General features: G+C 41.8%; 35 protein-coding genes and 4 pseudogenes (1 of these 39 cut by a window edge). 33 read left to right on the top strand and 6 right to left on the bottom strand.

The features are described from left to right. Both surE and lpxB read left to right on the top strand, forming a co-directional pair. On the top strand, positions 1-767 hold the 3' portion of the coding sequence (gene surE / locus BQ8014_RS18170; protein WP_080905587.1) for a 5'/3'-nucleotidase SurE. Its footprint begins 13 nt before the window's first position; 767 of the gene's 780 nt are visible here — the last part of the coding sequence; its start codon lies beyond the left edge, outside the window; it ends in the stop codon at positions 765-767. Between the two features lie 20 nt (positions 768-787). After that, entirely contained in the window at positions 788-1,930 is a 1,143-nt protein-coding gene (gene lpxB / locus BQ8014_RS18165) for a lipid-A-disaccharide synthase (protein ID WP_080905586.1), read from the top strand. Positions 1,931-2,226: 296 nt separating this feature from the next. On the opposite strand, the gene BQ8014_RS18160 is transcribed toward lpxB, so the two are convergent. Next, complete coding sequence (locus tag BQ8014_RS18160) at positions 2,227-2,436, bottom strand: hypothetical protein (RefSeq protein ID WP_139785150.1); 210 nt, start codon at positions 2,434-2,436, stop codon at positions 2,227-2,229. Between the two features lie 144 nt (positions 2,437-2,580). Here BQ8014_RS18160 and BQ8014_RS18155 point away from each other — a divergent pair, with 144 nt between their 5' ends. The 4 genes from BQ8014_RS18155 (at position 2,581) to BQ8014_RS18140 (ending at position 5,588) form a co-directional block, all read left to right on the top strand. Then, the gene (locus BQ8014_RS18155; protein ID WP_080905584.1) at positions 2,581-3,309 is read left to right on the top strand and encodes a NigD1/NigD2 family lipoprotein; all 729 of its coding nucleotides are present in this window, start codon (positions 2,581-2,583) and stop codon (positions 3,307-3,309) included. Positions 3,310-3,446: 137 nt separating this feature from the next. Continuing rightward, on the top strand, positions 3,447-3,977 hold the full coding sequence (locus BQ8014_RS18150; protein WP_080906056.1) for an RNA polymerase sigma factor: 531 nt from the start codon (positions 3,447-3,449) through the stop codon (positions 3,975-3,977). A gap of 4 nt (positions 3,978-3,981) precedes the next feature. Next, positions 3,982-4,509, top strand: a complete 528-nt coding sequence (locus BQ8014_RS18145) for a hypothetical protein (protein WP_080905583.1) — start codon at positions 3,982-3,984, stop codon at positions 4,507-4,509. Beyond that, the gene (locus tag BQ8014_RS18140) at positions 4,506-5,588 is read left to right on the top strand and encodes a DUF4097 family beta strand repeat-containing protein (RefSeq protein WP_080905582.1); all 1,083 of its coding nucleotides are present in this window, start codon (positions 4,506-4,508) and stop codon (positions 5,586-5,588) included. Before BQ8014_RS18145 ends, BQ8014_RS18140 begins: the two co-directional genes overlap by 4 nt. 89 nt (positions 5,589-5,677) lie before the next feature. Here the strand turns inward: BQ8014_RS18140 and BQ8014_RS18135 are convergent, their stop codons facing one another. Together BQ8014_RS18135 and BQ8014_RS18130 are read right to left on the bottom strand one after the other, a co-directional pair. Beyond that, complete coding sequence (locus BQ8014_RS18135; protein WP_080905581.1) at positions 5,678-6,532, bottom strand: 3-keto-disaccharide hydrolase; 855 nt, start codon at positions 6,530-6,532, stop codon at positions 5,678-5,680. A 31-nt stretch (positions 6,533-6,563) separates the two neighbouring features. Further along, positions 6,564-8,033, bottom strand: a complete 1,470-nt coding sequence (locus tag BQ8014_RS18130; protein WP_080905580.1) for a Gfo/Idh/MocA family oxidoreductase — start codon at positions 8,031-8,033, stop codon at positions 6,564-6,566. A gap of 347 nt (positions 8,034-8,380) precedes the next feature. Here BQ8014_RS18130 and BQ8014_RS18125 point away from each other — a divergent pair, with 347 nt between their 5' ends. Genes BQ8014_RS18125 through BQ8014_RS18115 form a run of 3 tightly spaced genes read left to right on the top strand, consistent with a single transcriptional unit; the run spans position 8,381 to position 11,346 of the window. Continuing rightward, positions 8,381-8,608, top strand: coding sequence for a DUF4492 domain-containing protein (locus BQ8014_RS18125; RefSeq protein WP_080905579.1), 228 nt, complete (start codon positions 8,381-8,383; stop codon positions 8,606-8,608). Positions 8,609-8,620: 12 nt separating this feature from the next. After that, a complete protein-coding gene (locus BQ8014_RS18120) occupies positions 8,621-10,186 on the top strand; it encodes a cytochrome ubiquinol oxidase subunit I (RefSeq protein WP_080905578.1) in 1,566 nt (521 codons plus the stop codon). An 11-nt stretch (positions 10,187-10,197) separates the two neighbouring features. After that, on the top strand, positions 10,198-11,346 hold the full coding sequence (locus tag BQ8014_RS18115) for a cytochrome d ubiquinol oxidase subunit II (RefSeq protein ID WP_080905577.1): 1,149 nt from the start codon (positions 10,198-10,200) through the stop codon (positions 11,344-11,346). 284 nt (positions 11,347-11,630) lie between these two features. On the opposite strand, the gene BQ8014_RS18110 is transcribed toward BQ8014_RS18115, so the two are convergent. Further along, positions 11,631-14,444, bottom strand: a complete 2,814-nt coding sequence (locus tag BQ8014_RS18110; RefSeq protein ID WP_080905576.1) for a TonB-dependent receptor — start codon at positions 14,442-14,444, stop codon at positions 11,631-11,633. Positions 14,445-14,585: 141 nt separating this feature from the next. Then, on the bottom strand, positions 14,586-15,140 hold the full coding sequence (locus BQ8014_RS18105) for an RNA polymerase sigma-70 factor (RefSeq protein WP_080905575.1): 555 nt from the start codon (positions 15,138-15,140) through the stop codon (positions 14,586-14,588). A 150-nt stretch (positions 15,141-15,290) separates the two neighbouring features. Here BQ8014_RS18105 and BQ8014_RS18100 point away from each other — a divergent pair, with 150 nt between their 5' ends. The 5 genes from BQ8014_RS18100 to BQ8014_RS18080 all read left to right on the top strand — a co-directional run bounded on the left by BQ8014_RS18100 (position 15,291) and on the right by BQ8014_RS18080 (position 24,065). Further along, positions 15,291-16,322 carry a FecR domain-containing protein gene (locus tag BQ8014_RS18100; protein ID WP_080905574.1) on the top strand — a complete coding sequence of 344 codons (1,032 nt, stop codon included), beginning with the start codon at positions 15,291-15,293 and terminating at the stop codon, positions 16,320-16,322. A gap of 242 nt (positions 16,323-16,564) precedes the next feature. Continuing rightward, entirely contained in the window at positions 16,565-20,077 is a 3,513-nt protein-coding gene (locus tag BQ8014_RS18095; protein ID WP_080906055.1) for a TonB-dependent receptor, read from the top strand. Positions 20,078-20,091: 14 nt separating this feature from the next. Next, a complete protein-coding gene (locus BQ8014_RS18090) occupies positions 20,092-21,933 on the top strand; it encodes a RagB/SusD family nutrient uptake outer membrane protein (protein ID WP_080905573.1) in 1,842 nt (613 codons plus the stop codon). A 101-nt stretch (positions 21,934-22,034) separates the two neighbouring features. After that, complete coding sequence (locus tag BQ8014_RS18085; RefSeq protein ID WP_369808819.1) at positions 22,035-23,078, top strand: family 43 glycosylhydrolase; 1,044 nt, start codon at positions 22,035-22,037, stop codon at positions 23,076-23,078. 9 nt (positions 23,079-23,087) lie between these two features. After that, positions 23,088-24,065 carry a glycoside hydrolase family 43 protein gene (locus BQ8014_RS18080; protein ID WP_080905571.1) on the top strand — a complete coding sequence of 326 codons (978 nt, stop codon included), beginning with the start codon at positions 23,088-23,090 and terminating at the stop codon, positions 24,063-24,065. A gap of 168 nt (positions 24,066-24,233) precedes the next feature. Here the strand turns inward: BQ8014_RS18080 and BQ8014_RS18075 are convergent, their stop codons facing one another. After that, positions 24,234-24,812, bottom strand: a complete 579-nt coding sequence (locus tag BQ8014_RS18075) for an RNA polymerase sigma-70 factor (RefSeq protein WP_080905570.1) — start codon at positions 24,810-24,812, stop codon at positions 24,234-24,236. A 139-nt stretch (positions 24,813-24,951) separates the two neighbouring features. Here BQ8014_RS18075 and BQ8014_RS18070 point away from each other — a divergent pair, with 139 nt between their 5' ends. The 19 genes and pseudogenes from BQ8014_RS18070 to BQ8014_RS19005 all read left to right on the top strand — a co-directional run. Beyond that, positions 24,952-25,884: a FecR family protein gene (locus BQ8014_RS18070; protein WP_080906054.1), complete on the top strand. Its 933-nt coding sequence runs from the start codon at positions 24,952-24,954 to the stop codon at positions 25,882-25,884. A gap of 229 nt (positions 25,885-26,113) precedes the next feature. Next, positions 26,114-29,467, top strand: coding sequence for a TonB-dependent receptor (locus BQ8014_RS18065; protein ID WP_369808836.1), 3,354 nt, complete (start codon positions 26,114-26,116; stop codon positions 29,465-29,467). 13 nt (positions 29,468-29,480) lie between these two features. Then, a complete protein-coding gene (locus BQ8014_RS18060) occupies positions 29,481-31,184 on the top strand; it encodes a RagB/SusD family nutrient uptake outer membrane protein (RefSeq protein ID WP_080905567.1) in 1,704 nt (567 codons plus the stop codon). A gap of 91 nt (positions 31,185-31,275) precedes the next feature. Then, the gene (locus BQ8014_RS18055; protein ID WP_080906053.1) at positions 31,276-33,756 is read left to right on the top strand and encodes a hypothetical protein; all 2,481 of its coding nucleotides are present in this window, start codon (positions 31,276-31,278) and stop codon (positions 33,754-33,756) included. Between the two features lie 9 nt (positions 33,757-33,765). Next, a complete protein-coding gene (locus tag BQ8014_RS18050; protein WP_080905568.1) occupies positions 33,766-35,613 on the top strand; it encodes an FAD-dependent oxidoreductase in 1,848 nt (615 codons plus the stop codon). Positions 35,614-35,635: 22 nt separating this feature from the next. After that, positions 35,636-36,811 (top strand): DUF5000 domain-containing lipoprotein, encoded by a 1,176-nt coding sequence (locus BQ8014_RS18045; protein WP_080905562.1) that lies wholly within the window; start codon positions 35,636-35,638, stop codon positions 36,809-36,811. A 23-nt stretch (positions 36,812-36,834) separates the two neighbouring features. Next, on the top strand, positions 36,835-37,536 hold the full coding sequence (locus tag BQ8014_RS18040) for a DUF4998 domain-containing protein (RefSeq protein WP_160150124.1): 702 nt from the start codon (positions 36,835-36,837) through the stop codon (positions 37,534-37,536). Between the two features lie 59 nt (positions 37,537-37,595). Further along, entirely contained in the window at positions 37,596-39,497 is a 1,902-nt protein-coding gene (locus BQ8014_RS18035) for a hypothetical protein (protein WP_234998088.1), read from the top strand. Further along, positions 39,427-39,612 (top strand): annotated as a pseudogene (locus tag BQ8014_RS20170) (hypothetical protein); the annotation flags it as partial. The gene BQ8014_RS18035 and the pseudogene BQ8014_RS20170, both read left to right, overlap by 71 nt. Before the next feature lie 13 nt (positions 39,613-39,625). Beyond that, complete coding sequence (locus BQ8014_RS18030) at positions 39,626-41,329, top strand: RagB/SusD family nutrient uptake outer membrane protein (RefSeq protein WP_080905567.1); 1,704 nt, start codon at positions 39,626-39,628, stop codon at positions 41,327-41,329. A 91-nt stretch (positions 41,330-41,420) separates the two neighbouring features. After that, positions 41,421-43,901 carry a hypothetical protein gene (locus tag BQ8014_RS18025; protein ID WP_080906053.1) on the top strand — a complete coding sequence of 827 codons (2,481 nt, stop codon included), beginning with the start codon at positions 41,421-41,423 and terminating at the stop codon, positions 43,899-43,901. A 9-nt stretch (positions 43,902-43,910) separates the two neighbouring features. Continuing rightward, entirely contained in the window at positions 43,911-45,779 is a 1,869-nt protein-coding gene (locus BQ8014_RS18020; protein ID WP_080905566.1) for an FAD-dependent oxidoreductase, read from the top strand. Positions 45,780-47,282: 1,503 nt separating this feature from the next. Beyond that, positions 47,283-48,149 (top strand): annotated as a pseudogene (locus BQ8014_RS18015) (carboxypeptidase-like regulatory domain-containing protein); the annotation flags it as partial. Then, positions 48,143-48,352 (top strand): annotated as a pseudogene (locus tag BQ8014_RS18010) (pyridine nucleotide-disulfide oxidoreductase); the annotation flags it as partial. The pseudogenes BQ8014_RS18015 and BQ8014_RS18010, both read left to right, overlap by 7 nt. Before the next feature lie 1,425 nt (positions 48,353-49,777). After that, entirely contained in the window at positions 49,778-52,963 is a 3,186-nt protein-coding gene (locus BQ8014_RS18005; RefSeq protein ID WP_369808835.1) for a SusC/RagA family TonB-linked outer membrane protein, read from the top strand. Between the two features lie 13 nt (positions 52,964-52,976). Beyond that, positions 52,977-54,914, top strand: coding sequence for a RagB/SusD family nutrient uptake outer membrane protein (locus tag BQ8014_RS18000; protein WP_080906052.1), 1,938 nt, complete (start codon positions 52,977-52,979; stop codon positions 54,912-54,914). Between the two features lie 22 nt (positions 54,915-54,936). Then, positions 54,937-56,112: a DUF5000 domain-containing lipoprotein gene (locus tag BQ8014_RS17995; RefSeq protein ID WP_080905562.1), complete on the top strand. Its 1,176-nt coding sequence runs from the start codon at positions 54,937-54,939 to the stop codon at positions 56,110-56,112. Positions 56,113-56,135: 23 nt separating this feature from the next. Beyond that, entirely contained in the window at positions 56,136-56,837 is a 702-nt protein-coding gene (locus BQ8014_RS17990) for a DUF4998 domain-containing protein (protein ID WP_160150124.1), read from the top strand. A 59-nt stretch (positions 56,838-56,896) separates the two neighbouring features. Further along, positions 56,897-57,671 (top strand): annotated as a pseudogene (locus tag BQ8014_RS19005) (hypothetical protein); the annotation flags it as partial.

Genomic DNA, 57,671 nt, shown 5'->3' with positions numbered 1-57,671 from the left:
AGAAACCGCTTATTTTGATTACAAATGATGATGGTCTACAGGCAAAAGGAATTAACGAATTGGCAAAAAGCCTACGTGAGATAGGTGATTTGGTGGTCTTCGCACCCGACGGCCCCCGTTCAGGGATGTCAAGCGCTATTACTTCGGCGGTTCCGATTTCCTATGCATTAGTAAAAAAAGAAGAAGGGCTGACCGTTTACCGTTGTACCGGAACGCCGGTAGATTGTGTGAAACTGGCGATTAATGAAGTGTTGGAACAGAAGCCGGATCTGTTGGTCTCCGGAATCAACCACGGCGGCAACCAGGCGATCAGCGTCCATTATTCCGGAACGATGGGGGCAGTGATCGAAGGCTGTATCTTCGATGTTCCGTCTTTGGGGGTTTCTTTGCTGAATCATACGGAAGATGCCGATTTCAGGAATAGTGGGCGCCTGGCGAACCTCTTGGCGCGGAAAGTGCTGAAGGAAGGATTGGTGCATGGGACCTACCTGAATCTGAACGTACCGAATGTGGAAGAGGTAAAAGGGGTCGCGATTTGCCGGCAATCGGACGGGCGTTGGGTGAACGAATTCCATCGTTCGAGCGATGCGAAAGGGAACCCTGTCTTTTGGTTGACGGGTGAGTTTCAACCGAAAGAACCGGTTGCACCGGATAACGACACGCTGCTGCTGGCCGAGGGATATGCCTCCCTGGTGCCTTGCAAGGTAGATGTGACGGATTATGCGTTTATGGACACATTGAAAGTTTGGAAACAAAGCTTGGATTGACTTACCAATAGCGTTGGCACATGAAATATTATCTGATAGCCGGAGAAGCTTCCGGGGACTTGCATGCATCGAATCTGATGGCGGCCCTGAAGGAAAAGGACGCCGCGGCGGATTTCCGTTTTCTTGGCGGCGATCTGATGGCCGGAGTGGGCGGGCATCTGGTCCGTCATTACCGGGAGATGGCCTTCATGGGGGTTATTCCGGTCTTGAAAAACTTGAAAACTATTCTGAGAAACCTGAAATCCTGCCGGGAGGATATTCGTTCTTATGCACCGGATGTCGTTATCTTGGTGGATTATCCTGGATTTAACCTGAAGGTTGCCAAGTTTGTTAAGACGGAACTTCATCTTCCGGTCTATTATTATATTTCCCCTAAGATCTGGGCCTGGAAGAAATACCGTATCCATTCGATCCGGCGGTACGTAGACCGCATGTTCTGCATTCTTCCCTTTGAAACGGATTTCTATGCCGGGCTGGGCTATCGGGTGGACTATGTGGGGAATCCTTCCGTCGATTCCGTAGCTAACTACCGGAAAGGGAAGGAAGAGAAAGAAGATACATTCCCGGTGGAGGCCGGACTGGCGCCCGGCCGGCCGGTCTTGGCGTTGCTGGCCGGGAGCAGGAGGCAGGAGATTAAGGATAACTTGCCGACAATGCTCGAGGTGGGGGCCTCGTTCCCGGAATACCAGATGGTGATTGCCGGTGCGCCGGGTATCGAGCCGGACTACTACCGGATCTATACGGATGGCAAGCCGGTAAAGATTGTTTTCGGGCGTACCTATCCGTTACTGGAGCATAGTGCGCTGGCGCTGGTAACTTCGGGAACCGCCACGTTGGAGACCGCCCTCTTCCGGGTGCCGCAAGTAGTCTGTTATTACTTCTGGGGAGGAAAGCTGGTTAATTTCATCTTCCGTCATTTTTTTACGACTCCCTATATTTCTTTAGTCAATCTGATTGCAGGACGGGAAGTCGTGCGGGAACTATTCGGAGCCCTTTTCTCCGCACAGCGTATCCGGGAAGAGTCGGAACGGTTGGCCTATCAGGCGCCTTATCGTGAGCGGATGCTGGAAGGTTACGATGAAGCGCTCGCCAAATTGGGTAATCCCGGAGCTTCCGTCCGGGCGGCCGACTTGATTTATCAATCGCTCATATCTTCAATTTAGGCGTTTAATCCGCCTCGCTGCCGATCAACAGCAGGAAAATAACCTTGGGATGTACTGATTTTCATACAGGTATATACACTACCTGTGATTTCACTGCACGCAATTGAGTGTTTGACGGCTATAGAACACGTGTTTTACAGCCGTCAAACACGTGTTTCACAACTGTAGAACACCTGTTTCACAGCCGTCAAACACCTAACCGGATTTATCGAACAGGGCAAATGCATTTCCCCATTTGTTCGGCGGAGTGTCCTCACTCCGCCGTGTTGGAAGTAAAGCTCCCGCTTTGCCTATCCTTAAAAAGGATAATCATTGCGAGGCGGGAGCCTCGCTTTTATCACCGACGGAAGCCGGAGCTTCCGCCGAACATAACAGGAGTTTAAATCTTCGACCAAATATGCTTTTAATTCCTCTTTTGTCGCTTCTGCCGAACATAACAGTTTGCCCTGATTTACCGAAACCCAAAACCGATGGGACGATTTATCAATCTGTTCATCGTTCATCATCCATACTTCTTCTCGTTTTGTTTGGCTTTTTACTCGCCAAACTTTAATTAACAATTATTAATAACCCTCGTTCGCAGCATTTTCCGATCAATATTCATCTACTTAATTATAAAAAGGAAAATAATTTTAAAAAGAATAGATGCTATGAAACGATTTAAGTTTTTTACGGCAATTGCAGGAATCCTTTTAGCATCGATGACATTGAATTCCTGTTCGGATGATGGGTATTCGCTAGGGGATTTCTGGGTTGAAGTTGCTACCGTATATCAAGAAGGCGATGATTGGTATTCTTTGACATTGGATGATGGAACGACCTTGTGGCCTGCGTCTCCTTTATATCGGCCTGCAGGGCTGAAATATAACCAACGGGTATTGGTGGACTATACAATTCTTTCCGATTCCATGTCGGGGTTTGATCATTATATCAAAGTAAATGCATTACAGAAGATACTGACCAAAGAGGTCGCCGAAAACAAGGGAGTGGAGAACGATTCCATTTATGGCACCGACCCGGTGAAGATTTACAATCTATGGACCGGCGACGGTTTTCTGAATATAGACTTTGGCTTTAATGCCGGAGGCGGTGTATCGCATTTTGTCAACTTGCTTCAGGATAGTACTTCTTCGGCAAGTCCTTACGCCTTTGAATTCCGCCATAACGCCTATGATGATCATGCATCCTATGGACAAAGGGGATTGGTCGCCTTCAAACTCCCGGATTTCGAGACCGGCGAGGAAGAAATCACATTGCTCATCAAGGTTAAGACATTTGAAGGAGAGAAGGAGTACGAACTGGTTTACACTCCACAACGAAAAGCAACCTTTACAAATCGTAAAATAAGCAAAGAAACTTATTCTACGGAAATTAAATAAACATACCTTTCCACATGACTTTTATTTTTATCATTTAGTACGGGAGAAGAGGCGTCGCGAGGATGCCTCTTTTTTATATATATTCGTCCCATCAGATGCAACGTTTGTTTTTTTGTTGCGTATATATATATATACAAATGGAAGCAGAGACAGCAGAGTTAATCAAAGAATGTCGCAAGGGCAAGCGTGTTGCACAATTGAATTTGTATTCGCGCTATGCCGGATGGATTTATGCGACGTGCTTGCGGATTGTCGGTAATTCGATGGAGGCTGAAGAAGCGATGCAGGACTCTTTCTTGAAGGCGTTGACCCGATTGGAACAGTATCATGAAGGACAGAGCTTTGACGCTTGGCTGAAACAGATTGCCGTCCATACCTCGATTGACTATGTCCGCCGGAAGGTTCCGGATTGGGAAGAATTGAAGGAAACGGCAGACATCCCGTCTGAAGAGGACGCCGATGCCGCCGAGATTACCTGCACAGTCGAACGGATCAAGAGAGAAATTGCCAATTTGCCGCCGGGCTATCGTTTAATTCTTTCCCTGTCTCTTTTCGAGGGTTATGATACGGATGAGATCGCATCGATCTTGAAGATAAAGCCGGTTACGGTCCGAAGCCAGTATTTGCGGGCTAAACGGAAATTGTTAGAAAGAATAGGAGATAAATAAGAGAATGGATAAGTTAAAACAGTTTATAGATCAACATATCGGAGAGTTCCGGGAAGAGGCATTGCCGGAAGGGCACCTGGAACGCTTCGGAAAGAAATTGCCGCCCTCCCCGGCAAAGAAGCGAAAATTGCTGATCGGGGTCTGTTCGTTCGCGGCTGCCGCTACGTTAGCTCTTTTGCTGTGGGTAAGGCCTTCCTTTGTCATGGATGATTCCGGGGAAACCGTATGCGAGTCAGCCCAGGAAATCCGGGAAGTACGGTTGTATTACCAGATGCGGATAGACGAGGTGATTGCACAGATGCAAACGATTTATAAGGAGAAAAAGGCTCCGGGCACTGCCGATCTTTGGCAGGAAACCAACCGGGTACTTTCGGAGACCGAGCGCTTTGAGTCGGATATCCTGCCGAAGCTGCCTTGTTCCAACGATGGGCTGTATGCTATGAACCAGCATTACAGCAATAGTTTGGAAAGCTTGACGATTATGCTTCAACAGATGGAACGTGTTACGAATGAATATACAAATTATAAATGATGAAAACAAAAATGAATAAACAAAACCGGTCGCTTGTATGGATGATTTTGCTTTTCTTCTTTTGCGGACAAATGCTATTTGCCTTTGAATCGGAGAGTATAAAAAGGAAAGAAATCGTAAAGACTTACCCCATGGCGGCTAATGGGAAGCTGGCGATAGAGAATAAATACGGAAATATAGTTGTTTCCTATTGGGACCGGAAAGAAGTATCGGTAAAGGTCGTGATCGAAGCGAAAGCCGGAAGTGAACGGGTCGCTCAGGAAGCGGTCGACCGAGTACATATTAACTTTCAGCAGGCAACAAATTATCTTTCCGCTGTTACTTCATTGGAGAACAGAACCTGGGGAGGAAATGGGAGAGGACAACAACTTGTGATTCATTACTACGTGACGGTTCCTTCCCTATTAAATCTGGATTTGAACCAGAAGTATGGAAATATCAATTTGCCCGGGGATAATGCGGGGAGCTACCGCCTGGATGTGAAATATGGGAATATCAATGCCGGCAACTTCAAGGGAGGGCTGGCGGTTGTCGCCCAATACAGCAATGTCTTGTTGGGAGATGTCGTTTCGGCAAGCTTCGATCTTGCCTACTGTGGTAAAGTCAAGCTCATGAAGGGGCAAAAGATCGAGGTGAACAGCCGGTACTCCAATGAAGAGTTGGGGCACGTCGGGTCCTTGTCCATACAGAAAAAGTACGGTAATGGAACGATTGAAGGAATCGATGCGGCATCCATTGATGCAAAATATAGTAATATCGCTTTGGGGACGGTGCGGAAGACACTCCATGTCGATGCCATCGATTATGGGACATTGGACATTAAAGAGCTGGATCCGGCCTTTGAGCGTGTGCAGGTAGATGCCCGTTACGGGAACCTGAAAATTGAAATCTCATCCAAAGCCTCTTTCAGTGTGCGCGCTAAGAGCATGAAATACGGAGACTTTGAACTGAAGGGTTTGCATGTAACCCATTCGAATGATGGAAAGGAAGAACATTCCGCAGAGATCAACGGCGGCAAAGGGGGGGAGGTCCTGTTTGACGGAGGAGGATATAGCAACTTGACGATCAAGGCGAAATAAAGAAGTATTGTTAATTATTTGTTTATAGTAAAAAAGGAGTTGCCCGGTTTCGGGTAACTCCTTTTTTACTGGTTGAAAAATTAGGTTGATTAATCCAGGATTTTAATCCGGATATTACGGAACCATACATTGTCGCCATGATCTTGGAATCCGATGAATCCTTCACGATCCGGGCCGCCGCAATTTGACAGCAATTCGTAAGCCAACGGCTCTTTCTCTTTGCTGAATTTGCTTTTGCTCAACAGGTCAATCCATTGTTGCGTCCACAAATGATATTCAACTACGTTTTCACCATTCTGTGAGTGAACGATCGTTCCTTTGTAAGACATGATCTTACCCTTGTTCCATTGGCCGAACGGTTTGGCGTTCTGCGGTTTGGCGGGAATCATATCATACAGGGAAGCGGATTGGCGGATGCCTTGCTCTGCGCCTAATTTGGCATCCGGATGATTTTCGTTATCCAATACCTGGTATTCGGGAGCGGAGATAAAAGAAGGTTGTCCTTCTACTTCCTGAATCATATAAAGAACACCCGAATTGGAACCTTTATCCACTTTCCATTCAAACTCGAGTTCATAGTTCTTGAACTTGTGGGCAAAGATAAGGTCTCCACCGTCTTTTGCTCCGGCTTCACCTTCACCTGAACCTTTGATATGGATTGCTCCGTTATCAATCACCCAAGCCGACGGAACAGTGTCACGGTCATATCCTCTCCATCCGTTAAATGTCTTTCCATCAAATAACGTAATCCAACCTTCCTTATCCTTTGGGAAAGTAGATAAATCTACAGTCGGAAGATCAAGCAGTTTGTATTCCGGAGTAGCTGCTGTAGCTACCTCCGTTGAATCTTCAGCTGAAGCTTCTTCTGTTTTTTTACCTCCGCCACAAGATGTGAAATAACACATCATGACTGCAGCGCTTGCTAATAAAACTGACTTTTTCATCTTTGATAATATATTAATATTTGACTTTTAATCATGGCATATCCGGTAGTTTCCAACCTGTACGATAGTTATGTTTGATTAATTCTGTGGCAAATTGGTTTGCATTTATAGGATCGGTCCAGATCTTATTGAATTTAGGATCTCCGTCTACAATCTTGAAGTCGTCTTTGATTAGTATCTTCAGGGTCTCATTATCCTTAATGTTTGTAAACCTCATGTTCGGACCGTCCCAAGCTAACTCTTTATGTAATTCTTGCAGACGTATAGCTAATACCCCCATTACAACCATTTCGTTGAACGGACCTGCTTCGCTGAAATCAGAAGCTGTTTTTACTCTGTTGGCCGGACTTTCCTTACATGCCCGGATCCAGTCTTGTTCGTGGGAAACCGGAACTCGGCGGCATACTTTCGGAGCGTTCGGCACACGTCCGGACAATAACCAAGGATCCTTACCGTAGCATCCGCAGATCAGTGTGTCTTTAGTTCCATGGAAGATCACGGCTCCACCGGCATCATTCATGTTTTTGCCTTCCGGATAACCTTTCGGAAATTCAGGTTTCAAGCCTCCGTCATACCAATGTACTTCTACCTCCGGCAGGGCTACCTTTGCCAGGTTATCCCGTGCGGGGAATAGCAATTTAACATGCTGGGCCTGGGGAGCGCAGTCTTTCAGCAACAAGGTAGAAGAACCTTGTACCTTCGTCGGGTACTGCAACTTCAGAGCCTTGAATACCGGGTGCAGAATATGGCAGGCCATATCGCCTAAAGCTCCGGTTCCGTATGCCCACCAGCCACGCCAGTTCCATGGGTGGTAGATATTGTTGAAAGGACGCATTTCAGCAGGGCCGGTGAATAAATCCCAATTGAGGGTAGACGGAATCTTGTCTGCCTTCTCAGGAGCATTTAAGCCTTGCGGCCAGATAGGGCGGTCGGTAAATGCTTCCACTTTGGTGATTTCACCGATTTCTCCGTTCCAGATCCATTCGCAAGTGAGGTTTACGCCTTCGCCGGAAGAACCCTGGTTACCCATTTGGGTAGCTACCTGGTATTTTTCTGCGAGTTTGGTTAATAAGCGGGATTCATACACGGAGTGTGTCAAAGGTTTTTGGCAGTATACATGCTTGCCTAGCGTAAGGGCATCGGCGGAGATGATTGCATGGGTATGGTCGGCTGTCGCTACCAGGACAGCATCGATGGATTTTGCCATTTCATCATACATCTTGCGATAGTCCCAATATTTTTTTGCGTTGGGGAGACGCTCGAATACGCCTTTTGAATATTTCCAATCCACGTCACACAGAGCGACTATGTTATCCGTGGTTTCCATATTCTTAAGGTTAGCGTTTCCCATTCCTCCGATGCCGACGGCAGCAATGTTCAACTTGTCGGTAGGAGCCGTGTGCCCATGGCTTTTACCTAATACGGCATTCGGAACAATCGTGAGGGCGGCAGCAGCCGCTGTTCCTTTCTGCAGAAAAGATCTTCTTGAAATGTTTGACATAATAATAGTTTTTATAAATTAGCAATAATGATTTTTTATAGTGATTTTGTAATTTACCCATACAAATTGACGCAAATATAGCGAAGTGTGTGTTGATACACAAAAAAGGGGAGTGTAATCTCTTTCGGATAAACATTTTTAACACAGGGGATAGAAATAACTGATGGCGTGATAGCAAAAATAGATGGAATAGGAATGGTATTTTCCTCTTTTCTTTATATGTTTGTTAGATGCTCTGCCGGGTAAAGGCGGAATTTGTTTTTTATGAATTATTATTCACAGTCAAATAATAAAAGTACCTTTACAGACGAGTGGCAACATGATAGTACGCATCAAAACATACTAATATGGAAAAAGTTCCGATACCTCTACGTATTTTCCGGTTCTACATAGAAGGATTCCGTGAGATGAAGTTGGGGAAAACTCTCTGGCTCATTATTCTCATAAAGTTATTTATTATGTTTTTTGTCTTGAAAATTTTCTTTTTTCCCCGCTATTTGAGCCAATTCGAGACGAATGAAGAGAAACAGGAACATGTATCGGACGAACTTGTCGAACGCGCATTATTACCCTAAAAAAACAATATTATGATTGAAACGATTGACTCTTCTCTAATTGACTGGTCGAGGGCCCAATTTGCTCTAACGGCCATGTATCATTGGCTTTTTGTCCCCCTTACCCTCGGATTAGGGGTCATTATGTCTATTATGGAATCGCTTTATTACAAGACCGGAAATGAGTTTTGGAAAACGACGGCTAAATTCTGGATGAAGCTCTTCGGCATTAATTTCGCAATCGGAGTGGCTACCGGAATCATCCTGGAGTTTGAATTTGGGACGAACTGGTCGAATTACAGCTGGTTTGTCGGAGATATCTTCGGTGCTCCGCTAGCGATCGAAGGCATTCTGGCCTTCTTCATGGAGGCGACCTTTATCGCAATTATGTTCTTCGGATGGAATAAGGTCAGCAAGGGAGCCCACCTTGCTTCTACCTGGCTGACGACTCTCGGCGCCACCCTTTCGGCCCTTTGGATCCTGGTAGCGAACGCTTGGATGCAGTATCCTGTCGGGATGGAATTTAATCCGGATACGGTGCGGAACGAAATGTTTGATTTCTGGGCGGTTGTCCTTTCTCCTGTGGCGATCAATAAATTCTTCCATACGGTTATTTCCGCCTGGGTACTGGGTTCTGTCTTTGTCATCGGGGTGAGCAGTTGGTATTTGTTGAAGAAACGGCATGCGGATTTTGCCCTTTCAAGCATTAAGGTCGCTGCGGCCTTCGGTCTGGTTTCCTCCCTGTTGCTTTTGTGGACGGGTGACGGCTCAGGCTATCAGGTCGCCCAAAAACAACCAATGAAGCTGGCCGCTATGGAAGGCCTTTATAAAGGGCAGACAGAGGCCGGCCTGGTAGCAATCGCTGTACTGAATCCGGAAAAGAAAAGTTATAAGGACGACGTCAAGCCTTACCTCTTTAATATTAAAATTCCTTACCTGCTATCTTATCTGGCGGAGCGGGACGTGAAAGCATTTGTCCCCGGGATAACGGATATTATCGAGGGAGGCTACGATACCGACAAGGGGATAGCCCTTTCGGCGGAGGAGAAGATCGCCCGCGGAAAGAAAGCCATTCAGGCGCTGGCGGGATATCGCGAAGCGAAGCAGGCTAAGGACGAGGCCCTCGCCGCTTCCCACCGGAAGGCGCTGGACGAGAATTTTGAATATTTCGGTTATGGGTATATCAAAGATCCCGCACACCTTATCCCGAATGTCGGCATGACTTTCTATGCTTTCCGTATCATGGTGATCCTCGGCGGGTATTTTATCCTGTTCTTTATTCTTACGTTGATTTTTAGCTGGAAGAAACAACTTCAGCATTTACCGTGGTTCCAGTGGGTCGGGTTGCTCTCCATTCCTTTGGCGTATATCGCCAGCCAGTCCGGATGGGTTGTGGCCGAGGTCGGGCGGCAGCCTTGGGCGATCCAGGATATTCTTCCGACGAGTGCGGCGATCTCCAAACTACCGACTTCTTCGGTGCAATTGACCTTCTTTATTTTCTTGATCCTCTTTACGGTTCTGTTGATCGCAGAGATCGGTATCATGCTGAAAGCTATTAAAGGCGGACCCGATTTTTCTGAAAAGTTACCAAATCAATAAAAACAAGCACAATGGATACGACATATATTTTATTACAACATTACTGGTGGTTTATTATTTCTCTGCTCGGCGCTATCCTGGTCTTTTTGCTCTTTGTGCAAGGAGGGCAATCCCTTTTGTTCACCATCGGGAAAAGTGAGATACAACAAAAGATGCTTTTGAACTCAACCGGGCGGAAATGGGAATTTACTTTTACGACGCTCGTTACTTTCGGAGGCGCCTTTTTCGCCTCTTTCCCTTTGTTTTATTCAACCAGTTTCGGTGGCGCTTATTGGGTATGGATACTGATCCTGCTCTGTTTTGTAATCCAGGCCGTCTCTTATGAGTTTCAAGCAAAGAAAGGAAATCTGTTGGGGAAGAAGACCTACCAGGTCTTCCTGATTATTAATGGAGTAGTCGGCCCAATCCTTTTGGGAGCGGCTGTCGGTACCTTTTTTCATGGGGCTGAATTTCTTGTGGATAAAGGGCGGCTGACGGAAGTCGGTATGCCTGTCATTTCTTCATGGGCCAATCCTTTGCATGGATTGGAGGCCGCCTTTGTCATCTGGAACCTTTGCCTGGGACTGGGCGTCTTTTTCTTGTCCCGCGTATTGGCTTTGCTTTATTATATTAATAATATCAATGATACAGAGATCGAGGTCCGTTGCCGGAAACGGCTCTTTCCGGAAGCTGTTCTCTTCCTGGTTTTCTTCTTGACTTTTCTAATTCATTTGTTATTGACACAAGGCTTTGCCCTGAATCCGGAGACCGGGGAAGTGTTTATGCAACCTTATAAATATTTCCTTAATCTTATTGAAATGCCTATCGTTTTGGCTGTTTTCCTGATAGGTGTCGTCTTGGTGCTTTATGGGATCATCAGCGCCTTGTTGACCAAGACCCGTTTGGGCATCTGGTTTTCCGGCATCGGAACCGTATTGACCGTATTGGCGCTCTTCCTGATTGCCGGTTGGAATAATACGGCTTACTATCCTTCCTTAGTGGACTTACAAAGTTCGCTTACCATTTACAATAGCTCATCCAGTCCGTTTACCTTGAAGGTCATGTCTTACGTCTCCATCCTCGTACCTTTTGTACTCGCCTATATTTTCTATGCGTGGCGTGCACTGGATCTCCGCAAGATAGACCAGAAGGAAATCGAGCAAGATGACCATGCTTATTGATTGACAGCTTTTGATTATAAGGGAAATCCCCGGAAGCGACCTTCGCTTCCGGGGATTTTGTCATGATTCGGCCATCCATCCTATTTTTCGATAAAATAGAACAAGAGGGGGATAATTATTCCCATTTTATTTCTGAAAATGATATATCTGCAGCGTACATTTTTCATTGGGTTTACAGACGAATCAATCCGGCCCTTTGGGGAAGCCGGATTAATTGGGGTTTCTTTCAAGTGGAAAGAAACAAGTATATAAAATCGAAACAAAGGTTCTACGGATATCTATCTTTAGAATGGCCCTCCGGGGCCTCCGGGCCCACGACCTCCGCCAAATCTCCGGGAACCGCCGTCACGCATCATATCTCCTTCGGTTGCGCCGCCTTTGAAGAGCGTGAACCGGTAGATGAAATGAACCATCACATAGCTGGTCAGAGTATTATAAACCGAGTCGGTAATGTAGTCTGTCCCAACGGAGCGTGAGATATTGCTTCGTTCCTGTAGAATATCATAAATCTTGACTCGCAATGTTCCCTGATTCCCCTTGAGGAAATTCTTGGAAACCGATGCATTCCAGAGCATTTCTTTTTGTTTATACCCATCGGAATAACCAGAGTTGGTGGAATAATTAAGGTCGCTTTCCACTTTGATATTCCAAGGGAGGTAAATTGTCGTCGTTCCGCCTAACCCATAGTTATAAGTCGCCTGGTCTTGCTGCGAGCTGAGCGTATTCTGGATATTATTATACCGGATATTTCCATTGATCCCGAGATCCAGGTAATCCGAGCGGAAATCGATCCCCGCACGCTCGGAAAGCGTGAAGTTATTGCTTTGGTTCTTTTCTTCGTTCACAAATCCGTTGCTGTTGGAATAGGAGGTCATAGTCATGGAATTGATAGTGAACTTTCTGTTTTTTAATGGAGTATTGAACATCATCCGTATGTTTCCACTGTAATTTCCATTGACATTCGTATAGGTCGTCAGCCGTTTCGCCGTTTCGGCATCCCGGACGCTGGTCGTCACAATATCATTGACCATATAGTTTCCATTGGCCATGATAAAGAAGGCGCTTTGCTGCTCCGGAACGAATTTCTGGAACCGGATAAAGAGGTCATTGCTATAGGACGGTTTCAAATCCGGATTACCAATAATTATATTCTGCGGATTCGATAAATCGGGCACCGGTAGTAACTGCTTCATGCTGGGCTGGCTGGTTCGTCCGTTATAGTTGATCCGGAGATTCGTCCGTTTGTCGAAAAGATAGTTAAACTGCAATAAGGGAGAGAGATTGAATACATTCCGGCTCAGGCTGGAAAGGATCGTATCTCCGATAAAGTTTTCGCTTTTCGTGTATGAAGGATCCATATTCAGACCGATCGTATAATTGTATTTTTCACGCTGAGCCTTGAAACTCAATCCAATGCGCTGGCTGATGAAATCGTTCCGGTAATTCTTGCTATAAGTCGTATCCAATTGGTTATAAATGCCTTCCGTATCTGCATTGTAGGCGTTTTTCAGGGATTCCTGCCGCCGTTGGCTGAAGCTGTAGGTGGCCTGCAGGAAATTATTCTTTCCCAAGGGTTCTACCCATGAAACGAATGCCCGGTAATTGAATCCGTTATTATCATAGCGGACACGCTGGTCGATCAATTCGGTCGAATCGGTCTTAAAATATTCCGTGCTCGAATAAGTGTTCTCATTGTTGTAGGAGTCGCTATACCCCCCTGATAAGGAGGCGCTGAACACCCGTCCCCTGTCGTTCAGTTTCCGGCTGAATTCCAATTCTCCCGAAAGGTCGTATCCTTCGCCTTCCGTATAATTCGTGGCGTAGCTCTTATTGATCGTATCGCCTACTTCATAACGTTCCATTGAATTGCTCTCTTCCCGGCTACTGCTTTTGCTATAGCTGAAATCGGGACGGAATAGGATCTGGGTTAATGTATCAGGCTTCCATTCCATACGGAAGTTCGCTCCGATATTATCGCTTTTTGTATTGGCAAAGCTTAACTCCTGGCTGTAGGACGTAGAGTCACCGGGCAAAAACTGTTGGGTACTGGAATTGCTTTCCGCATCGTTGTCCGAATGGGAATAGCGAGCATTTCCTCCTACTGTCAGTTTAGGAGTAAATTCTTTGCTGAAGTTGATGCCTCCATTTCCCGAGGTCGTGATACCATTCCCCGTACCGCCTCCTCTGAATCCGCGGCGTCCGCCTCCACTCATTCCTCCGAACATCGTCGAGGCCAAGTCGGAGAATCCCATATTATTGGTATTATTGAATCCGCCCAGAAAGGTGAACTGGTCATTATTGACGAAGCGGTTCACCATCGCGTTTCCTTCATACCGGTCTTTGCTGCCATAGCCGGCAAAGGCATTACCAAACCAGCCTTCCTTCATTCCTGGCTTGACTGTCAGATTGATGACCGTTTCTTCCTCTCCGTCGTCGAAACCGGTCATGAGAGTCATGTCGCTCTTTTTATCCAATACCTGTACTTTATCCACCATCTTGGCCGGCAGATTCTTCGTGGCTACTTTCGGGTCGGCAGAGAAAAACTCTTTTCCATCTACCATTACCTTCTTCACCTCTTTTCCGTTGACCGTTACTTTTCCATCGGTACCGACTTCAACGCCCGGCATTTTTTTCAGCAGGTCTTCCAGGGCGGAACCCTCTGTCACTTTGTAGGAATCGGCATTATATTCCATCGTATCATTACGTATGACCACCTCGGCCGCTTTTCCGATGACTATAGCCTCTTGTAGGAGAACGCCGTTGTCACTCATTTCCAGTTTCCCTACATCTTCTATATTCTTCTGTCCTGTGATCCGTAAAGGTTTAAATATAGGATCGAATCCCAGAAAAGAAATGTTCAAATAGTAATTGCCCGCCTTTACGTCTTTCATGGAAAAACTGCCTTTCGTGTCACTCGTGATACCTCGGATCAAAGTACTGTCTTTCTGCGTATACAAACGTATGGTAGCTTGCTCTACCGGTTCTCCTGTCCCCTTCTCAACAATCGCTCCCCGAATTTCCACACTTGATTGCTGAGCAAAGCAAGTGATGGATAAAAGAAAGAAGAGCATCAACATACCGTATTTCCCTTTGTTCATATCTATCTTCTCTATGAATATTTGAAAAGATAGACCTTTTCTTTCCCGAATGGTTTAAGAAGCTATGATTACATTTTGTTTTTATTAACGAAAACACTCAACACTTCATACGGATAGCTATCCGTATGAGTCGTTTTTTACTCAGATTCGTAGGAAAAACAGAAAGAATGGCAGGTAATCCTTTAGTCTCTTCCGCAGGATTTTCAACGATTGGGAGATTCTGTATTCGACTGTTTTCACGGATACGGATAATTGGCTTGCAATTTGGGCATTGGTTTGATCGCTCCAACGGCTAAGAAGAAAGGTTTCTTTGTATGTTTCCGGTAGCTGTTCAATCGCTTTTTCTATGTTTTCCGCCAATTCATTTGCCAGATAGTAGTCCGGATCATCAAATTGATCTTTCAACTTTTCATAAATGATAGAATGGACTTGCGAATGATATTGCTTGTCGCGTATGGCATTTAAACAACGGAATTTTATAGAGGTAAAAAGATAGGATTTCACCGATTGGGTGATCATAAGCTGCTTCCGGTTTTCCCAAACGAACAGCATCAGGTCTTGCACAAGCTCTTCCGTTTCCATATCTGTTATGAATTGCGATGCATATTCACAAAGCGGTGAATAATATTTGATAAACAGCTGTTTATAAGCGGCTATATCGTCGTTTTGTATTTGTTTGATCAGCTCTTCATCCATACGCAAGATCCTGTTCTGCTAGCAATAATCAAAGGCAAAGTTACATATTTAAAGAATAGATTTTGTAATAAAATGGAATTTCTCTTTAGGGTGTCATGAATCTGAGGTGTCTTATTATAAAGGGATAAAAAAGTGGATCCAAAAATACCTATGACAAAACACGTCCCGGATGATATGCATTTATTAGCATATATCAAAGGAGATGCTTCTTCCGAAATCCAGAAGGAAGTGGAAGGTTGGTTGTGTGCCGATGAATCCCATGAATCGATATTGCTTAATCTGGCTAAGATCTATTTTGCGGGTCGTACGAACCGGAGAATAAAAGCCCGGGAGCCTGAAGCTGCCTATGATGCCGTTCTGAATAGAATAAAGGGACGGAAGAGGACGCTTTGGCTGCAACGAGTTTCAGTGGCTGCCGCCTGTCTGCTCTTTTTTGTGTTGGGAGGCGCAACGGTTTACTGGATGAATCTTTCGCAAGAAGAATCTCAGATGATCACCGTGAATTCCAACGCTGGAATGCGGACCCACCTGGAACTTCCCGACGGTACGAAAGTCTGTTTGAATTCGGGGAGCCAGCTGATTTATCCTTCTGTTTTCCGTTCATCGAAACGAAATGTTTCCCTTAGGGGAGAAGCCTATTTCGAAGTGGATCATCAACCGTCACGTCCATTTATCGTACATATGGCGGACGATCGTGTCCGGATCCAGGTGCTGGGAACTACCTTTAATGCTCAGGCTTATCCGGGTGAGGACCGGATCGAAACCACATTGGTCGAAGGGAAGGTCGTTTTAAATATAAAGAATCAAGAGGGAAGATTCAGTACGAAGGAGTTATCTCCTTCCGAAAAAGCGATCGTCGATATGCCTACCGGCCGCTGCGAGGTGAAAAAGATTGAACCCTCGTTGGAGACGGCTTGGGTGGATGGTAAGTTGATCTTTAAAAATACGCCTTTGCCGGATGTCCTGCGAAAAATTGCTTATTTCTACAATGTGAAATTTAAAATAGAAGATCCGGTGATTAATAGTTATAGTTTTACCGGAACGTTTATAAACCGGCAAATTCCCCAGATTCTCGATTATTTGAAAATATCTTCCAATATTGATTATACGATCCGTTATTCAACGGAAGACGATAGCCGGGGCATGAAATATACGAGTATCCAATTAAGAAAAAGAAAATGATTTTTTAATCTTAAATCCATCAGATATGCACAACAGTTCATAAGGAAATAAAAAAAACATACGGAAAAATGCTACCAACAGATTCCCGTATGAAACAATTCATCGCAACAATACACGATGAAGGCAAATGAATTATTTTTTTAATATAAAATCAATACAAAATTATGACAAAAAACGGTTATATCCAATCGGATAGAGTCTTTTCTGTTTTATCCGAAGGAGGTAAATTTATAAATAGAGTTATGAAATTAACCTTATTCTTGTTTTGTTTTTCCGTGAGTCTGATTTCTGCCAGTACTTATGCGCAAAATACATACTTGTCACTTAAATTGACAAATAAAACGGTTGCAGAAGTATTGGATGCAGTTGAAAATCAGACTGATTTTCATTTCTTTTATAATAATAAATTGGTAAATATGGATCGGAAAGTTTCGGTCGATGTTCATAACAAAGATGTATTTGCCATATTAGACCAGATGTTTAAAGGTTCTACTGTTGATTATAAAGTAGTAAACAAAGATATAATTTTAACGGTTAAAGAGAAAGGACAAACACTTCAGCAAACCCAAAAGATCTCAGGAAAGGTCGTAGACTCAAAAGGTGAACCGATCATAGGGGCCAATGTCATGGAAAAAGCATCAAAGACGAACGGGACTATGACGGACTTGGATGGTAATTTCCAATTGGAAGTACCGGCAAATGCGACTTTGGTCGTTTCCTATATCGGCTATAACCCCCAAGAAGTAGCGGTTGCCAACCAGTCTTCTTTTTCTATTACTCTCCAGGAAGACCAGTTAGCTTTGGAGGAGGTCGTAGTGGTAGGTTATGCCGCTCAAAAGAAGGTGAATTTGACTGGTTCTGTTGCCAGTATTAACTTTAATGATGAGAAGTTGGCGCGGCCTGTTACCACTATTGCTTCTTCCCTGTCCGGTATGGCTGCAGGTGTGAATGTGATGAACACCAGTAGCCAACCTAATTCGGAGGCGGCTTCAGTTCTCGTCCGTGGTACAGGTACAATGAATAATGCCTCCCCTTTGATATTGGTCGATGGTATGGAAATGGGTCTCAACGAAATCAACCCGAACGATGTGGCTTCCATCTCTATATTGAAAGACGCTGCTTCTTGTTCTATTTACGGTAACCGTGGAGCGAATGGCGTTATCCTGGTAACTACAAAACGGGGAACGGATGGGAAGGTCAATGTTTCTTATTCGGGGAAATTTTCTTATAATACTCCTGCCAAACTGATTCGTCAAGTCACAGATTATGCAGATTATATGGAATTCATCAATGAGGGTTATATAAATTCGGCACAAGCGGCGAAGTTTTCACAATCTACCATCAATGAGTGGCGGGAAGCATCCCAAAGCCCGAATGCCCTGAACTCAGAAGGGATTCCAAACTATGTAACGCACCCGAATACGGATTGGTATGATGAAGTCTATAAGCCTAAATGGATGCAGGAACATACCATCAGCTTGATGGGTTCAGAAAAGCGTACGACGTACTCCTTATCCGGGACATATCTTGATAATCCGGGGATGGTGCTTGAATCCGGTGTGAAGAAATATTATTTCCGCAGCGACATAGAATCGAGAGTGACAGACTTCATAACGGTTGGTATGCGTGCATGGGGGTATAATGCAGACCAAGATCGTAATAGTGTCAGCGACTTGTGGGGCTTGAATATGCAGAAAGTAACCCCGGGTGTATACCCTTACTATAATGGGATGTATGGTGGTACCGAAACAAATGAAGAAGATGGTCAGGCTGGTAACCCGGTGCTTAATATGAGTAATTCTAATGGGTTTTACAAACAGAACAAGTATTATATCAATCCATATGTAGAGGTAAAGTTCTTGAAAGATTTCAAATTCTCGGCAAATTTATATTATGATAACTTTAACAACCATCATAAGTGGTTGCCATCCTCATACAAACAGCAATACAGCTTCAATCGCGGGATGACGCTGAATACGCCTCCTACGTCGACAGATTTGTCTACTTATAGAGTATATGATTGGGAACACCGTGATAAAAGCTGGAAAACAAACTTTTTGTTGAATTGGGGACATAAGTTTGGTAAACATGATGTAAGCGCATTGGTCGGTTATGAAGAGTATCGTAAATGGGGTGATGAGGTAGATATTAGTAAAGAAGGTATGTCCAGTGTAAACCTGACGGATTTTGACGCGATGACAGATCCGTATTATATCAAAGGTTCTTCCTTTGAATACTCCTCCCGTTCGCTTTTCGGACGTGTTAACTATTCGTATGACGAACGCTATCTTGCCGAATTGAATATGCGTTATGATGGTTCTTCCCGCTTCTCTCCTGATTCCCGTTGGGGCTTTTTCCCCTCTTTCTCGCTTGGATGGCGTATTTCGGAAGAGGGCTTTATGAAAGATATTGACTGGATGGACAATTTGAAAATTCGTGGATCCTGGGGAAAGCTGGGTAATAACTCCATCGGTAACTATGAATGGCAGGCTCTTTATGGCTCGGGTTATAATTATGCATTTAATGGAACTAAAACCAATGGTCTGACGATGACCACTTTCTCTAACTATAGTTTGGAATGGGAAGAGACGGCTATCACCAATCTCGGAATTGACTTCAGTGTGTTAGCTAGCCGTTTGAATGGTACGGTTGAAATGTATAATAAGAATACAACAGGTATATTGTATCGTCCGACACTTCCTGAGTCATTGAATCAGTTTACCTCTCCTTTGCAGAATTTAGCTGATGTAAATAATAAGGGATTAGAGTTGACCTTAGGCTGGAATGATCATGCTGGTGATTTCACTTATTCAGTTTCAGGAAACTTTACATACAATGTGAACGAAGTAACTAAGTACAAAGGAACGCTTGTCCGTGAGTGGAGAACGGATGAAAATGGTAATCGCGTTTGGTATCAGAATGTAGGAACAGTCTCTAATGGCTCGACTACACGTATTTTGGAAGGACATCAGATGAACGAATTTTATATGCTTAATGTATATAAAGGAAATGGTTCCTATTTCAATGCAGACGGTTCTGTTAATATCAACGGCGGCCCGAAAGATGGTATGATCCGTACGGAAAATGATATGGCTTGGTTGCAGGCTATGAGTAATGCTGGTTATAAATTCTACCCGAACCAAGGTATTGCAAAAGACAAGATCTGGTATGGTGATATGATATATGCAGATTATAATGGTGACGGTATTTATGGTAATGATAACGATTATGACTTCCAAGGCGTATCCAGCACTCCGAAATATTACTTCGGTTTGCAGGCTAGCATGACTTGGAAAGGGTTTGATTTGTCAATGAACTGGGCCGGTGCGGCAGGATTTAAGATTGATTACTACAAGGTAACTCAAAACAGCGTAAGTGTCATCCATGGTTATGGTCTTGGCGAGGATGTGGCTTATAATCACTATTTTTATGATCCGCAAAACCCGAATGATCCGCGTACGAATATCTCTTCTGCAACCCCGCGTTTGGTTGCAACGAGTAACGGACAAGCAAACGCAAATAGTGCATGGCATCTGCAAAGTGGTAACTATATTAAGTTGAAAAATCTTACAATCGGTTATACACTCCCGAAGAATTGGGTTAAGGCTGCCTACATGCAGAATGCTCGTATCTATGCATCCAGCGAGAACTTATTGACGATCACCGGATTCGAAGGATCTGATCCTGAGCGAATGAGTGGTGACGGATATATGCCGATGCGCCAGTTTGCACTGGGTGTAAATGTTACATTCTAATAAACGTAAAGATTATGAACACAAATAAATTTGATATAATGAAAAATACGGCAAAACTTTTCTCTTCAGCGGTTTTGTCTGGTTTACTCCTTTCCGGATGTGTCGATATGGATCTTACTCCCAAAAATCAACCGAGTGAGGGCGAGGTCTGGAATGATGCAACAATGGCGGAGCAGACAGTCACCGGTATATACAACGGATTGAATCATTTATATAATGATAACTATAATATGTGGTTCGATTGTTTTGCCAGTGTCATGGATCGTGATGCCAACTGGCGTAACTTCGGCATGTTGTTTGGTTGGCAGACAACGTCAGGGGATGGGCCAGGCTGGATTTGGCATGATAACTATAAATTTATCATCCGGTCGAATGATGTGATAGCCAACCTACCTTCAGTCGATGGTATTTCTGATGCTACTAAAGCGAGATTAGTCGCAGAGTGTAGAGTGTTGCGTGTTTATTGGTATTACCAGTTGAATGTTCTTTTTGGAGGAGTTCCTTATTATACCGAGCCAATTAAAAATATTGATGAAGCCCAAGGTAGCCGTTTGACGAAGACGCAGATGTGGGAAAAGCTTATTGAAGATCTAACGGTTAGCATCAATGAACCCAACTTGCCCGATAAATATACGAGCGGTGACTCTAATTATGGGCGCATCACGCGAGGGGCTGCTTATGCTCTACGTGGCAAGATTTATTTATGGATGGAAAATTGGGCTGCGGCAGAGGCTGATTTCAAAAAGGTAGGAGATTGTGGATATAAGTTGTTTACAGGGGGTGCCGATGCTTACAAGAAATTATTCAAAGAAGCAAATGAACAATCTGATGAAATGATTTTCTCCGTTCAATGTATCGAAGAAGACGGCTATTGGAACGCAAAAAATCGCGGCTTCGGTAATCGTTGTACTTACGGTTCTATGTGGAATAACTACTTGGTGAATCCGGATTTTGTTGATTCGTATGAAAATGCGGATGGTAGCAAGTTTAACTGGAGCGAAGTTATTCCCGAATATTCCAGCCTTTCGGTATTGGAGCGTCGTGTGTTTTTCTTACGTGACAATTTAACCGAGAGTGAAATAAAGAGCGCTAAAGAACAAGGGGCTAATATGGATTACTATTTGCCTACTGGAAACGAAGCCCGTATCCGCAAAGCGTATGACAATCGCGATCCGCGTCTGGAAATGAGTGTGATTACCCCGTATGCCCGGTATCTTGGCGGTGACGGTGGCGCGGATAATTACTTTACCAGTCGTTTCCCGTTCCGTAGCCAATGGACGGAAACAGTGAATGCGGATGGTACTATTACCCGTCTGCCGAATGATGTACGCACTGATACGCAAGCAATGTTCTACTATCTAAACCGTAAGTTCGTGACAGAAGGTACAGGTGAAGGTAGCCAGAAAGGGACGGCTATTGACGAGCCTTTGATCCGCTATGCCGACGTGTTGCTGAATTTGGCAGAGGCTCTGAATGAACAAGGTAAGACTGATGAGGCTGTAAGTGTGGTCAATCAGGTTCGTGCGCGTGCCGGTGCTAAGTTGTTAAATTCGAATGCACCGACTACTGTAACTGGTCAGGCAGATATGCGTGAACGTATCCGTAACGAGCGTTATTGGGAGTTGTTGGGTGAGGATTTAATCTACTTTGATGAACTGCGCTGGGGTACCTGGAAGGATAAGAAATTCTCTACTTATAACAACGCTGGTACAACAGAAGTGAACGGCCTTCGGCAGGTTTGGGGACAAGCTACCTATCATTATAGTTGGGGAGGTGATCATTACTGGTTATACCCGATACCGGAGAATGAAATACAGATGAACCCGAATATGGTACAAAATCCGGGTTGGAAATAAGTAATATAAAGAGTAGTTTCCTTCTCATAAGGAAACTGCTCTTTGTCGTTTTATCGTTTTAAACACTTTTAAAATATTGTAAATACATGAGAATGAGATGCATGATAACTTTTTTTAGTTTTCTACTAGCTATAGCATGTAGCGCAAATGACCATTCAAAAGATGAAAATGAACTGCCGATACCGGAAGTGGATGATTCGAAGATCGCTTACCATAATCCCGTGATACGGATTGCGGCTCCCGATCCTACTGTCATTAGGGCGGAAGATGGCACTTATTATTTATATGCGACTGAAGATATTCGCAATCTGCCGATATTTAAGTCTAAGAACATGATCGATTGGGAGGAAGTAGGTACCGCTTTTACGGATAAGACACGCCCGGACTTTATCGATAATAAGACGAACGTACATGCCGCGATATGGGCACCTGAGATACGATATATAAAAAACAAGTATGTGTTGTTCTACTCTTTGGCACAGTGGGGAAATCATTGGATCAGTACGGTCGGTTATGCCGTTTCCGATTCTCCAACCGGCCCTTTTACGGTAAAAGGGAAAGTGTTTGACAGCCATGAAGTGAATGTGGAAAATTCAATTGATCAATTCTTCTATGAAGAAGACGGAAAATATTATATGCTTTGGGGTAGCTTTTTTGGCATTTATATTATGGAATTGAATATTACGGACGACTTTCAAATTACTCCTAAACTTGAAACCAAGCGCCAGATAGCAGGAAATGCGTACGAAGGTATTAATCTTTGGAAGCGGGATGGCTATTATTATTTGTTGGCTTCCATCGGTTCTTGTTGCGAAGGGGCAAAGAGTACGTATAAAACGGTGGTAGCTCGTTCAAAAGATTTATTTGGACCGTATGTCAATAAGAGCGGAGATAAAATGTTGGACAATGCCCATGAAGTGATTATTAAAGGAGATGATCGTTTTGCAGGTACCGGACATAATTCCATTTTACAGGAGGATGATGAAAAGAATACCTGGATCATTTATCATGCTTATCAGTTAGATAACTTAGGTGCCCAGCGGCAGGTTTTGTTGGATCGTGTTTTGTGGGATGAAGCGGGATGGCCTTATGTAGAAAAGCAACAACCTTCTTATGGAGCTTTTCGTCCCGTTATTAATAAATAAGATTGAAAGATGAATAAAAAATTGATTTTGCCTTTATTATTAATCCTCTTTATCGGTATCGGTTGTAAAGGAGACGATTTGGAAAAAAACAATCCGACGCCCGGAAAGAATCCCCTGACGGTGCTGTCGAAAACGGTCCCTCTTGCAGATCCATATATATTGCTTTATGACAGTATTTATTATATATACGGGACGAATGTCGGAAATGGTTTCGACGTCTATTTTTCAAAAGATCTGGAGTACTGGGAGCGAGCCTCCGCTTTGTCCCTAAGCCATACGAATTCTTATGGTGAGTCTAATTATTGGGCGCCGGAAGTCTATTATGTAGAAAAAGAGAAGAAGTTCTATATGTTTTATTCTGCGGAAGAGCACATCTGCGTTGCTACTTCGGATTCTCCGTTAGGACCTTTTAAGCAAGACGAGAAGAAGCCGATCCGTGAAGAAAAGAGTATCGATACGTCTGTCTTTTTTGACGATAACGGCAAAGCTTATCTGTACTTTGTCCGTTTCAACGATGGAAATGTTATTTGGTGTGCCGAGCTCAAAGACAATTTGAAAGAAATAAAGGAAGAAACCTTAACACAATGTTTCATGGCTGATAAACCGTGGGAATTAATATTACCTAAGGTTGTGGAAGGTCCTTCTGTCTTTAAACAAGACGGGATCTATTATATGATGTATTCTGCCAATGGTTATACCAGTCAGGACTATGCAGTAGGTTTTGCGACGGCTAATTCTCCTTTCGGTCCATGGGAAAAATATGCGGGGAACCCTATCCTACATAAATATATGGACTTGTTTGGTGTTGGACACGGTGCACCTTTCTATGATAAAGAGGGAAACAGGCGATATGTCTTCCATGCGCATAAAAGTCAAACGGAGATACATCCCCGTGATGCCTATATTGTAAATATGTTGGTGAAAGACAACGTTATCTCATTGGATGGAGGCTTAGTCCGCCCCATGGTCGTTGATAAGCTCCCTTAAAGTAAAAGTTTATAAGCGTTCCAATCTTTTCTATTGAGGCATGAAAAAGCCCCTCCCAACACTTTATGGATGGAAGGCTGATTCCCTCTAAAAAAGTTAAAGCGCCATTGTTATTAGGCATCTCCTATCATAACAATGGCGTTTCTCATATGAATAATGTATCCCAAATTAAGAGAGAAATAATAGAAGGAGGGGCAAATAATCCTTTAATTCATTTTTTAATATTTCAAGAGCTTTGTTCCGGTATCTCTCGACAGTCCGGATGGAAACTCCCATTGTTTTTGCTATTTCATCCATGCTTTTTTGTTCCAGACGACTCATTTCAAATGCAACACGATACTCGCTTGGCAACTTCTCCAACGTCTGCGTGAGTAATTCCTGTAATTCCTTTAATGTATAAATATCCTCTTCCCCGTTTGAATAGACCGGTGCATTTTCTATGAATTCGTTTTGATAGTTTTGTAAATATTCTTGCTTTCTTAAATTATTGATACATAAATTTTTAACACAAGTGATCAGGTAATTTCTGGCAGAAATATTCGGGGCGATAGATTTCCTTTTTTCCCAGATATAGGAAAAGACATCCTGTACAATATCCTCCCTTGTCGCTTTGTCTTCTATATAGCGTTTGGCGAATATGCAAAGAGGGGGATAATACTGTTCGAATAAAGAACGGTAAGCGGATTCATCATCATCTGATATGCGCCATAGAAGATGGTTTACATTAATAGCATCAGTATTTTTCATTAATTATTAGTTCTAACTCTTTCTCCTATATTGACAAAAGTAGCAAAAGAGAAGAGTTCTAAAAATCTTTTTTTTAAAAAAATAAAAATAGGTGTCGGGTTTATCTGGGTTATGTGTCTATATAGAAAAGGGAAATTGGATGGAAGATCCTATTGATGATATAAAAAGAACGATTCGCATAGCGAAAGCAATTGAGGATGATATTCATGAATATAAATCATTTGATGTAGAGGCTGCCTATATTAAAAACCGGAAAAGATTGAATGCCGACCGGAAGAGACGGTCTTTAACTTATTATATGTTGCGGATTGCCGCTATTTTGCTATTGCCGTTAATCATTTCAACCGGAATATTATCCTATTTATATATACAACAATCCAAACAAATAGATCGTATATCATACGTAGAAGCCTTTTCTGCACCGGGTATCATAACTAAAATCCAATTGCCTGACAGTTCGTTCGTATGGTTAAATGCAGGTAGTTCGCTTCGGTATCCCTCCCGTTTCAAAGGACAAAACAGGCTCGTTTACTTATGTGGTGAAGGATATTTTGACGTGCAAGCGGATAAGAAGCATCCTTTTTATGTCTCACTTAATAATGGCATTCAAGTGAAAGCCCACGGTACGAAATTTAATGTGAACGCCTATGAAGAGGACTCTGCTATTAAGACTTCACTCGAAACAGGTTTAGTAGACATAATGGCTGGGGATCAGGTTGTCCTATTGAAACCAGATGAACAGCTTCTTTATGATAAAAACACAAAGAAACTAACGGTTCGCCTGATTCATATTGAAGAAGAAACGGCTTGGAAAGACGGACGGTTAGTCTTTAGAAATACCACTCTGGAAGAAGTGCTTAAACAATTATCAAGAAAATATAACATAGATATATTTCTTCATAAGGAAAGTCAGAAAGAATATAAATTCAGGGCAACCTTTTCTTCGGAAAATATCACGCAGATATTGAATTACCTCAGTATGGCTGCTCCGATTCGTTGGTCTTTTGCTGATGTGAAACAACAACAGGACTTAACCTATCCTCGCCAACGGATAGATGTCTGGTTAAAATAAGTAGAGGATGTTCAACTTAATTAAAACAGAAAGGAGTGTATGATGATATGATGTAGCCTTAAATCAAAAAAACAGAACAAGCATAAGCGCTAACTTATGCCTGCTCCATGTGAAAAAATTAAGTCCGACACCCATCGAACTTAGTAGAATTATAAATAAATCTAAATACAAAGTTATGAAATTTTTTAAATTATTCAAGAAGAATATTTCTTATTATTTACCTAAATCTATGCATATTATGAGGATAAGTCTATTCTTGTTATTCATCGTAATAGCCCAACTTCACGCTGAAAATACCTATTCACAGAAAGCGGTAATTAACTTGTCGCTAAGAAATGCTACCGTTGAACAAGTACTGGATCAGATTGAGAAGAATACGGATTTTTCTTTTTTGTTTACAGATAAATCTGTAGATATCCAGCGAAAAGTAGATATAGAAATCAATCGGAAAAACATTAATGAAACGTTAGCAATTTTATTTAGAGGGACAGATGTCCAGTATAAGATCGTAGACAAACAGGTTATTTTATCAAATAGGAAATACCAATCAGACGAAGTGCATCAGACAAAACGAATAACAGGGGTTATCAAGGATGCTAATGGGGAACCGATTATCGGAGCCAACGTGATTGAAAAAGGCTCCAAAACGAATGGTACAATCACAGATCTGGATGGTAATTTCCAATTGGAAGTACCGACAAATGCGACTTTGGTCATAACCTATATTGGTTACACATCCAAAGAGGTTGCGGTTGCCAACCAATCTTCTCTTTCCGTTACTCTTCAGGAAGATCAGTTGGCCTTGGAGGAAGTCGTAGTCGTAGGATACGGTGTCGTGAAGAAGAAAGATTTGACCGGAGCTGTCGGAGCACTGAAAGGAGATGATGTCGCTAACCGTAAAACGGCTCAACTATCTAGCGCTCTTCAGGGAGCTATTGCCGGTGTTACGGTTACCCGTGACAATAATGCACCCGGGGCCACGGCCGGAAGTATTAAAGTCAGAGGAGTAACTACTATTGGAGACACTAATCCGCTGGTTATTATTGATGGCGTTCCTGGAGATATGAATCAAGTGAATCCGAACGATGTGGAAAATATCTCCGTATTGAAAGATGCGGCATCCGCTTCCATTTATGGTTCACGCGCTGCGGCCGGTGTAATTTTGATAACGACTAAACGGGCAAAAGAATCCGATTTAACCTTGGGCTATAATTTTGAATATGGATGGGAGATCCCGACAAAACAACCTCAATATGTGGGTATTCAACGCTATTTAGAAATGACCAACGAGTTACGCTATAATGATAATAATACGGGAGGAATGTATCAGGCTTATTCTCAGGATCAAGTGGAAAACTGGGTGAAATATAATGCAACGGATCCGAATAACTATCCGATTACAGATTGGGTCGACATGATTTTAAAAAGTTCGGCTCCGCGTCAGACGCATATTTTCAATATAGCGGGAGGTAGTAAAAATGTCAGGACGAAAGCGTCTTTTACTTATGATAAGATAGATGGTTTATATATGCACCGTTATTATGAACGTTATATGCTTCGTGTTAATAATGATTTTTCAATTAATAAGTATCTTGGCGCCACATTGGATTTCAATTATAAACGATCTAACTCACATGAGCCGGCCGATTTTAGTCCATTAGATAGAATGAGAATTGCGCCCCCTGTATATGCAGCTGTCTGGAATGACGGTAGAGTCGCCGAGGGGAAAACCGGAGCCAATCCGTATGGAATTTTAAAAGACGGTGGAACGGAAGATAATTGGTATAATCAAATTGGAGGAAAAGCCTCTTTGGATTTTAAACCTATTGATGGATTAACGGTTTCTGCTGTCTTTGCTCCTGTGTTGAATTTTGAAAAGCTTAAAAGTTTTAGATTGGCTGCACCGTATACATTGGCCAATGATCCGAATGTGATCGGCGGATATTTTGAAGGTCATGCAACCACAAAATTAACGGAAAACCGGAATGATGATTATAATTATACAATGCAAGGTATAGCTAATTATCTTAAAGCCATTGGAAAACATGATTTTAATTTAATGGCTGGATATGAAAACTATTATCAGTTTAATGAATCTTTGATGGCATCACGTGACCAATATGAATTGACAGGTTATCCTTACTTGAGTATAGGCCCTGAAACATTGAGAGATAATAGTGGATCTGCGTTTGAATATGCTTATCGATCCTGGTTTGGGCGCATCATATACAACTATGATAATAAATATTTGCTTCAGGCAAACATACGTTATGATGGCTCTTCTCGTTTTGCATCTGATTATCGCTGGGGAACGTTCCCCTCTTTCTCTGCAGGATGGGTGACGAGTGAGGAAGCTTTCCTGAAAAATGTCAATTGGGATTGGCTTTCATTCTTGAAAATAAGAGCTTCATGGGGAACGTTGGGCAATGAGCGTACAGGAGTATGGGATAATGGAACATGGAAACCTAATTATTATCCTTATCAGGCGACTATCGGATTCAGCAATGTTGTGTTTTATCAAAACGGGCAGCCTGTATCTCAATTATCTGCCGCTCAATGGAGATATGCGATTGAGAACATTTCCTGGGAAACGACCGAATCGTATAATTTCGGCTTGGATGCTTCGTTCCTGAATAATCGCTTACGCTTTTCTGGGGATTATTACAAGAAAACGACGAAAGATATGTTGTTAGCCCTTGAAATTCCAGATTATGTGGGATTTGACAATCCGGACAAGAATACGGGCAAAATGCATACGAATGGATATGAATTGGAATTAAGCTGGAATGACCAGGCTGGCGATTTTAATTATTCAGCGGCAATTAACTTCTCCGATTTTATCTCTAAGATGGGCGATTTAGGTGGAACCGAATTCTTGGGCGATCAAGTGAAAATGGAGGGCAGCGAATTTAATGAATGGTACGGATATAAATCGGATGGTCTTTTCCTGACGCAAGAAGACTTGGATAATTCCGCTAAAATAAACAGTAATGTAAAAGTAGGAGATGTCAAATACGTGGATATCTCCGGGCCGGACGGTGTGCCTGACGGCAAAATATCATCGGAATATGATCGTGTTTTATTAGGCGGATCTTTGCCCCGTTATATGTTTGGGGGGAATTTATCGGTTGGCTATAAAGGGCTTGATTTATCTTTGGCTTTTCAGGGAGTTGGAAGTCAGAATGTCCGGTTAAGTAGTCCGATGATTGAACCTTTACGTGAAAACTTCGGTAACATACCTAAGATATTGGATGGGAAATACTGGACTTCCCTGAAGACGGATGCAGAGAATGCAAAAGCTGTTTATCCGCGTTTGACACGTTCAAATATTGGTTCGAATATGGCAATGTCTGATTTCTGGATGTTTAACGGAAGATATGTGCGTCTAAAAAATATAACGTTGGGTTATGCTTTGCCGGCAGCGCTTACTCAGAAAATAAGCATTCAAAAAGCCAGAATTTATTTTAGTGCAAACGATTTATTTGTGATTAGTAATTTCCCGGAAGGATGGGATCCGGAAATGGGTACAGGTTCATACCCTATAACTACCTCTCTTCTTTTTGGTTTATCTGTTAACTTCTAAATAAAGCAATGTTATGAAACAAAAAATATTAATGGTAGCGTTCGGTTTCACCCTTTTGTTGAACGCATGTACCGATCTAGATTTAAATCCGCTTTCCGAGGGCTCCAGTGAGAATTGGTATTCTACGGAAACGGAAATAGAGATGGCTTTGAAGGATTTTTATCGGGATGTTTTCTGGCCGATGGACAGTGAAGAGTGGACGGATGATTATGTCTATCGTGAATCGAATCATGCGATTGTGAATGGAACATTAAATGGGCAAGATGGTTCGGTAACCGACCTATGGACAAATCAATACAAAGCCATTGCCCGCGCTAATACGATTCTAGCCAATATGGAGAAAGCGGCGTCTATGGGAATTTCACAGACAAAGATAGACCAGTATACGTCGGAAGCCTATTTTGCCAGAGCAAGTATGTACGCCCGTTTGATTTCACATTTTGGAGATGTTGTGTATGTGACGGAAGTAATTAGTATAGAAGATGCTTTTAAGATCGGACGTTCTCCTAAATCGGAAATCATTCCGAAAGTCTATGAGGATTTTGATAAAGCGGCCGCTCATTTGCCGGTTTCTTATAGTGGCTCCAGCTCTCAAAGGGCGACTAAAGGAGCGGCATTGGCATTAAAAGCCCGTTTTGCATTGTATAATGGTGATTGGGCGATAGCGGCTGAAGCGGCTAAGGCCTGTATGGATTTGGATAAATACAAATTGCACTCTGATTTTACGAACTTGTTTTTGACAACAACCCGAAATGCGGAAGAATCTATTTTTGTCATTCCACGTTCGATTGTAAACAAAGTCACGATTGGTAACGGTACGGTTCTGAATGCAATTACCCGGAATCCGGGAGGTTGGGCAGCCATGGATCCTTCGTGGGATCTATTAGCCGCTTTTCTCTGTACGGATGGACTTCCGATCGATGAATCCCCCTTGTTTAACCCTCAAAGGCCGTTTGATAACAGGGATCCACGATGTAGCGCCACTATTGTTGCTTTCGGTACCGGCCACCTTGGTTTTGATTATGATCCGCATCCGGATGCGATCAACGTGATGAATTATAATACGGGTAAGATGCAAAAGAATAATGATAATCGTGCGAATGCGCAGTTTGCTTCTTTTAATGCGTTGGTATGGAAAAAAGGAATAGATGAAACCTGGTTGGAGAATGGAAATGATGCCGATCCGGATAAGATTATCATTCGCTATGCCGATGTCTTATTGATCTATGCCGAAGCTAAGATCGAATTAAATCAAATTGACGAATCGGTATTGAATGCGATTAATTTAGTCCGGGCGCGGGCCTATGGTGTGCCTGTTTCCGCTTCCGGTCAATATCCTAAAGTGATAACAACGACACAGTCTGAATTACGTAGGATTGTACGTTTGGAACGTCGGATGGAATTTGCAAAGGAAGGTCTTCGTTATATGGATCTTGTCCGTTGGAAATTGGCAAGCAAGGCCTTGAGAAACAAAAGTTACGGAATTTTGTATCCGGCTTCTTTATTGAAAGAAAAAGTGGCGGATAAAGGACTTTGGTTTTGGCCGACGACTCCTAAAATTGATGAAGATGGCGTTCCTGATTTCACTGAGATGGAAAAAGCCGGACAAATTGCGGTCTTGTCACAACGTGCTTGGGACGATAGACAGTACCTATGGCCAATTCCTACAAAAGAAGTACTTATTAACGAGAATTTGAAGCAAAATCCCGGTTATTAAAAGAAAGAAGGAATAATTTTAGTCTAAAAATAGTAGGCTCCTCTATTTATCCTTATAAATTTGAGGAGCCTTTATTCTATAAATGATCATTATGAATTTAAAAACTTGTGCTTTAGGAGTGGCAATATTGACCACTTTGAGTTGTTCAACTCAGAAAAATAATTCTGAAATACCCGATTCGATTTCGGGTATTTATCCCGGTTTAGCCTATTATAATAACGAGGGCGAATGCGGTACGGGTGCAGTTGTTCCCTGGGCGGGTCGCCTCTGGGTTATCACTTACGGTCCCCACTTGCCTTATGGCTCGTCGGATAAGCTGTATGAGATATCGTCGGACTATAAGCAAACGGTTCGTCCGGAGAGTATCGGTGGAACGCCTGCCAACCGGATGATCCATAAGGAATCGAACCAACTGTTTATCGGCCCTTATGCAATTGATAGTGTCGGTACCGTGCGGGTCATTCCCTGGCAGGAAGCTCCGGGCAGATATACGGGAACAGCTCGTCATTTGACTGATCCTGCGAATAAATTGTATATCGGAACGATGGAGGAGGGTTTCTATGAGGTAGATGTCCATTTGTTAAAGGTCACGGAGCTGTATAAAGACGGGAATGTAATTAAAAAAGAGCATAAGGATTCCGATGTCAATCCACCCAACGATTTGCTGAAGGGCGCCCATGGGAAAGGCCTGTATTCCGGTCAGGGCGTTTTGGTTTATTCCAATAACGGGGAAGCGACACAAGAGGCTTTGCATAAATTCGATGTGGAAGCCGGTTCTCTTTCCGAATGGAATGGGAAAGACTGGAAACTGGTACGACGGAATCAGTTTACCGAAATAACGGGTCCCGGTGGAATCTACGGAAATCCGAATCCGGAGACTGATCCCCTTTGGGCGGTCGGTTGGGATCATAAATCCATTCTTTTGGGTGTTCGTGAGCCTGATAGAGGATGGATATTTTATCGTTTACCGAAAGCAAGTCATAGTTACGACGGAGCCCATGGATGGAATACGGAATGGCCTCGGATCCGGAATGTGGGTACGGAAGAAAAGCCGGATTATCTGATGACAATGCACGGTATGTTCTGGAAATTTCCTGGAACCTTTACGGTGGGAAATAGCGCCGGTATCCGTCCTCGTTCGGCTTATCTGAAAGTGATTGGTGATTTTGCCAGATGGAACGATCAACTGGTTTTCGGTTGTGACGACTCCGCCCAAAAAGAATTCCTGAACAAACGGAAAGCCAAAGGGAATATCGAAGGCCCCGGTCAATCGAATTCAAATCTATGGTTTACTTCCTTTTCCAAACCGGATGAATTAGGGCCTTCCACGGCAGAGGGAGCCGTTTGGGCGAATGAAAAGGTAAAAGCGAATGAATATTCGGAACCGTTTCTCTTCAGTGGTTGGGCCCATCGTCAAAGCTGGGTGAAAAATGAAGGGACTACTCCGGTAACAATCACGTATGAGGTTGATAAAGCAGGTAATAATCAATGGACTATTCTCAAAACACAAGAATTGACAGCGGGAAAATCGGCAACTATTGATTTCACATCAGGGGAAACCGGCGAGTGGATACGGGTCAAATCCGACCGGAATAGTATCCTTACTCTGACTTTTGCATACACAGCGAAAGATTGGAGGGAGAATACACCGGATAAAGCTTTTAATGGACTAACGGATGTCAAGTCCTTGTCAACCACCGGAGGATTACTCTATGGGTTAGGAGATAACCGCCGGGCGCTCGGATTATTGGCCAACACGACAACCGATGGTAAAGTCTCTGAAACGGGTTATTATGAGATGGGTGAACAACTGAAACTGGAACGTAAGGAAGATGTTAAAACAGCTGATTTTATCCGGGAGAAATTTGCGATTCCGCAGCAAGCCGTTGAGATAGAGAAGGGCTCTGTGCTGATTGTAGATGATAAAGGACGCAGATGGCGGCTTCCATTAGGCGATGAGACCTATACTTCTCTAACCAATCAGGGAGTATTACGCATTTGCCGTGAGGTGGCAACCGAGCGTGATTTGTTAAACTGTCATGGTACTTTCTATGAGTTGCCGGCCGAAAATGCCGATGGATATGCTAAAATCCGTCCGATCGCCTCCCATTCTTACCGGATCAACGACTATGCTTCTTATCGCGGAATGCTTATCTTTACAGGCCTTACGCCGGAAGAGGGTAAAAACAATCCGCATGTGATTGTATCGGAAGACGGGAAAGCGGCTGTATGGGCAGGAGTGATCGACGACCTTTGGAAATTAGGGAAACCGGTTGGCAAGGGAGGTCCTTGGGTGGAATCCGATGTAAAGGCGAAGATTCCTTCCGACCCTTACTTAATTGGTTTTTATGACCAACGTACGTTAACCTTATCGCATCAATCTTCAAAACCGGTAAAAATAACGGTGGAAGTGGATCCGACAGGGAATGGGGATTGGATGGAATACGCCGTCTATACCGTTCAGCCGGGAGAAAAACAGACAGATCTGTTCCCTGAATCTTTTCAGGCCCGCTGGATCCGGTTCATCTCGGATACAGATACAAACGTGACTACATGGTTGGAATATAAATAGAATATTATTATGAGAAAAAGCAATGCAATCTTACTTCTTTTGTTATTTATAAGTGTGATGTCGGCACGAGCCGCCTCTCTTTTTGTGGAGGCGGAGAGCTTTCAACAAAAGGGAGGCTGGGTAGTTGACCAGCAGTTTATGGACCTGATGGGCTCTTCCTACTTGCTGGCTCATGGGCTGGGAAAAACGGTGAATGACGCTACGACATCTATTACTTTCCCGGAAAAAGGAACCTATTATGTATTCGTTCGTACGTATAACTGGACTTCCCCCTGGCATAAGGGGGAAGGTCCGGGGCGGTTTACGCTTTTAGTCGGTAATAAACGATTGGCGACCGATCTGGGAACGCAGGGTACGGAATGGATGTGGCAGTCCGCCGGAAAGGTTTCAGTGAAGGAGGGTGAGCAGAAACTGACCCTTCGTGATTTGACGGGCTTTGACGGCCGATGTGATGCGATTTACTTTACGACCGATGAACGGGATGTGCCGCCTTCCGATCTGAAACAACTATCCTCTTTCCGCAGGAAGGCATTGGGACTTCCGGATCAACCGCAGGATGCCGGAAGTTATGATCTGGTGGTCGTCGGTGGGGGAGTAGCTGGTATCAGCGCGGCGGTATCGGCTGCCCGCCTGGGGTGTAAAGTGGCTTTGATCCATGATCGCCCGGTACTAGGGGGAAACAACAGTTCGGAGATCCGTGTCCATCTGGGCGGACGGATCGAGGCGGGCCCTTATAAGGAACTGGGCAATCTCCAGAAAGAATTCGGACCGGAAAAGGGAGGAAACGCCCAGCCCGGCGATTATTACGAGGATGCAAAGAAATGGGAGGTTGTAACGAATGAGAAAAATATCAGCCTGTTTTCCAACTTCCGTGCCTTTGGAGTGACAATGGATGGAGGCGCGATTCAGTCCATACAGGCAAAACATATCGAGACGGGCGAAGAGTTGAGCTTCTCGGCCCCGGTATTTTCGGACTGTACGGGCGATGGGACGATCGGTTATTTGGCCGGTGCGGACTATGCGATGGGACGCGAAAGCAAGGAGGAGTTCGGTGAAGAGACAGCCCCTGAAGTAGCAGATAAAATGACGATGGGCTCCTCGGTGCAATGGTACTCGGTAGATAAGAAGGAACCGGCCGGTTTTCCTTCCTTTAGCTATGGCCTGACCTTCAATGATCAGAACTGTGAGAAGGTGACGATGGGAGAATGGACTTGGGAGACAGGAATGAACTTTGACCAGATCAAGGACTTTGAACGTATCCGTGACTATGGTCTACTGGTCGTTTATTCAAACTGGAGCTATCTGAAGAATAACCTGAAAGAGAATAATATGTACAAGAACCTGGAATTGGAATGGGTGGCGTATGTCGCCGGGAAACGTGAATCCCGCCGTTTGTTGGGAGATTATATCCTGAAGGAAGACGATCTCCGCAAGAATGTGGTTCATGAAGACGGAACGGCTTCCACGACCTGGACGATCGACCTTCATTACCCGGATCCTAAGAATACGGCCAATTTCCCCGAAAAAGAGTTTAAATCCATAGCCAAGCATACTCCGATTTATCCTTATCCGATCCCGTATCGTTGCCTTTATTCCCGGAACATTGACAATCTGTTTATGGCCGGTCGTAACATAAGTGTGACGCATGTTGCCCTGGGTACGGTGCGCGTCATGCGAACGACGGGCATGATGGGGGAAGTAGTCGGCATGGCTGCTTCGCTCTGCAAGAAATACNAATATTATCAAGTACTTACTCTTGATAATTTAAATTTTACTACAAAAGAATACCTTTGGCCGATACGTACTTATTCTATTCGTGTGAATAATAATTTAGTTCAAAATCCATTTTGGGATTAAAAATCTTTTTAAAATAAAAACAATGAAGAATATATATATAAATATAATGATTCTTTTTTTGCTACTTTGCAGTTGTAAAGAAGAATATGTTGGGCAATATCCGGTTGATGATATAGCTCCTCAACAAATATCAGAACCGGTAGTAGAGAACATGGAAGGGAAAGTGAAAATATCCTATAAGTTACCGAATGAAACAGATCTTTTATATGTTAAGGCTGTATATAAAAACACGTTAGGTAATATAAAGGAGGAGAGAGCTTCGGTTTTTAAGAATGAACTCTATATTTATGGTTTCGGAAAATCTAAGAAACAAACAATTGAGTTAATAACTGTTGATCGGAGCCAAAATGAATCAGCTCCTCTTTATATAGAAATAGAACCATTAGATTCTCCTATCTATAAGATTTATGAATCTTTGAATGTCTATGAAAGTTGGGGCGGAATTAAAATGATTTGGGAAAACCTTCTAAACGAACAAATAGTAGTTGAGGTTTATAAAAAAGAAGAAGATGAATTTATTGATCTGGAAACCATTTATTCGAAAGAAAAAGAAGGAAGCGGTGCTGTCCGTGGTTTAGATACTATTCCTCAAAAATTTTGTATCTTTATCAGAGATATTTATCAAAACTATACGGATACTTTAATCACTATTTTAAAGCCTTTGTTTGAAGTGAAACTACCAAGTAATGAATTCAAAGAATTGCCATTAGCCCCAGGGTATGCTGCTTCTGCGTGGAGTAATGGTTGGAATAAGTTATGGGATGGCATTGCGACTGGTGATGATAGTAAATATTATCTCTCTGCCGGGGATCCGAAACCTTATTTTACAGTTGATTTAGGGCATATTTATAAATTATCAAGAACTAAAGTCTGGGGACGTACAAATTATGCTTATTCATTGCATAATCCTCGTTATTTTGAGTTTTGGGGTACAACTGATTTCAATTCAGTAAAAGATCCGGCAAATTGGGATGGCTGGGTTCGGCTATTGGAATGTGAGAGCCATAAACCTTCAGGTAATGAATCTACTGTTGTTACAGCGGAAGATAAAGCTTATGCTGAAGCTGGAGAAGAATACGAATTTCCGGATGATGTTATACCTGTTCGTTATATACGCTTTAGATGTATAGAAACATGGACTAAAACAAATGCATTGCATTTAAATGAATTATCATTTTGGGGTAAAGCGATAGAATAAAAAAACAATTAAAAACAATGATTATGAAAAAACGATATTGCGTGAGTATAATTTTATTGTTGCTATATACAGCTTGTTCAGATATGAACGAAAGCTTAGATCCATATCTTTCTAAAGGAGAGATAATTTATATAGCGAAATCAGATTCGGTTAAGATATATTCCGGTAATGAGCGCTTCCTTTTACAGTTCTGGATGTCTGATCCTCGTGCGGTGGAATTATGCGTTTATTGGTCTCAGAAAGGAGATTCTCTTATTATACCTATCGCAGAAGATCGGAATATAACTGAACCTATTGAACTTTTTATTGGGAAAAACGAGAAGATCATCTCTGAAGGAAATTATACATTAAATCTTGTTACGCGTGACAAATATAAAAATATGTCAGTTATTGATGAATATAATGCAAATGTTTACGGAGAAAAATTTGCATCATCGCTACTAAATAAATATGTTAAATCAGTAGAGGCTATAGGGGATTCTATCCTGAAGATAGCGTGGGGAGGTGCTTATTCTTCAACAGAATATGGTATAAAACTATTTTATGTTTCAAAAGAAAATTCCAATGAAGAGCAAATATTTACAACAGAAATATTGAAAAAAGAGATGAATTTAACGGATGTTGATGTTAAGCAACCTATTTATTATTCAACGATTTATTTACCTGAGCCCACCGCAGTTGATACTTTTTACACAGAAAAAGTTCTTTTGAAAATTACAAAATAGCATCAATTGTTTTTAGGTAGAATTCTGTTTGGTGTATGTATAAAAAAGATGGATCGACCATGAAAGTAAAAATAGTTTCTTTCTGTTTCTTTATTTTGTTATTTGACGTTGCTTATTCGGCTTCAAAGCAATCACAATTTATTGCCGATTCGATTTCGGGTATTTATCCCGGTTTAGCCTACTATAATAACGAGGGCGAATGCGGTACGGGTGCAGTTGTTCCCTGGGCGGGTCGCCTCTGGGTTATCACTTACGGTCCCCACTTGCCTTATGGCTCGTCGGATAAGCTGTATGAGATATCGTCGGACTATAAGCAAACGGTTCGTCCGGAGAGTATCGGTGGAACGCCTGCCAACCGGATGATCCATAAGGAATCGAACCAACTGTTTATCGGCCCTTATGCAATTGATAGTGTCGGTACCGTGCGGGTCATTCCCTGGCAGGAAGCTCCGGGCAGATATACGGGAACAGCTCGTCATTTGACTGATCCTGCGAATAAATTGTATATCGGAACGATGGAGGAGGGTTTCTATGAGGTAGATGTCCATTTGTTAAAGGTCACGGAGCTGTATAAAGACGGGAATGTAATTAAAAAAGAGCATAAGGATTCCGATGTCAATCCACCCAACGATTTGCTGAAGGGCGCCCATGGGAAAGGCCTGTATTCCGGTCAGGGCGTTTTGGTTTATTCCAATAACGGGGAAGCGACACAAGAGGCTTTGCATAAATTCGATGTGGAAGCCGGTTCTCTTTCCGAATGGAATGGGAAAGACTGGAAACTGGTACGACGGAATCAGTTTACCGAAATAACGGGTCCCGGTGGAATCTACGGAAATCCGAATCCGGAGACTGATCCCCTTTGGGCGGTCGGTTGGGATCATAAATCCATTCTTTTGGGTGTTCGTGAGCCTGATAGAGGATGGATATTTTATCGTTTACCGAAAGCAAGTCATAGTTACGACGGAGCCCATGGATGGAATACGGAATGGCCTCGGATCCGGAATGTGGGTACGGAAGAAAAGCCGGATTATCTGATGACAATGCACGGTATGTTCTGGAAATTTCCTGGAACCTTTACGGTGGGAAATAGCGCCGGTATCCGTCCTCGTTCGGCTTATCTGAAAGTGATTGGTGATTTTGCCAGATGGAACGATCAACTGGTTTTCGGTTGTGACGACTCCGCCCAAAAAGAATTCCTGAACAAACGGAAAGCCAAAGGGAATATCGAAGGCCCCGGTCAATCGAATTCAAATCTATGGTTTACTTCCTTTTCCAAACCGGATGAATTAGGGCCTTCCACGGCAGAGGGAGCCGTTTGGGCGAATGAAAAGGTAAAAGCGAATGAATATTCGGAACCGTTTCTCTTCAGTGGTTGGGCCCATCGTCAAAGCTGGGTGAAAAATGAAGGGACTACTCCGGTAACAATCACGTATGAGGTTGATAAAGCAGGTAATAATCAATGGACTATTCTCAAAACACAAGAATTGACAGCGGGAAAATCGGCAACTATTGATTTCACATCAGGGGAAACCGGCGAGTGGATACGGGTCAAATCCGACCGGAATAGTATCCTTACTCTGACTTTTGCATACACAGCGAAAGATTGGAGGGAGAATACACCGGATAAAGCTTTTAATGGACTAACGGATGTCAAGTCCTTGTCAACCACCGGAGGATTACTCTATGGGTTAGGAGATAACCGCCGGGCGCTCGGATTATTGGCCAACACGACAACCGATGGTAAAGTCTCTGAAACGGGTTATTATGAGATGGGTGAACAACTGAAACTGGAACGTAAGGAAGATGTTAAAACAGCTGATTTTATCCGGGAGAAATTTGCGATTCCGCAGCAAGCCGTTGAGATAGAGAAGGGCTCTGTGCTGATTGTANACGTTGGGTTATGCTTTGCCGGCAGCGCTTACTCAGAAAATAAGCATTCAAAAAGCCAGAATTTATTTTAGTGCAAACGATTTATTTGTGATTAGTAATTTCCCGGAAGGATGGGATCCGGAAATGGGTACAGGTTCATACCCTATAACTACCTCTCTTCTTTTTGGTTTATCTGTTAACTTCTAAATAAAGCAATGTTATGAAACAAAAAATATTAATGGTAGCGTTCGGTTTCACCCTTTTGTTGAACGCATGTACCGATCTAGATTTAAATCCGCTTTCCGAGGGCTCCAGTGAGAATTGGTATTCTACGGAAACGGAAATAGAGATGGCTTTGAAGGATTTTTATCGGGATGTTTTCTGGCCGATGGACAGTGAAGAGTGGACGGATGATTATGTCTATCGTGAATCGAATCATGCGATTGTGAATGGAACATTAAATGGGCAAGATGGTTCGGTAACCGACCTATGGACAAATCAATACAAAGCCATTGCCCGCGCTAATACGATTCTAGCCAATATGGAGAAAGCGGCGTCTATGGGAATTTCACAGACAAAGATAGACCAGTATACGTCGGAAGCCTATTTTGCCAGAGCAAGTATGTACGCCCGTTTGATTTCACATTTTGGAGATGTTGTGTATGTGACGGAAGTAATTAGTATAGAAGATGCTTTTAAGATCGGACGTTCTCCTAAATCGGAAATCATTCCGAAAGTCTATGAGGATTTTGATAAAGCGGCCGCTCATTTGCCGGTTTCTTATAGTGGCTCCAGCTCTCAAAGGGCGACTAAAGGAGCGGCATTGGCATTAAAAGCCCGTTTTGCATTGTATAATGGTGATTGGGCGATAGCGGCTGAAGCGGCTAAGGCCTGTATGGATTTGGATAAATACAAATTGCACTCTGATTTTACGAACTTGTTTTTGACAACAACCCGAAATGCGGAAGAATCTATTTTTGTCATTCCACGTTCGATTGTAAACAAAGTCACGATTGGTAACGGTACGGTTCTGAATGCAATTACCCGGAATCCGGGAGGTTGGGCAGCCATGGATCCTTCGTGGGATCTATTAGCCGCTTTTCTCTGTACGGATGGACTTCCGATCGATGAATCCCCCTTGTTTAACCCTCAAAGGCCGTTTGATAACAGGGATCCACGATGTAGCGCCACTATTGTTGCTTTCGGTACCGGCCACCTTGGTTTTGATTATGATCCGCATCCGGATGCGATCAACGTGATGAATTATAATACGGGTAAGATGCAAAAGAATAATGATAATCGTGCGAATGCGCAGTTTGCTTCTTTTAATGCGTTGGTATGGAAAAAAGGAATAGATGAAACCTGGTTGGAGAATGGAAATGATGCCGATCCGGATAAGATTATCATTCGCTATGCCGATGTCTTATTGATCTATGCCGAAGCTAAGATCGAATTAAATCAAATTGACGAATCGGTATTGAATGCGATTAATTTAGTCCGGGCGCGGGCCTATGGTGTGCCTGTTTCCGCTTCCGGTCAATATCCTAAAGTGATAACAACGACACAGTCTGAATTACGTAGGATTGTACGTTTGGAACGTCGGATGGAATTTGCAAAGGAAGGTCTTCGTTATATGGATCTTGTCCGTTGGAAATTGGCAAGCAAGGCCTTGAGAAACAAAAGTTACGGAATTTTGTATCCGGCTTCTTTATTGAAAGAAAAAGTGGCGGATAAAGGACTTTGGTTTTGGCCGACGACTCCTAAAATTGATGAAGATGGCGTTCCTGATTTCACTGAGATGGAAAAAGCCGGACAAATTGCGGTCTTGTCACAACGTGCTTGGGACGATAGACAGTACCTATGGCCAATTCCTACAAAAGAAGTACTTATTAACGAGAATTTGAAGCAAAATCCCGGTTATTAAAAGAAAGAAGGAATAATTTTAGTCTAAAAATAGTAGGCTCCTCTATTTATCCTTATAAATTTGAGGAGCCTTTATTCTATAAATGATCATTATGAATTTAAAAACTTGTGCTTTAGGAGTGGCAATATTGACCACTTTGAGTTGTTCAACTCAGAAAAATAATTCTGAAATACCCGATTCGATTTCGGGTATTTATCCCGGTTTAGCCTATTATAATAACGAGGGCGAATGCGGTACGGGTGCAGTTGTTCCCTGGGCGGGTCGCCTCTGGGTTATCACTTACGGTCCCCACTTGCCTTATGGCTCGTCGGATAAGCTGTATGAGATATCGTCGGACTATAAGCAAACGGTTCGTCCGGAGAGTATCGGTGGAACGCCTGCCAACCGGATGATCCATAAGGAATCGAACCAACTGTTTATCGGCCCTTATGCAATTGATAGTGTCGGTACCGTGCGGGTCATTCCCTGGCAGGAAGCTCCGGGCAGATATACGGGAACAGCTCGTCATTTGACTGATCCTGCGAATAAATTGTATATCGGAACGATGGAGGAGGGTTTCTATGAGGTAGATGTCCATTTGTTAAAGGTCACGGAGCTGTATAAAGACGGGAATGTAATTAAAAAAGAGCATAAGGATTCCGATGTCAATCCACCCAACGATTTGCTGAAGGGCGCCCATGGGAAAGGCCTGTATTCCGGTCAGGGCGTTTTGGTTTATTCCAATAACGGGGAAGCGACACAAGAGGCTTTGCATAAATTCGATGTGGAAGCCGGTTCTCTTTCCGAATGGAATGGGAAAGACTGGAAACTGGTACGACGGAATCAGTTTACCGAAATAACGGGTCCCGGTGGAATCTACGGAAATCCGAATCCGGAGACTGATCCCCTTTGGGCGGTCGGTTGGGATCATAAATCCATTCTTTTGGGTGTTCGTGAGCCTGATAGAGGATGGATATTTTATCGTTTACCGAAAGCAAGTCATAGTTACGACGGAGCCCATGGATGGAATACGGAATGGCCTCGGATCCGGAATGTGGGTACGGAAGAAAAGCCGGATTATCTGATGACAATGCACGGTATGTTCTGGAAATTTCCTGGAACCTTTACGGTGGGAAATAGCGCCGGTATCCGTCCTCGTTCGGCTTATCTGAAAGTGATTGGTGATTTTGCCAGATGGAACGATCAACTGGTTTTCGGTTGTGACGACTCCGCCCAAAAAGAATTCCTGAACAAACGGAAAGCCAAAGGGAATATCGAAGGCCCCGGTCAATCGAATTCAAATCTATGGTTTACTTCCTTTTCCAAACCGGATGAATTAGGGCCTTCCACGGCAGAGGGAGCCGTTTGGGCGAATGAAAAGGTAAAAGCGAATGAATATTCGGAACCGTTTCTCTTCAGTGGTTGGGCCCATCGTCAAAGCTGGGTGAAAAATGAAGGGACTACTCCGGTAACAATCACGTATGAGGTTGATAAAGCAGGTAATAATCAATGGACTATTCTCAAAACACAAGAATTGACAGCGGGAAAATCGGCAACTATTGATTTCACATCAGGGGAAACCGGCGAGTGGATACGGGTCAAATCCGACCGGAATAGTATCCTTACTCTGACTTTTGCATACACAGCGAAAGATTGGAGGGAGAATACACCGGATAAAGCTTTTAATGGACTAACGGATGTCAAGTCCTTGTCAACCACCGGAGGATTACTCTATGGGTTAGGAGATAACCGCCGGGCGCTCGGATTATTGGCCAACACGACAACCGATGGTAAAGTCTCTGAAACGGGTTATTATGAGATGGGTGAACAACTGAAACTGGAACGTAAGGAAGATGTTAAAACAGCTGATTTTATCCGGGAGAAATTTGCGATTCCGCAGCAAGCCGTTGAGATAGAGAAGGGCTCTGTGCTGATTGTAGATGATAAAGGACGCAGATGGCGGCTTCCATTAGGCGATGAGACCTATACTTCTCTAACCAATCAGGGAGTATTACGCATTTGCCGTGAGGTGGCAACCGAGCGTGATTTGTTAAACTGTCATGGTACTTTCTATGAGTTGCCGGCCGAAAATGCCGATGGATATGCTAAAATCCGTCCGATCGCCTCCCATTCTTACCGGATCAACGACTATGCTTCTTATCGCGGAATGCTTATCTTTACAGGCCTTACGCCGGAAGAGGGTAAAAACAATCCGCATGTGATTGTATCGGAAGACGGGAAAGCGGCTGTATGGGCAGGAGTGATCGACGACCTTTGGAAATTAGGGAAACCGGTTGGCAAGGGAGGTCCTTGGGTGGAATCCGATGTAAAGGCGAAGATTCCTTCCGACCCTTACTTAATTGGTTTTTATGACCAACGTACGTTAACCTTATCGCATCAATCTTCAAAACCGGTAAAAATAACGGTGGAAGTGGATCCGACAGGGAATGGGGATTGGATGGAATACGCCGTCTATACCGTTCAGCCGGGAGAAAAACAGACAGATCTGTTCCCTGAATCTTTTCAGGCCCGCTGGATCCGGTTCATCTCGGATACAGATACAAACGTGACTACATGGTTGGAATATAAATAGAATATTATTATGAGAAAAAGCAATGCAATCTTACTTCTTTTGTTATTTATAAGTGTGATGTCGGCACGAGCCGCCTCTCTTTTTGTGGAGGCGGAGAGCTTTCAACAAAAGGGAGGCTGGGTAGTTGACCAGCAGTTTATGGACCTGATGGGCTCTTCCTACTTGCTGGCTCATGGGCTGGGAAAAACGGTGAATGACGCTACGACATCTATTACTTTCCCGGAAAAAGGAACCTATTATGTATTCGTTCGTACGTATAACTGGACTTCCCCCTGGCATAAGGGGGAAGGTCCGGGGCGGTTTACGCTTTTAGTCGGTAATAAACGATTGGCGACCGATCTGGGAACGCAGGGTACGGAATGGATGTGGCAGTCCGCCGGAAAGGTTTCAGTGAAGGAGGGTGAGCAGAAACTGACCCTTCGTGATTTGACGGGCTTTGACGGCCGATGTGATGCGATTTACTTTACGACCGATGAACGGGATGTGCCGCCTTCCGATCTGAAACAACTATCCTCTTTCCGCAGGAAGGCATTGGGACTTCCGGATCAACCGCAGGATGCCGGAAGTTATGATCTGGTGGTCGTCGGTGGGGGAGTAGCTGGTATCAGCGCGGCGGTATCGGCTGCCCGCCTGGGGTGTAAAGTGGCTTTGATCCATGATCGCCCGGTACTAGGGGGAAACAACAGTTCGGAGATCCGTGTCCATCTGGGCGGACGGATCGAGGCGGGCCCTTATAAGGAACTGGGCAATCTCCAGAAAGAATTCGGACCGGAAAAGGGAGGAAACGCCCAGCCCGGCGATTATTACGAGGATGCAAAGAAATGGGAGGTTGTAACGAATGAGAAAAATATCAGCCTGTTTTCCAACTTCCGTGCCTTTGGAGTGACAATGGATGGAGGCGCGATTCAGTCCATACAGGCAAAACATATCGAGACGGGCGAAGAGTTGAGCTTCTCGGCCCCGGTATTTTCGGACTGTACGGGCGATGGGACGATCGGTTATTTGGGCGGTGCGGACTATGCGATGGGACGCGAAAGCAAGGAGGAGTTCGGTGAAGAGACAGCCCCTGAAGTAGCAGATAAAATGACGATGGGCTCCTCGGTGCAATGGTACTCGGTAGATAAGAAGGAACCGGCCGGTTTTCCTTCCTTTAGCTATGGCCTGACCTTCAATGATCAGAACTATGAGAAGGTGACGATGGGAGAATGGACTTGGGAGACAGGAATGAACTTTGACCAGATCAAGGACTTTGAACGTATCCGTGACTATGGTCTACTGGTCGTTTATTCAAACTGGAGCTATCTGAAGAATAACCTGAAAGAGAATAATATGTACAAGAACCTGGAATTGGAATGGGTGGCGTATGTCGCCGGGAAACGTGAATCCCGCCGTTTGTTGGGAGATTATATCCTGAAGGAAGACGATCTCCGCAAGAATGTGGTTCATGAAGACGGAACGGCTTCCACGACCTGGACGATCGACCTTCATTACCCGGATCCTAAGAATACGGCCAATTTCCCCGAAAAAGAGTTTAAATCCATAGCCAAGCATACTCCGATTTATCCTTATCCGATCCCGTATCGTTGCCTTTATTCCCGGAACATTGACAATCTGTTTATGGCCGGTCGTAACATAAGTGTGACGCATGTTGCCCTGGGTACGGTGCGCGTCATGCGAACGACGGGCATGATGGGGGAAGTAGTCGGCATGGCTGCTTCGCTCTGCAAGAAATACGATGCGACTCCCCGGGATATCTACCGTTACCATCTGAAGGAATTGAAATTATTGATGAAGGAAGGTGTCGGCAAAAAGGGATTGTCCAATAACCAGCAATACAATGAGGGCGGAACATTGAAGGAAAAACCGATAATGAAATAATAAGATAGGTAGAATAGTGGAAGAGTTGCATTCCGATTATGTACATCTGGTTAATCAAGCGCAGGATTTCTGTCATTATTTATTTCTTTAGAAGAGGCATGTAATTTGGGTACACCGTTGCAGGAAATGATCCAGTATTAACACTTATTATAGAGTAGGCGTACTATCACTACATAGAATGCTTAAATAAGAGGATGTTCGAGTAAAGTTCAATTGATTTCTAACATCGGCTCTCTTTTTGGGTTATTCTATAAAAGAAAGATTGTGATGCCTACAATAAAGAAAACATATCTTTTCCTATATATGTCCTTCGCTTCTTGCGGCGTAAATATAAAATATGCTGATTAACAATAGTGTAAGCGTTTGAAGTATGTTATTAATCCTAGTAAACTTACAAGGATAAATATACTAGCGAAGCTTAAATGAAAAGTCCAACTTTAAAAAGTCATTTTTCTGAATCTAGTCCCTTATCAGAAGTGGCTATAAGGGAACTTAAGGCTATCAAATTTAACTTTTTAGTGGATTCAATAAGAGAACTAATATTAGCAAAAGGAAGGAATAATACTTTAGAATATATAGGAATTACTTTCTATCATACTATGTTTGGAAAGTTATAGATAAATTATGTTTAAAAGGACCTCTTCTCGAAAAGAAGGGGGTGCATGTCAATATTGCTTACAAAACAGGCGTAAAAATAGAAAAAAATTTAATTGCAAATAAATATTTACATCTTTTTTTTAAAAGAAAGCTTTCTATTTCTTTTTTATCCCATGGTATAGAATAGGTTCTATAAAATGTTCTGCCATTTCTATATCCTACAATCTCTATTCTCCTGTAATACAGTAATCGAGAAAAGAATTTTTTAAAAAAACTTTTTTTGTTTAGAAATCATTTGAATGCCGAATCTTTCATCCGGTGGCTCGTCTTATTGTTTGCCGGGTGAAAATAATGGCATTCGATAGTAGCTATGAATATTTAAATATCGCCCCCCTTCTTTTCGAGAAGAAGAATTATAAGGCATGAATTATTTTGCATTATTGTTAACCGAAGTTGTTTATGACGTCATAATTAGTCGACTATGACAAGTTTTGTTTATAGAGAAGCATTCGCGAGGAATCATTGATATAATTGATTGACTATCTGATTGTTTAACTAAATACTATTATTATGTGTAAATTAAATGATTTATTTTTTTGTACAATGTTATTTCTTCTTGGCAACAATGAATATCCTATCGTCGATCGAAGAGAAAAATTCATGAAAACTTGCAGATTTATTTTATAGGGAATAACCCTTCTTTGAAAAAGCCCATGATTGAACTTATCCGATTTTGGAGATTGGGATGAATGATCTTTCATTTCTCTGATTTTCATAAAATCTGATTCTAAACTGAATTTTGTTAAATTTTAATCTATTAAAGCTATGATGAAAAACAAATGGTTTATGGAAACAAACCAGGTAACTTTATCTATTTTTCTAAAAATTCTCTTTCTCTTCATTGGAATGCTCTTTTACTCTCCTGCATTCCCTTCGGTGGTACAAAAAGGAACCACTATTTCCGGTAAGGTTGTTGACGAACAAGGAGAATCTTTACCAGGTGTAAATATCACTGTTGTAGGTAGTACAAGAGGAGTTGCGACAGATTTGGATGGAACATTTCAAATTAATGTTTCCTCTGAAGATAAATTAAGTGTTTCTTTTTTAGGAATGCAAGACCAAGAGATTCCTATAAAAGGGAAAAAAGAATTGCTTATAATAATGAAACCCAAAACCGATGAACTAGAAGAAGTAACCGTAGTTGCTTTTTCCAAACAAAAAAAGGAGAGCGTTCTCGCATCAATATCAACAGTTAAACCGGGTGATTTGAAGATACCAAGCAGTAATCTGACGACTGCATTGGCTGGACGTATTGCTGGTTTAATCTCCTATCAGCGTACTGGCGAGCCAGGGCAAGATGATGCAACTTTCTTTGTCAGAGGAGTAACATCATTAACCTATGCAAAGGGACCTCTAATCTTAATAGATGGAGTAGAGATGTCTTCTTCGGATTTAGCACGTTTACAACCAGATGATATTGCTAGTTTTTCAATAATGAAGGATGCAACGGCAACTGCTTTGTACGGAGCGAGAGGGGCTAATGGTGTGATTCTTGTAACCACAAAAGAGGGGAAAGAGGGACCTGCAACAATCACCGTGCGTTATGAGACTTCAATTTCCAAACCTACTAAAGACGTTAATTTTGCAGATCCTATAACTTATATGGAATTGAATAATGAAGCTGTACTTACTCGTAATCCGTTAGATATGGCTCCTTATTCCAGAGAAAAGATAGACAATACTATAAAGGGAAAGAATTCGATGGTATATCCGAGAANACGGGCATGATGGGGGAAGTAGTCGGCATGGCTGCTTCGCTCTGCAAGAAATACGATGCGACTCCCCGGGATATCTACCGTTACCATCTGAAGGAATTGAAATTATTGATGAAGGAAGGTGTCGGCAAAAAGGGATTGTCCAATAACCAGCAATACAATGAGGGCGGAACATTGAAGGAAAAACCGATAATGAAATAATAAGATAGGTAGAATAGTGGAAGAGTTGCATTCCGATTATGTACATCTGGTTAATCAAGCGCAGGATTTCTGTCATTATTTATTTCTTTAGAAGAGGCATGTAATTTGGGTACACCGTTGCAGGAAATGATCCAGTATTAACACTTATTATAGAGTAGGCGTACTATCACTACATAGAATGCTTAAATAAGAGGATGTTCGAGTAAAGTTCAATTGATTTCTAACATCGGCTCTCTTTTTGGGTTATTCTATAAAAGAAAGATTGTGATGCCTACAATAAAGAAAACATATCTTTTCCTATATATGTCCTTCGCTTCTTGCGGCGTAAATATAAAATATGCTGATTAACAATAGTGTAAGCGTTTGAAGTATGTTATTAATCCTAGTAAACTTACAAGGATAAATATACTAGCGAAGCTTAAATGAAAAGTCCAACTTTAAAAAGTCATTTTTCTGAATCTAGTCCCTTATCAGAAGTGGCTATAAGGGAACTTAAGGCTATCAAATTTAACTTTTTAGTGGATTCAATAAGAGAACTAATATTAGCAAAAGGAAGGAATAATACTTTAGAATATATAGGAATTACTTTCTATCATACTATGTTTGGAAAGTTATAGATAAATTATGTTTAAAAGGACCTCTTCTCGAAAAGAAGGGGGTGCATGTCAATATTGCTTACAAAACAGGCGTAAAAATAGAAAAAAATTTAATTGCAAATAAATATTTACATCTTTTTTTTAAAAGAAAGCTTTCTATTTCTTTTTTATCCCATGGTATAGAATAGGTTCTATAAAATGTTCTGCCATTTCTATATCCTACAATCTCTATTCTCCTGTAATACAGTAATCGAGAAAAGAATTTTTTAAAAAAACTTTTTTTGTTTAGAAATCATTTGAATGCCGAATCTTTCATCCGGTGGCTCGTCTTATTGTTTGCCGGGTGAAAATAATGGCATTCGATAGTAGCTATGAATATTTAAATATCGCCCCCCTTCTTTTCGAGAAGAAGAATTATAAGGCATGAATTATTTTGCATTATTGTTAACCGAAGTTGTTTATGACGTCATAATTAGTCGACTATGACAAGTTTTGTTTATAGAGAAGCATTCGCGAGGAATCATTGATATAATTGATTGACTATCTGATTGTTTAACTAAATACTATTATTATGTGTAAATTAAATGATTTATTTTTTTGTACAATGTTATTTCTTCTTGGCAACAATGAATATCCTATCGTCGATCGAAGAGAAAAATTCATGAAAACTTGCAGATTTATTTTATAGGGAATAACCCTTCTTTGAAAAAGCCCATGATTGAACTTATCCGATTTTGGAGATTGGGATGAATGATCTTTCATTTCTCTGATTTTCATAAAATCTGATTCTAAACTGAATTTTGTTAAATTTTAATCTATTAAAGCTATGATGAAAAACAAATGGTTTATGGAAACAAACCAGGTAACTTTATCTATTTTTCTAAAAATTCTCTTTCTCTTCATTGGAATGCTCTTTTACTCTCCTGCATTCCCTTCGGTGGTACAAAAAGGAACCACTATTTCCGGTAAGGTTGTTGACGAACAAGGAGAATCTTTACCAGGTGTAAATATCACTGTTGTAGGTAGTACAAGAGGAGTTGCGACAGATTTGGATGGAACATTTCAAATTAATGTTTCCTCTGAAGATAAATTAAGTGTTTCTTTTTTAGGAATGCAAGACCAAGAGATTCCTATAAAAGGGAAAAAAGAATTGCTTATAATAATGAAACCCAAAACCGATGAACTAGAAGAAGTAACCGTAGTTGCTTTTTCCAAACAAAAAAAGGAGAGCGTTCTCGCATCAATATCAACAGTTAAACCGGGTGATTTGAAGATACCAAGCAGTAATCTGACGACTGCATTGGCTGGACGTATTGCTGGTTTAATCTCCTATCAGCGTACTGGCGAGCCAGGGCAAGATGATGCAACTTTCTTTGTCAGAGGAGTAACATCATTAACCTATGCAAAGGGACCTCTAATCTTAATAGATGGAGTAGAGATGTCTTCTTCGGATTTAGCACGTTTACAACCAGATGATATTGCTAGTTTTTCAATAATGAAGGATGCAACGGCAACTGCTTTGTACGGAGCGAGAGGGGCTAATGGTGTGATTCTTGTAACCACAAAAGAGGGGAAAGAGGGACCTGCAACAATCACCGTGCGTTATGAGACTTCAATTTCCAAACCTACTAAAGACGTTAATTTTGCAGATCCTATAACTTATATGGAATTGAATAATGAAGCTGTACTTACTCGTAATCCGTTAGATATGGCTCCTTATTCCAGAGAAAAGATAGACAATACTATAAAGGGAAAGAATTCGATGGTATATCCGAGAATTGACTGGAAAGAAAATCTGTTAAAAAATCAAACATTAAATCATCGTGTAAATTTTAATTTGAGCGGTGGTGGCAAAATTGCTCGTTATTATATAGCGGCTACTTTTAATCAAGACAATGGAATTATGAAAATGGATAAAAGAAATAATTTCAATAATAATATTGATTTGAAGCGATATTTATTACGATCTAATGTGAACATTAATGTTACAAAAACAACAGAAGCTGTTGTTCGTTTGCATGGGGCATTTGACGATTATTCCGGTCCGTTAGATGGTGGTAGTGATTTATATAAAAAGATAATGCGTACAAATCCGGTATTATTTCCTCCTTTTTATATTCCGGACGAATATAACAAAAACACAAAACATATTTTATTTGGAAACTATGATAAGGGGAAATATTTAAATCCATATGCTGATATGGTTAAAGGATATAAAGAATATTCAAAAACAACGATGTTAGCACAATTCGAATTAAAACAGAAACTGGATTTTATTACTGAAGGTTTAAATGTTCGTGGATTATTTAGTACGACACGTTATTCTTATTTTGACGTTTCTAGAGCATACTCACCATTTTATTATTCAGTCGGAGGGTATGACAAGTATGAAGATTCTTATACCTTATTAGGATTGAACCCAACTACCGGGACAGACTATTTGACCTATTCACCGGGAACAAAACAAGTAACCGCAAGTACTTATTTCGAAGGAGCTATAAACTATGATCGTACATTTGACGAAAAACACGGTGTAAGCGGATTGCTGGTCTTTACAGCCCGTAATAGCTTGGATGGTGGAGCATCTTCTTTAACACAGTCGTTGCCTCAGCGGAATTTGGGTATTTCTGGTCGTTTTACCTATGATTTTGATACTCGTTATTTTAGTGAATTTAATTTTGGTTATAATGGCTCTGAAAGATTTGCTAAAAATGAACGTTTTGGTTTTTTCCCTTCAGTTGGAGTCGGTTGGATTGTCTCTAATGAGAATTTTTGGGGGAAAGGACTTTCCCAATATATTAATATGTTGAAATTGAAAGGAACGTATGGACTTGTCGGCAATGATGCAATAGGTAATACAGAACATCGTTTTTTTTATTTATCAGAGGTAAATATGGATAACTCTAGTTTTGGAACAGATTGGGGGGATGAATATGGCTATCATGTAAATGGAATTTCAATAAGTAAATATCCAAATGAATTGATTACTTGGGAAAAATCGACTAAAGTGAATTTAGGTGTCGAAACTCGTCTGTTTAATATGGTTGATTTTCAAGCAGATTATTATACGGAAAAAAGAACGAATATCTTACAAACGAGAAGTTATTTGCCTACAACAATGGGATTGATGGCAACACCTCAATCTAATTTAGGAGTAGCGAAAGCTAAAGGTCTGGATTTATCAGTGGATATACAAAAAGTGTTTAATAAAGATTGGTGGCTAAGCGGACGTTTAAACTTTACATATTCGAAATCGAAATATACTGAATACGAGGATATTGATAAGACCGATACTCCTTGGTTATCTCATATTGGCCGTCCTGTATCACAACAATGGGGATTTGTCGCAGAACGTTTATTTGTGGATGAAGAGGAAGTTGCCAATTCTCCTGTTCAATTTGGTGATTATATGGCCGGAGATATTAAATATAGAGATATTGATGGAGATGGTAAGATTACAGATGAAGATAAGGTCCCTATTGGTTATCCCACAGAACCGGAAATTGTATATGGTTTTGGTTTTTCCACAGGATATAAGGCTTTTGATTTCTCCTGTTTTTTTCAAGGATTGGGCAGAGAGTCTTTTTGGATTGATGTAAATGCAACAGCTCCTTTTGTTTCATATACCTATGATGATACAGAAAAAAATTCAGGGATTATTTATCAGAACCAATTACTTCAAGCCTATGCAAAGGAGCATTGGTCTGAAGATAATCGTAACATATATGCCCTTTGGCCAAGATTATCAGGGAAAGTGATTGAAAACAATGCTAAACAAAGTTCTTGGTTTATGAGGGATGGATCTTTTATGCGTTTGAAATCATTAGAAATAGGATATTCTTTAAATGAACAATGGATAAAACGCCTTTATTTAAAGAATTGCCGTCTCTATTTTAGTGGGACAAACTTATTGACCTTTAGCAACTTTAAAATGTGGGATCCGGAAATGGCCGGAAATGGACTTGCTTATCCGACGCAGAAAGTTTACAACATAGGGATTCAGGTAACTTTTTAAAATATAAATGAATATGAAACAATTATATTACAATCTATTCTTGGGAATTATTCTTATTTGTGGTTCTTGTTCTGATTACTTAGATATTGCACCAGATAATATTGCAACAATAGATTACGCATTTCGGGACAAAGTCGGAGCTGAAAAATTCTTAGCAACATGTTATAATTATATGCCTAATATCGGGGAGCCTGCAAGGGATCCGGCAATTATGGGAAGTGATGAAACTTGGAATTTTGAAGATATGAAAGAAGCATCTGGAAGCGTCGGAGACTATTATCCTTTTTATATCAAATTAGGTCGTCAAACGAGTAATAATCCTTATTTGAATTATTGGGATGGGCTTAATTATGGGAAAAATCTTTGGCAAGGAATTCGTAATTGCAATACATTTATAGAGAGTGCTGATCAAGTTGGACCTCAACTTGAGGGCGAAGAGAAAGAACGTTGGATAGCGGAGGTCAAATTTCTAAAGGCTTTTTATCATTATTATTTGATGAGAATGTATGGCCCAATTCCTTTAATGAAGACGAATTTCTCGGTTGAAGCCACTACGGAAGAAGTGCGTGTTTATAGGGATACTTGGGATGATTGTGTTAATTATGTTATTCAACTTATTGATGAGGCCGTTCCGCACTTACCAATTTCAATAGAACAAGTATCTACCGATATGGGACGTATTACACAACCGATTGCCCTGGCGATAAAGGCAGAAATATTAGTTACTTCAGCTAGTCCTTTGTTTAATGGGAATCCGGATTATTTTTCTTTGGCAGACAATCGTGGAACAAAATTATTCCCTCAACAATATGATGCTTTAAAATGGGAAAAAGCGGCGATCGCTTGTAAAAACGCAATTGATACATGTCTATTAGCTGGTCATGATTTATATGAATTTGATGATCCGATATATACATTATCTGATACTACCCGTCTTTTGAATACTTTACGTTGTGTCTATTCCGATCGATATAATAGAGAAATGATTTGGGGAATGACGAAAAACACTACCTATAATTATCAATATCATGCAACGCCTTTTTTTACTGTAAATATGCAAAACACGGCTCCATGGAAAGGTATGATCGTTCCTACATTCAGAATGGTTGAGCTATATTATTCAAATAATGGAGTTCCTATCCAAGAAGATAACTCTTATGATTATGAGAATCGATTTTCCGTGGATAAAGCTCCTGATTCTCACTTTTACTATATACAAAAAGGATTTCGTACAGCTAAAATTAATATGAATAGAGAACCCCGATTCTATGCTAATCTTGCTTTTGACGGGAGTTATTGGTTCGGTAATGGACGTTATAAAGATGTTGGGGAAACTCCGGTCACTGATGCTGCTTGGCCAATGGCAATGAAACAAGGAGAAACTTCAGGAAAGGCCGGAAGTTATCGTTATTCCATTACGGGATATTGGGCAAAGAAACCGAGTCATATTAAAACGACAGTAAATACCAATGGGGCTGCAGTTTTTTATAGATATAGCTGCCCTATTATTCGGATGGCTGATTTATATCTATTATACGCTGAAGCATTAAACGAAATAGACGGACCTTCCGAAATGGCGTTTAGATTTATTGATTTAGTGAGAAGGCGTGCAGGATTAGATGGAGTATTGGATAGTTGGGAAAAACATTCTAAAATTCCTAATAAACCTGAAACAAAAGAGGGCTTACGAGATATTATTCAGCAGGAGCGTATGATAGAATTAAGTTTTGAGAGTAAACGCTTTTGGGATTTACGGCGATGGAAAAAAGCTCAATCAATTATTCCTGGCCCAATTCGAGCATGGAATATTGAAGCAAATAATGAAGGAGAATATTATCAAGTACTTACTCTTGATAATTTAAATTTTACTACAAAAGAATACCTTTGGCCGATACGTACTTATTCTATTCGTGTGAATAATAATTTAGTTCAAAATCCATTTTGGGATTAAAAATCTTTTTAAAATAAAAACAATGAAGAATATATATATAAATATAATGATTCTTTTTTTGCTACTTTGCAGTTGTAAAGAAGAATATGTTGGGCAATATCCGGTTGATGATATAGCTCCTCAACAAATATCAGAACCGGTAGTAGAGAACATGGAAGGGAAAGTGAAAATATCCTATAAGTTACCGAATGAAACAGATCTTTTATATGTTAAGGCTGTATATAAAAACACGTTAGGTAATATAAAGGAGGAGAGAGCTTCGGTTTTTAAGAATGAACTCTATATTTATGGTTTCGGAAAATCTAAGAAACAAACAATTGAGTTAATAACTGTTGATCGGAGCCAAAATGAATCAGCTCCTCTTTATATAGAAATAGAACCATTAGATTCTCCTATCTATAAGATTTATGAATCTTTGAATGTCTATGAAAGTTGGGGCGGAATTAAAATGATTTGGGAAAACCTTCTAAACGAACAAATAGTAGTTGAGGTTTATAAAAAAGAAGAAGATGAATTTATTGATCTGGAAACCATTTATTCGAAAGAAAAAGAAGGAAGCGGTGCTGTCCGTGGTTTAGATACTATTCCTCAAAAATTTTGTATCTTTATCAGAGATATTTATCAAAACTATACGGATACTTTAATCACTATTTTAAAGCCTTTGTTTGAAGTGAAACTACCAAGTAATGAATTCAAAGAATTGCCATTAGCCCCAGGGTATGCTGCTTCTGCGTGGAGTAATGGTTGGAATAAGTTATGGGATGGCATTGCGACTGGTGATGATAGTAAATATTATCTCTCTGCCGGGGATCCGAAACCTTATTTTACAGTTGATTTAGGGCATATTTATAAATTATCAAGAACTAAAGTCTGGGGACGTACAAATTATGCTTATTCATTGCATAATCCTCGTTATTTTGAGTTTTGGGGTACAACTGATTTCAATTCAGTAAAAGATCCGGCAAATTGGGATGGCTGGGTTCGGCTATTGGAATGTGAGAGCCATAAACCTTCAGGTAATGAATCTACTGTTGTTACAGCGGAAGATAAAGCTTATGCTGAAGCTGGAGAAGAATACGAATTTCCGGATGATGTTATACCTGTTCGTTATATACGCTTTAGATGTATAGAAACATGGACTAAAACAAATGCATTGCATTTAAATGAATTATCATTTTGGGGTAAAGCGATAGAATAAAAAAACAATTAAAAACAATGATTATGAAAAAACGATATTGCGTGAGTATAATTTTATTGTTGCTATATACAGCTTGTTCAGATATGAACGAAAGCTTAGATCCATATCTTTCTAAAGGAGAGATAATTTATATAGCGAAATCAGATTCGGTTAAGATATATTCCGGTAATGAGCGCTTCCTTTTACAGTTCTGGATGTCTGATCCTCGTGCGGTGGAATTATGCGTTTATTGGTCTCAGAAAGGAGATTCTCTTATTATACCTATCGCAGAAGATCGGAATATAACTGAACCTATTGAACTTTTTATTGGGAAAAACGAGAAGATCATCTCTGAAGGAAATTATACATTAAATCTTGTTACGCGTGACAAATATAAAAATATGTCAGTTATTGATGAATATAATGCAAATGTTTACGGAGAAAAATTTGCATCATCGCTACTAAATAAATATGTTAAATCAGTAGAGGCTATAGGGGATTCTATCCTGAAGATAGCGTGGGGAGGTGCTTATTCTTCAACAGAATATGGTATAAAACTATTTTATGTTTCAAAAGAAAATTCCAATGAAGAGCAAATATTTACAACAGAAATATTGAAAAAAGAGATGAATTTAACGGATGTTGATGTTAAGCAACCTATTTATTATTCAACGATTTATTTACCTGAGCCCACCGCAGTTGATACTTTTTACACAGAAAAAGTTCTTTTGAAAATTACAAAATAGCATCAATTGTTTTTAGGTAGAATTCTGTTTGGTGTATGTATAAAAAAGATGGATCGACCATGAAAGTAAAAATAGTTTCTTTCTGTTTCTTTATTTTGTTATTTGACGTTGCTTATTCGGCTTCAAAGCAATCACAATTTATTGCCGATTCGATTTCGGGTATTTATCCCGGTTTAGCCTACTATAATAACGAGGGCGAATGCGGTACGGGTGCAGTTGTTCCCTGGGCGGGTCGCCTCTGGGTTATCACTTACGGTCCCCACTTGCCTTATGGCTCGTCGGATAAGCTGTATGAGATATCGTCGGACTATAAGCAAACGGTTCGTCCGGAGAGTATCGGTGGAACGCCTGCCAACCGGATGATCCATAAGGAATCGAACCAACTGTTTATCGGCCCTTATGCAATTGATAGTGTCGGTACCGTGCGGGTCATTCCCTGGCAGGAAGCTCCGGGCAGATATACGGGAACAGCTCGTCATTTGACTGATCCTGCGAATAAATTGTATATCGGAACGATGGAGGAGGGTTTCTATGAGGTAGATGTCCATTTGTTAAAGGTCACGGAGCTGTATAAAGACGGGAATGTAATTAAAAAAGAGCATAAGGATTCCGATGTCAATCCACCCAACGATTTGCTGAAGGGCGCCCATGGGAAAGGCCTGTATTCCGGTCAGGGCGTTTTGGTTTATTCCAATAACGGGGAAGCGACACAAGAGGCTTTGCATAAATTCGATGTGGAAGCCGGTTCTCTTTCCGAATGGAATGGGAAAGACTGGAAACTGGTACGACGGAATCAGTTTACCGAAATAACGGGTCCCGGTGGAATCTACGGAA

Source organism: Parabacteroides sp. Marseille-P3160, from assembly GCF_900162725.1.
In the GTDB taxonomy this organism is placed as follows: Bacteria; Bacteroidota; Bacteroidia; order Bacteroidales; family Tannerellaceae; genus Marseille-P3160.
This window is presented reverse-complemented; position numbering and strand designations above follow the sequence as displayed.

Bases quoted from the DNA above. Each gene is read 5' to 3' on its own strand.
- lpxB (WP_080905586.1), top strand. From the start codon at position 788: ATGAAATATTATCTGATAGCCGGAGAAGCTTCCGGGGACTTGCATGCA.
- BQ8014_RS18160 (WP_139785150.1), bottom strand. From the start codon at position 2,436: ATGATGAACGATGAACAGATTGATAAATCGTCCCATCGGTTTTGGGTT.
- BQ8014_RS18155 (WP_080905584.1), top strand. From the start codon at position 2,581: ATGAAACGATTTAAGTTTTTTACGGCAATTGCAGGAATCCTTTTAGCA.
- BQ8014_RS18150 (WP_080906056.1), top strand. From the start codon at position 3,447: ATGGAAGCAGAGACAGCAGAGTTAATCAAAGAATGTCGCAAGGGCAAG.
- BQ8014_RS18145 (WP_080905583.1), top strand. From the start codon at position 3,982: ATGGATAAGTTAAAACAGTTTATAGATCAACATATCGGAGAGTTCCGG.
- BQ8014_RS18140 (WP_080905582.1), top strand. From the start codon at position 4,506: ATGATGAAAACAAAAATGAATAAACAAAACCGGTCGCTTGTATGGATG.
- BQ8014_RS18135 (WP_080905581.1), bottom strand. From the start codon at position 6,532: ATGAAAAAGTCAGTTTTATTAGCAAGCGCTGCAGTCATGATGTGTTAT.
- BQ8014_RS18130 (WP_080905580.1), bottom strand. From the start codon at position 8,033: ATGTCAAACATTTCAAGAAGATCTTTTCTGCAGAAAGGAACAGCGGCT.
- BQ8014_RS18125 (WP_080905579.1), top strand. From the start codon at position 8,381: ATGGAAAAAGTTCCGATACCTCTACGTATTTTCCGGTTCTACATAGAA.
- BQ8014_RS18120 (WP_080905578.1), top strand. From the start codon at position 8,621: ATGATTGAAACGATTGACTCTTCTCTAATTGACTGGTCGAGGGCCCAA.
- BQ8014_RS18115 (WP_080905577.1), top strand. From the start codon at position 10,198: ATGGATACGACATATATTTTATTACAACATTACTGGTGGTTTATTATT.
- BQ8014_RS18110 (WP_080905576.1), bottom strand. From the start codon at position 14,444: ATGAACAAAGGGAAATACGGTATGTTGATGCTCTTCTTTCTTTTATCC.
- BQ8014_RS18105 (WP_080905575.1), bottom strand. From the start codon at position 15,140: ATGGATGAAGAGCTGATCAAACAAATACAAAACGACGATATAGCCGCT.
- BQ8014_RS18100 (WP_080905574.1), top strand. From the start codon at position 15,291: ATGACAAAACACGTCCCGGATGATATGCATTTATTAGCATATATCAAA.
- BQ8014_RS18095 (WP_080906055.1), top strand. From the start codon at position 16,565: ATGAAATTAACCTTATTCTTGTTTTGTTTTTCCGTGAGTCTGATTTCT.
- BQ8014_RS18090 (WP_080905573.1), top strand. From the start codon at position 20,092: ATGAACACAAATAAATTTGATATAATGAAAAATACGGCAAAACTTTTC.
- BQ8014_RS18085 (WP_369808819.1), top strand. From the start codon at position 22,035: ATGATAACTTTTTTTAGTTTTCTACTAGCTATAGCATGTAGCGCAAAT.
- BQ8014_RS18080 (WP_080905571.1), top strand. From the start codon at position 23,088: ATGAATAAAAAATTGATTTTGCCTTTATTATTAATCCTCTTTATCGGT.
- BQ8014_RS18075 (WP_080905570.1), bottom strand. From the start codon at position 24,812: ATGAAAAATACTGATGCTATTAATGTAAACCATCTTCTATGGCGCATA.
- BQ8014_RS18070 (WP_080906054.1), top strand. From the start codon at position 24,952: ATGGAAGATCCTATTGATGATATAAAAAGAACGATTCGCATAGCGAAA.
- BQ8014_RS18065 (WP_369808836.1), top strand. From the start codon at position 26,114: ATGCATATTATGAGGATAAGTCTATTCTTGTTATTCATCGTAATAGCC.
- BQ8014_RS18060 (WP_080905567.1), top strand. From the start codon at position 29,481: ATGAAACAAAAAATATTAATGGTAGCGTTCGGTTTCACCCTTTTGTTG.
- BQ8014_RS18055 (WP_080906053.1), top strand. From the start codon at position 31,276: ATGAATTTAAAAACTTGTGCTTTAGGAGTGGCAATATTGACCACTTTG.
- BQ8014_RS18045 (WP_080905562.1), top strand. From the start codon at position 35,636: ATGAAGAATATATATATAAATATAATGATTCTTTTTTTGCTACTTTGC.
- BQ8014_RS18040 (WP_160150124.1), top strand. From the start codon at position 36,835: ATGAAAAAACGATATTGCGTGAGTATAATTTTATTGTTGCTATATACA.
- BQ8014_RS18030 (WP_080905567.1), top strand. From the start codon at position 39,626: ATGAAACAAAAAATATTAATGGTAGCGTTCGGTTTCACCCTTTTGTTG.
- BQ8014_RS18025 (WP_080906053.1), top strand. From the start codon at position 41,421: ATGAATTTAAAAACTTGTGCTTTAGGAGTGGCAATATTGACCACTTTG.
- BQ8014_RS18020 (WP_080905566.1), top strand. From the start codon at position 43,911: ATGAGAAAAAGCAATGCAATCTTACTTCTTTTGTTATTTATAAGTGTG.
- BQ8014_RS18005 (WP_369808835.1), top strand. From the start codon at position 49,778: ATGAAAAACAAATGGTTTATGGAAACAAACCAGGTAACTTTATCTATT.
- BQ8014_RS18000 (WP_080906052.1), top strand. From the start codon at position 52,977: ATGAAACAATTATATTACAATCTATTCTTGGGAATTATTCTTATTTGT.
- BQ8014_RS17995 (WP_080905562.1), top strand. From the start codon at position 54,937: ATGAAGAATATATATATAAATATAATGATTCTTTTTTTGCTACTTTGC.
- BQ8014_RS17990 (WP_160150124.1), top strand. From the start codon at position 56,136: ATGAAAAAACGATATTGCGTGAGTATAATTTTATTGTTGCTATATACA.